52 protein-coding genes and 1 pseudogene (1 of these 53 running past the window's edge) are annotated in these 56,279 nt (G+C 70.0%); 25 read left to right on the forward strand and 28 right to left on the reverse strand.

The window, feature by feature from the left end; translation table 11 throughout:
- The first annotated feature begins 13 nt into the window (after positions 1–13).
- Positions 14–562, forward strand: a complete 549-nt coding sequence (locus tag J7E87_RS06650) for a DUF1707 and FHA domain-containing protein (protein ID WP_215090895.1) — start codon at positions 14–16, stop codon at positions 560–562.
- A 107-nt stretch (positions 563–669) separates the two neighbouring features.
- Here the strand turns inward: J7E87_RS06650 and treY are convergent, their stop codons facing one another.
- Positions 670–3,030: a malto-oligosyltrehalose synthase gene (gene treY / locus J7E87_RS06655; RefSeq protein ID WP_215090897.1), complete on the reverse strand. Its 2,361-nt coding sequence runs from the start codon at positions 3,028–3,030 to the stop codon at positions 670–672.
- Positions 3,031–3,355: 325 nt separating this feature from the next.
- Positions 3,356–5,476: a glycogen debranching protein GlgX gene (gene glgX / locus J7E87_RS06660; protein ID WP_215090899.1), complete on the reverse strand. Its 2,121-nt coding sequence runs from the start codon at positions 5,474–5,476 to the stop codon at positions 3,356–3,358.
- 298 nt (positions 5,477–5,774) lie between these two features.
- Here glgX and J7E87_RS06665 point away from each other — a divergent pair, with 298 nt between their 5' ends.
- Together J7E87_RS06665 and J7E87_RS06670 are read left to right on the forward strand one after the other, a co-directional pair.
- Positions 5,775–7,007 (forward strand): SAV2148 family HEPN domain-containing protein, encoded by a 1,233-nt coding sequence (locus J7E87_RS06665; protein ID WP_215090901.1) that lies wholly within the window; start codon positions 5,775–5,777, stop codon positions 7,005–7,007.
- A 78-nt stretch (positions 7,008–7,085) separates the two neighbouring features.
- Entirely contained in the window at positions 7,086–7,820 is a 735-nt protein-coding gene (locus J7E87_RS06670) for a 3'-5' exonuclease (RefSeq protein WP_215090903.1), read from the forward strand.
- 105 nt (positions 7,821–7,925) lie between these two features.
- Here J7E87_RS06670 and J7E87_RS06675 read toward each other — a convergent pair whose 3' ends face one another.
- From J7E87_RS06675 to J7E87_RS06685, 3 genes are all read right to left on the reverse strand, one after another.
- Positions 7,926–8,438, reverse strand: a complete 513-nt coding sequence (locus J7E87_RS06675; protein ID WP_175260724.1) for a hypothetical protein — start codon at positions 8,436–8,438, stop codon at positions 7,926–7,928.
- Positions 8,439–8,442: 4 nt separating this feature from the next.
- Positions 8,443–8,751: a hypothetical protein gene (locus J7E87_RS06680; protein ID WP_251017021.1), complete on the reverse strand. Its 309-nt coding sequence runs from the start codon at positions 8,749–8,751 to the stop codon at positions 8,443–8,445.
- A gap of 237 nt (positions 8,752–8,988) precedes the next feature.
- Positions 8,989–9,840 carry a phosphotransferase enzyme family protein gene (locus tag J7E87_RS06685; RefSeq protein WP_215091283.1) on the reverse strand — a complete coding sequence of 284 codons (852 nt, stop codon included), beginning with the start codon at positions 9,838–9,840 and terminating at the stop codon, positions 8,989–8,991.
- A gap of 117 nt (positions 9,841–9,957) precedes the next feature.
- Between J7E87_RS06685 and J7E87_RS06690 the strand changes: the two genes are divergently transcribed.
- The 4 genes and pseudogenes from J7E87_RS06690 to J7E87_RS06705 all read left to right on the forward strand — a co-directional run.
- Entirely contained in the window at positions 9,958–10,908 is a 951-nt protein-coding gene (locus tag J7E87_RS06690) for a carbohydrate ABC transporter permease (protein ID WP_374195144.1), read from the forward strand.
- On the forward strand, positions 10,905–11,747 hold the full coding sequence (locus J7E87_RS06695; protein WP_215090905.1) for a carbohydrate ABC transporter permease: 843 nt from the start codon (positions 10,905–10,907) through the stop codon (positions 11,745–11,747). Before J7E87_RS06690 ends, J7E87_RS06695 begins: the two co-directional genes overlap by 4 nt.
- On the forward strand, positions 11,747–13,042 hold the full coding sequence (locus J7E87_RS06700) for an ABC transporter substrate-binding protein (protein ID WP_215090907.1): 1,296 nt from the start codon (positions 11,747–11,749) through the stop codon (positions 13,040–13,042). Before J7E87_RS06695 ends, J7E87_RS06700 begins: the two co-directional genes overlap by 1 nt.
- Before the next feature lie 104 nt (positions 13,043–13,146).
- A pseudogene (locus J7E87_RS06705) lies at positions 13,147–13,734 on the forward strand (nucleotide disphospho-sugar-binding domain-containing protein); the annotation flags it as partial.
- Positions 13,735–14,049: 315 nt separating this feature from the next.
- On the opposite strand, the gene J7E87_RS06710 reads toward J7E87_RS06705, so the two are convergent.
- Entirely contained in the window at positions 14,050–16,314 is a 2,265-nt protein-coding gene (locus J7E87_RS06710; RefSeq protein ID WP_215090911.1) for an MMPL family transporter, read from the reverse strand.
- Positions 16,315–16,682: 368 nt separating this feature from the next.
- On the opposite strand from J7E87_RS06710, the gene J7E87_RS06715 reads away from it, so the two are divergent.
- Positions 16,683–17,882 carry a S8 family peptidase gene (locus J7E87_RS06715; RefSeq protein WP_215090913.1) on the forward strand — a complete coding sequence of 400 codons (1,200 nt, stop codon included), beginning with the start codon at positions 16,683–16,685 and terminating at the stop codon, positions 17,880–17,882.
- Positions 17,883–17,959: 77 nt separating this feature from the next.
- Positions 17,960–18,508, forward strand: coding sequence for a DUF1697 domain-containing protein (locus J7E87_RS06720; protein WP_215090915.1), 549 nt, complete (start codon positions 17,960–17,962; stop codon positions 18,506–18,508).
- An 85-nt stretch (positions 18,509–18,593) separates the two neighbouring features.
- Here J7E87_RS06720 and J7E87_RS06725 read toward each other — a convergent pair whose 3' ends face one another.
- Complete coding sequence (locus tag J7E87_RS06725; protein WP_215090917.1) at positions 18,594–19,439, reverse strand: aldo/keto reductase; 846 nt, start codon at positions 19,437–19,439, stop codon at positions 18,594–18,596.
- Between the two features lie 295 nt (positions 19,440–19,734).
- Here J7E87_RS06725 and J7E87_RS06730 point away from each other — a divergent pair, with 295 nt between their 5' ends.
- Both J7E87_RS06730 and J7E87_RS34885 read left to right on the forward strand, forming a co-directional pair.
- The gene (locus J7E87_RS06730) at positions 19,735–19,986 is read left to right on the forward strand and encodes a DUF6400 family protein (protein ID WP_215090918.1); all 252 of its coding nucleotides are present in this window, start codon (positions 19,735–19,737) and stop codon (positions 19,984–19,986) included.
- The gene (locus J7E87_RS34885; RefSeq protein WP_251017023.1) at positions 19,973–20,209 is read left to right on the forward strand and encodes a hypothetical protein; all 237 of its coding nucleotides are present in this window, start codon (positions 19,973–19,975) and stop codon (positions 20,207–20,209) included. Before J7E87_RS06730 ends, J7E87_RS34885 begins: the two co-directional genes overlap by 14 nt.
- Before the next feature lie 51 nt (positions 20,210–20,260).
- Here J7E87_RS34885 and J7E87_RS06735 read toward each other — a convergent pair whose 3' ends face one another.
- The 14 genes from J7E87_RS06735 to J7E87_RS06795 form a co-directional block, all read right to left on the reverse strand.
- Positions 20,261–21,007, reverse strand: a complete 747-nt coding sequence (locus J7E87_RS06735) for a sirohydrochlorin chelatase (protein ID WP_215090920.1) — start codon at positions 21,005–21,007, stop codon at positions 20,261–20,263.
- A gap of 7 nt (positions 21,008–21,014) precedes the next feature.
- Positions 21,015–21,920 (reverse strand): ABC transporter permease, encoded by a 906-nt coding sequence (locus J7E87_RS06740; protein ID WP_215090922.1) that lies wholly within the window; start codon positions 21,918–21,920, stop codon positions 21,015–21,017.
- Complete coding sequence (locus tag J7E87_RS06745; protein ID WP_215090924.1) at positions 21,907–22,707, reverse strand: ABC transporter ATP-binding protein; 801 nt, start codon at positions 22,705–22,707, stop codon at positions 21,907–21,909. The genes J7E87_RS06740 and J7E87_RS06745 overlap by 14 nt, the downstream gene beginning before the upstream one ends.
- Before the next feature lie 35 nt (positions 22,708–22,742).
- A complete protein-coding gene (locus J7E87_RS06750; RefSeq protein ID WP_215090926.1) occupies positions 22,743–23,858 on the reverse strand; it encodes an aliphatic sulfonate ABC transporter substrate-binding protein in 1,116 nt (371 codons plus the stop codon).
- A gap of 228 nt (positions 23,859–24,086) precedes the next feature.
- Positions 24,087–25,442 carry a sulfate adenylyltransferase subunit 1 gene (locus J7E87_RS06755; RefSeq protein ID WP_215090928.1) on the reverse strand — a complete coding sequence of 452 codons (1,356 nt, stop codon included), beginning with the start codon at positions 25,440–25,442 and terminating at the stop codon, positions 24,087–24,089.
- 2 nt (positions 25,443–25,444) lie between these two features.
- On the reverse strand, positions 25,445–26,380 hold the full coding sequence (cysD, locus tag J7E87_RS06760) for a sulfate adenylyltransferase subunit CysD (protein WP_215090930.1): 936 nt from the start codon (positions 26,378–26,380) through the stop codon (positions 25,445–25,447).
- A gap of 148 nt (positions 26,381–26,528) precedes the next feature.
- Entirely contained in the window at positions 26,529–27,062 is a 534-nt protein-coding gene (gene cysC / locus J7E87_RS06765) for an adenylyl-sulfate kinase (RefSeq protein WP_308312869.1), read from the reverse strand.
- A 32-nt stretch (positions 27,063–27,094) separates the two neighbouring features.
- A complete protein-coding gene (locus J7E87_RS06770) occupies positions 27,095–27,799 on the reverse strand; it encodes a phosphoadenylyl-sulfate reductase (RefSeq protein ID WP_215090934.1) in 705 nt (234 codons plus the stop codon).
- A complete protein-coding gene (locus J7E87_RS06775; protein WP_215090936.1) occupies positions 27,796–27,975 on the reverse strand; it encodes a hypothetical protein in 180 nt (59 codons plus the stop codon). The genes J7E87_RS06770 and J7E87_RS06775 overlap by 4 nt, the downstream gene beginning before the upstream one ends.
- Positions 27,972–29,669, reverse strand: coding sequence for a nitrite/sulfite reductase (locus tag J7E87_RS06780; RefSeq protein WP_215090938.1), 1,698 nt, complete (start codon positions 29,667–29,669; stop codon positions 27,972–27,974). Before J7E87_RS06780 ends, J7E87_RS06775 begins: the two co-directional genes overlap by 4 nt.
- Before the next feature lie 115 nt (positions 29,670–29,784).
- Entirely contained in the window at positions 29,785–29,868 is an 84-nt protein-coding gene (locus J7E87_RS36395; protein ID WP_351448512.1) for a putative leader peptide, read from the reverse strand.
- Between the two features lie 96 nt (positions 29,869–29,964).
- Positions 29,965–30,531, reverse strand: coding sequence for a GNAT family N-acetyltransferase (locus tag J7E87_RS06785; protein WP_215090940.1), 567 nt, complete (start codon positions 30,529–30,531; stop codon positions 29,965–29,967).
- A gap of 51 nt (positions 30,532–30,582) precedes the next feature.
- Positions 30,583–31,845 carry a helix-turn-helix domain-containing protein gene (locus tag J7E87_RS06790; protein WP_215091287.1) on the reverse strand — a complete coding sequence of 421 codons (1,263 nt, stop codon included), beginning with the start codon at positions 31,843–31,845 and terminating at the stop codon, positions 30,583–30,585.
- 616 nt (positions 31,846–32,461) lie between these two features.
- Positions 32,462–34,126, reverse strand: a complete 1,665-nt coding sequence (locus tag J7E87_RS06795) for an acyl-CoA dehydrogenase family protein (protein WP_215090942.1) — start codon at positions 34,124–34,126, stop codon at positions 32,462–32,464.
- Positions 34,127–34,143: 17 nt separating this feature from the next.
- Here J7E87_RS06795 and J7E87_RS06800 point away from each other — a divergent pair, with 17 nt between their 5' ends.
- Together J7E87_RS06800 and J7E87_RS06805 are read left to right on the forward strand one after the other, a co-directional pair.
- Complete coding sequence (locus tag J7E87_RS06800) at positions 34,144–35,346, forward strand: YihY/virulence factor BrkB family protein (protein ID WP_215090944.1); 1,203 nt, start codon at positions 34,144–34,146, stop codon at positions 35,344–35,346.
- Between the two features lie 164 nt (positions 35,347–35,510).
- Positions 35,511–36,248: a DUF6597 domain-containing transcriptional factor gene (locus J7E87_RS06805; protein ID WP_215090945.1), complete on the forward strand. Its 738-nt coding sequence runs from the start codon at positions 35,511–35,513 to the stop codon at positions 36,246–36,248.
- On the opposite strand, the gene J7E87_RS06810 is transcribed toward J7E87_RS06805, so the two are convergent.
- Complete coding sequence (locus tag J7E87_RS06810; RefSeq protein ID WP_215090947.1) at positions 36,188–36,583, reverse strand: VOC family protein; 396 nt, start codon at positions 36,581–36,583, stop codon at positions 36,188–36,190. The genes J7E87_RS06805 and J7E87_RS06810 overlap by 61 nt on opposite strands.
- A 166-nt stretch (positions 36,584–36,749) precedes the next feature.
- Between J7E87_RS06810 and J7E87_RS06815 the strand changes: the two genes are divergently transcribed.
- The 3 genes from J7E87_RS06815 to J7E87_RS06825 all read left to right on the forward strand — a co-directional run bounded on the left by J7E87_RS06815 (position 36,750) and on the right by J7E87_RS06825 (position 39,803).
- Positions 36,750–37,586 (forward strand): response regulator transcription factor, encoded by an 837-nt coding sequence (locus tag J7E87_RS06815; RefSeq protein ID WP_251017024.1) that lies wholly within the window; start codon positions 36,750–36,752, stop codon positions 37,584–37,586.
- Between the two features lie 5 nt (positions 37,587–37,591).
- Positions 37,592–38,713, forward strand: coding sequence for a sensor histidine kinase KdpD (locus tag J7E87_RS06820; protein ID WP_215090949.1), 1,122 nt, complete (start codon positions 37,592–37,594; stop codon positions 38,711–38,713).
- A 211-nt stretch (positions 38,714–38,924) separates the two neighbouring features.
- Positions 38,925–39,803 (forward strand): ABC transporter substrate-binding protein, encoded by an 879-nt coding sequence (locus J7E87_RS06825; RefSeq protein WP_215090951.1) that lies wholly within the window; start codon positions 38,925–38,927, stop codon positions 39,801–39,803.
- 150 nt (positions 39,804–39,953) lie between these two features.
- On the opposite strand, the gene J7E87_RS06830 is transcribed toward J7E87_RS06825, so the two are convergent.
- Positions 39,954–40,730, reverse strand: a complete 777-nt coding sequence (locus J7E87_RS06830) for a CbtA family protein (protein WP_215090953.1) — start codon at positions 40,728–40,730, stop codon at positions 39,954–39,956.
- 30 nt (positions 40,731–40,760) lie between these two features.
- Complete coding sequence (locus J7E87_RS06835) at positions 40,761–40,976, reverse strand: CbtB-domain containing protein (protein WP_215090955.1); 216 nt, start codon at positions 40,974–40,976, stop codon at positions 40,761–40,763.
- A 261-nt stretch (positions 40,977–41,237) separates the two neighbouring features.
- Here J7E87_RS06835 and J7E87_RS06840 point away from each other — a divergent pair, with 261 nt between their 5' ends.
- Positions 41,238–41,816, forward strand: a complete 579-nt coding sequence (locus tag J7E87_RS06840; RefSeq protein WP_215090957.1) for a histidine phosphatase family protein — start codon at positions 41,238–41,240, stop codon at positions 41,814–41,816.
- Positions 41,817–41,891: 75 nt separating this feature from the next.
- On the opposite strand, the gene J7E87_RS06845 is transcribed toward J7E87_RS06840, so the two are convergent.
- Positions 41,892–44,582 (reverse strand): SpoIIE family protein phosphatase/ATP-binding protein, encoded by a 2,691-nt coding sequence (locus J7E87_RS06845; RefSeq protein ID WP_215090959.1) that lies wholly within the window; start codon positions 44,580–44,582, stop codon positions 41,892–41,894.
- Between the two features lie 141 nt (positions 44,583–44,723).
- Entirely contained in the window at positions 44,724–46,355 is a 1,632-nt protein-coding gene (locus J7E87_RS06850) for an FAD-dependent monooxygenase (protein ID WP_215091290.1), read from the reverse strand.
- Positions 46,356–46,625: 270 nt separating this feature from the next.
- On the opposite strand from J7E87_RS06850, the gene J7E87_RS06855 reads away from it, so the two are divergent.
- The 7 genes from J7E87_RS06855 (at position 46,626) to J7E87_RS06885 (ending at position 51,920) form a co-directional block, all read left to right on the forward strand.
- The gene (locus tag J7E87_RS06855; RefSeq protein WP_215091291.1) at positions 46,626–47,747 is read left to right on the forward strand and encodes a SchA/CurD-like domain-containing protein; all 1,122 of its coding nucleotides are present in this window, start codon (positions 46,626–46,628) and stop codon (positions 47,745–47,747) included.
- A 66-nt stretch (positions 47,748–47,813) separates the two neighbouring features.
- A complete protein-coding gene (locus J7E87_RS06860) occupies positions 47,814–48,281 on the forward strand; it encodes a cupin domain-containing protein (protein ID WP_215090961.1) in 468 nt (155 codons plus the stop codon).
- Complete coding sequence (locus tag J7E87_RS06865; protein ID WP_215090963.1) at positions 48,278–49,546, forward strand: beta-ketoacyl synthase; 1,269 nt, start codon at positions 48,278–48,280, stop codon at positions 49,544–49,546. Before J7E87_RS06860 ends, J7E87_RS06865 begins: the two co-directional genes overlap by 4 nt.
- The gene (locus J7E87_RS06870) at positions 49,543–50,793 is read left to right on the forward strand and encodes a ketosynthase chain-length factor (protein ID WP_215090965.1); all 1,251 of its coding nucleotides are present in this window, start codon (positions 49,543–49,545) and stop codon (positions 50,791–50,793) included. The genes J7E87_RS06865 and J7E87_RS06870 overlap by 4 nt, the downstream gene beginning before the upstream one ends.
- Before the next feature lie 15 nt (positions 50,794–50,808).
- Positions 50,809–51,066 carry an acyl carrier protein gene (locus tag J7E87_RS06875; RefSeq protein WP_215090967.1) on the forward strand — a complete coding sequence of 86 codons (258 nt, stop codon included), beginning with the start codon at positions 50,809–50,811 and terminating at the stop codon, positions 51,064–51,066.
- 1 nt (position 51,067) lies between these two features.
- Entirely contained in the window at positions 51,068–51,547 is a 480-nt protein-coding gene (locus J7E87_RS06880) for an SRPBCC family protein (RefSeq protein WP_215090969.1), read from the forward strand.
- 40 nt (positions 51,548–51,587) lie between these two features.
- A complete protein-coding gene (locus J7E87_RS06885) occupies positions 51,588–51,920 on the forward strand; it encodes a TcmI family type II polyketide cyclase (protein ID WP_215090970.1) in 333 nt (110 codons plus the stop codon).
- Between the two features lie 73 nt (positions 51,921–51,993).
- Here J7E87_RS06885 and J7E87_RS06890 read toward each other — a convergent pair whose 3' ends face one another.
- Entirely contained in the window at positions 51,994–53,046 is a 1,053-nt protein-coding gene (locus J7E87_RS06890) for a methyltransferase (protein WP_215090972.1), read from the reverse strand.
- A gap of 35 nt (positions 53,047–53,081) precedes the next feature.
- A complete protein-coding gene (locus J7E87_RS06895; protein WP_215090974.1) occupies positions 53,082–54,155 on the reverse strand; it encodes a nitrous oxide reductase family maturation protein NosD in 1,074 nt (357 codons plus the stop codon).
- Between the two features lie 787 nt (positions 54,156–54,942).
- Here J7E87_RS06895 and J7E87_RS06900 point away from each other — a divergent pair.
- Positions 54,943–56,279 carry the 5' portion of a dynamin family protein gene (locus J7E87_RS06900; protein WP_215090976.1) on the forward strand. The gene runs 613 nt beyond the window's last position, so the window shows 1,337 of its 1,950 coding nt (coding positions 1–1,337); it begins with the start codon at positions 54,943–54,945; its stop codon lies beyond the right edge, outside the window.

Consider the following 56,279-nt stretch of genomic DNA (forward strand, 5'->3'; position numbering starts at 1 on the left):
GACAATCTCGTATGTGACGTCCTCCTACGAGTTCCACACGTATCCCGCTCGGCTCTCGGATGCCGAGCGCGACCGTGTCCTCGGTGTGCTCAGAGAGGGCGCGGCCCAGGGCAAGTTGTCGCACGACACCTTCATGCGGCGCATGGAACTCGCCCTGGTCGCCCGCCGGCCCGACGAACTCCGGGCGCTCACCGCCGACCTCGGCACCGAGCCCCGCTGGTCGCGGCGGCTCTACGCCGCGGTGGGCCGGGTGTCCGCGTTCTCCGTACGGATGCGCAGGGCGTGGCAGGCCGAGAAGCTACCGCCGCTGCTGCTGCCCGAACCCGGCCCGTACCCTCTGCGGATAGGCCGTGACCCGGCCAACGGACTGCGGCTGAGCCATGACACGGTCTCGCGACTGCACGCCGAACTGAGCAGGCAGGGCAGCCTGTGGATCCTGCGCGACCTCGGCTCGACCAACGGCACGACTGTGAACGGGCGTCGGGTCACCGGCTCGGTCGTCGTGCACGACGGGGACATGGTGGGCTTCGGCCGGATGAGTTTCCGCCTCACCGCGCGCTGACCTCCCCGAAGGCCGCGCGGAGCACCACAAGCGAGACCTCGGACGGTCTTCACGGAGATCCGCTGCGCGGGCCACACGTGGGTGCCGGTCTTACCGAGACGCGCCCCTCACTCGCTGCCCGCCGACCCCTCTCGTGCGGTCGTGCGGCTCAGCAGCGCCACCGGGCGGTCCGCGAACAGATCGGCCACCGGCACCGGCCCGCCCCCGAACTCCCGTTCCGGGGCGAGGAGATCCGTCCACCGGCCCTCCGGCAGCGTGAGCTCCGTACCCGCCCAGCCACCCGCCTCCGTCAGTCGCAGCGACAGCCGGGTGACGGCCGTGACCACCTCGTCCGTGCGGCAGAACCCCACGCAGTGGCCGGCCGCGGGGCCGCTCGTGGTCAGCGGTGTGTACGTCCCCGACTCGCCGAAGACCTCCGGACGGTCACGGCGCACCCGCAGCGCCGCCCGCGTGACCGCCGTCTTCTCGTCCGACGGGCCGTGGTGGTGGAACGGCCCCCGGTTGTCCGGGTCCACCAGGGCCAAGTACTGGCGCTCCGTGCCCTGGTACAGGTCCGGCACGCCCGGCATCGTCAGCTGCACCAGCGTCGCGCCCAGGGCGTTGGCGCGTACATACGGATCAAGCTCGCGGTCGAAGAGCGCCACCGAGTACAGCGGCGCACCCGCCGGCCCCGCGTCCACGAAGGCCCTGACCGCCTGCTCGTACACCGGGTCCGGCTCTGTCCAGCTGGTGTGCAGCCCCGCCTCCCGTGCCGCCTTCAGCAGCGCCGTCTCCAGCCTTTCGTGGTACGGCATGCCGAACCCGACAGCGGTCTGCCAGGCCACCCACGCCAGGTGCGGGTCGGGCGCGCGGCCGCCCTCCAGACGCCCCGCCTCCTGCGTGATGCGGCGCAGGAAGTCGGCCCAGCGGTCGGGGCACTCGGACAGCACCGCGATCCTGGCCCGTACGTCCGCGCTGCGCTTGGTGTCGTGCGTGCTCAGCACGGTGCCGGTGGCAGGCCAGTCGCGCGCGAGCCGCGCGCAGTACGCATGGAAGCCCTCCGGATCCACGGCCGGCCGACCCGGGTCCCCGCCCACCTCGTTCGCCGAGATCAGCGGCGCGTAGCGGTAGAACGCCGTGTCCTCAACGGACTTGGCGCGCAGCGCGGACGACGTCTGGGCGAAGCGCGTCCGGAACGCGGCATGGTCAGGTCCCTCGCCTAGCCGCCCGAGCGCCAGGTCGCGCACGATGTCGACGGCCGAGGCCTCCTCGGCCACCGCGAAAGCCCCCTTCGCCGCGGCCGCCGCTTCCACCGGCAGCGCCTCCTCGCCGCCGACGCGGTACGGGCGGTAGACCGGCACCCGCACCAGCAGCTCCCGGACCGCCGCCCGCAGCGCCCATGGGGCATGGTCGCGCAGCGCCGGGTCCGCCGCGCAGATCCGGTCCGCGAGGTGGGTCAGCGTCGCGGTCTCGGCGGCCAGTTCATTTGTGACCACCTTGTAGGCGGCGCGGCGCGCCGTCGCCTCCCAGTAGCCGCCACGGTCACCCTCCAGGCCGGTGAACTCCCGGTACTGCACCGCGAGTTCGGCCGCGCCGGCCGGATCGGTGAAAAGCCCGTCGATGTGCCGCAGCGCGTCGTACCCCGTCGTACCCGCCACCGGCCAGCCGGCCGGCAGCCGTTCGTCCCCGGTGAGGATCTTCTCGACAACCGTCCAGCACGCCCCACCCGTCGCCTCGTGGAGCCGCCGCAGATACGCCTCGGGGTCGGCGAGCCCGTCCGGGTGGTCGATGCGCAGGCCGTCCACGATGCCGTCCCGCACCAGTTCGATGATCTTGCCGTGGGTGGCGTCGAAGACCTCCGGGTCCTCCACCCGTACCCCGATCAGCTCCGAAATGGTGAAGAACCGCCGGTAGTTGAGCTCGGTGCGGGCAAGCCGCCACCAGCCCAGCCGGTACCACTGCGCGTCCAGCAGTTCGGGCAGCGGCAGCTTCGCGGTGGACTCACGAAGCGGGAAGCTCTGCTCGCCGTAATGCAGTACGTCCCCCTCGACCCGCATCGCGCCCAGCTCGTCCCCGATCCGGCCCGCGAGCACCGGCAGAAGTACCTTCCCGCCGCCCGCCTCCCAGTCGATGTCGAACCAGCGGGCGTACGGCGACAGGGGGCCCTCGCGCAGCACCTCCCACAGGGCCCGGTTGTGGCGTGGCATCGCCGCCATATGGTTCGGGACGATGTCCAGGACGAGTCCGAGGCCGTGCTCGCGCGCCGTACGGGACAGGTCCCGCAGGCCCGTCTCGCCGCCGAGTTCCTCTCGCACCCGCGCCGGGTCGACGACGTCGTAGCCGTGAGTCGAACCGGGGACCGCCTCGAGCACTGGCGACAGATGCAGATGCGAGACACCGAGCCCGGCGAGGTACGGCACGGCTTCCGCGGCGGCCGAGAACGGGAAGTCCGGCTGGATCTGCAGCCGGTATGTGGCGGTGGGCGTCATGCGAACGTACGTACCCACCTTGAGCCCTTCTGTGTCATCGGCCCGTGCACCGATATCGGCCGATCGGGCTACATGCGCCCGATGCCCCGCCCGGTCCACACCTACCGCGGGGTCCCGGCTCCCACCGGCCCGGTGCTTCCCGCCGTCTTCTTCCCGGCCGGTCAACTTCCCGGGCCGGTCTGCTGCCCGCCGCGGTGTGCCGGTTCGGCAGCCGGCTCCGCGCCGACCACCCGACCGGCCCTATCCATGGCCTTCCCGACGGGCATCGTGGCGGTCTCCGGCGGCACTCGACGTCCAGTTCAGCCGGCCCGTGCCGCGCCGGCGGCTAAGCGGGCCGCCGCAGTACCGTCAGGCTCCGTCCGACCAGCCGCACCCGTTCCCCGGCCGCAACCTTCGGGCCCTGGCCCGGCGGGACCCCCTCCTTACGTGCCGTGTCCACGACCACCTGCCACTGCATCCCGTGGTTCACCGGCACCGCGAAGTCCAGATCCTCGGCGCTCGCGTTGAACATCAGCAGGAACGAGTCGTCGGCGATCCGCTCTCCCCGCGGCCCCGGCTCCGAGATCGCGTTGCCGTTCAGGAACACCGAAAGCGCCTTGGCGTGCGCCGCCTGCCAGTCCCGCTGGACCATCTCCTCGCCCTCGGGCGTGAACCACGCGATGTCGGACAGCTCGTCGTGCGTCCCCTCCACCGGCCGTCCGTGGAAGAACCTGCGCCGCCGGAACACCGGATGGTCCCGCCGTAGCCACACCATCGCCCGGGTGAAGGCCAGCAGGGTGCCGTCCTGGTCCGTGCCGGGCTCCGGCCAGCGCACCCAGGAAACCTCGCTGTCCTGGCAGTAGGCGTTGTTGTTGCCGCCCTGCGTACGCGCGAACTCGTCGCCGTGGCTGAGCATCGGCACACCCTGCGAGAGCATCAGGGTCGCGATGAAGTTGCGCATCTGCCGCTCGCGCAGATCGAGTACCCCGGGGTCGTCCGTCTCGCCCTCGGTCCCGCAGTTCCACGACCGGTTGTGAGACTCGCCGTCGCGGTTGCCCTCGTCGTTGGCCTCGTTGTGCTTGTCGTTGTACGAGACCAGATCGTGCAGGGTGAACCCGTCGTGGCAGGTGGTGAAGTTGATGGAGGCCAGCGGCCGTCGACCGTCGTCCTGGTAGAGATCGGACGAGCCGGTCAGCCGTGAGGCGAACTCCGCCAGTGTCCTCGGCTCGCCCCGCCACAGGTCCCGTACGCAGTCCCGGTACATGCCGTTCCACTCGGTCCACAGCGGCGGGAAGTTCCCCACCTGATAGCCGCCCTCGCCGACGTCCCACGGCTCGGCGATCAGCTTCACCTGACTGACCACCGGGTCCTGCTGCACCAGGTCGAAGAACGACGACAGCCGGTCCACCTCGTGGAACTGCCGGGCCAGCGTCGCCGCGAGGTCGAAGCGGAAGCCGTCGACATGCATCTCGGTCACCCAGTAGCGCAGCGAGTCCATGATCAGCTGCAGCACGTGGGGGCTGCGCATCAGCAGCGAATTCCCGGTCCCCGTGGTGTCGGTGTAGTAGCGCGGATCGTCGGACAGCCGGTAGTACGAGGCGTTGTCCAGGCCCCGGAAGGAGAGGGTGGGGCCGAGGTGATTGCCCTCCGCCGTGTGGTTGTAGACGACGTCGAGGATGACCTCGATGCCCGCCTGGTGCAGCGCCCGCACCGCCTGTTTGAACTCCAGCACCTGCTCGCCCCGGTCGCCCCAGGAGGCGTAGGCGTTGTGCGGCGCGAAGAACCCGATGGTGTTGTAGCCCCAGTAGTTGTTCAGCTTCGAGTCCACCAGCCGGTGGTCGTTGACGAACTGGTGAACCGGCATCAGTTCGAGCGTCGTGACGCCCAGTTCCGTCAGATGCGAGATCACCGCGGGATGCGCGAGCCCGGCGTACGTACCGCGCAGCTCCTGAGGCAGCTCCGGATGCAGCATCGTGAGCCCCTTCACATGGGCCTCGTAGATCACCGTCCGGTGGTAGTCGGTACGCGGCGGCCGGTCGTCGCCCCAGTCGAAGTACGGGTTGACCACGACCGATGTCATCGTGTGCGGCGCCGAGTCGAGGTCGTTGCGGGAGTCCGGCTTGCCGAAGTGGTAGCCGTACACGCTCTCGCCCCAGTCGATGCTGCCGCTGATCGCACGCGCGTACGGATCGAGGAGCAGCTTCGCGGAGTTGCAGCGCTGCCCATGCTCGGGCGTGTACGGACCGTGGACCCTGAATCCGTACCGCTGACCCGGCATCACACCCGGGAGATACGCGTGCCGTACGAAGGCGTCGGTCTCGCGGAGCTCCACCGCGGTCTCCGAGCCGTCGTCGTGCAAAAGGCACAGCTCAATGCGTCGGGCGGCTTCGGAGTACACCGCGAAGTTGGTGCCGGCGCCGTCGTACGTGGCACCGAGGGGATACGCCTGTCCCGGCCAGACCTGCATAGATATGACTCTTCCACTTCTGCTCCGGGTGCTGGGGGGCACTTGGCCCAGATCCTCCCCGAAAGTATCCCCGGTGAAGGGCCCAGACGATGGTGGACGACGCGGTCAACATCGGGTTCCTTATGTCGCCCCTGTACGCAACCGCTATGAATCCGCTCACTACGGCAGATCCCGCCTGGCAGAACGCCCGGATCTGACAAGGGAGTTGGGAAAGTACACTGCCGATCCGGCTGCACCGTGTCCCGCAGGCGGAGTAGTCTTCCTTGATCGTTGAAGGGGTTGGGAAGGCGGTGCGCGGGTGAGCTCGGGAGGGCTGGAGCTACCCCCCGGTGACGCAGGTCACGAGGGGGACTCCACCGACGTCCCGCCCGGTGCGGTCTCCCTCGCAAGACCGATGGAGATCGGGGCGGAACTGGACTGGGGCGCGGACGCCTGGAGCGAAGTGCGTACGCGCGCACAGCGTGCCGGGCGGGCCTACATCTGGCTGAACCTGGTGGAGCAGCGGCTGCGGGCCGTGGTGGCCGCAGTGCTGCGGCCCATCTACGAACCCGTGCACGGCGACGAGTGGGTGGTGGCCGCGGCGGGGCCGGCGGGGCAGGAGTGGGTGCAGCGCGCGGTCGCGGTGCGGGAGGTCTCCCGCCGCAAGGGTTATCTCCTCGATCCGGCGGACGACAATGTCCTGTCCTTCCTCACTCTTCCTCAGCTCCGCGAACTGATGGTCCAGCACTGGCCCTGCTTCGAGCCGTACTTCGACGACCGGCGCGAGGTCGAGCTGGCGCTGGACGAGCTGGAGGTCGCGCGCAACGTCGTCTCGCGCAACCGGGCACTGAACGAGGCGGTCCTCGCCCAGGCCGAGCGTGCCTCCGCCCGTCTGCTGGAGATACTCGACAGCGGCGCGGGTGTCCCTTCCGCCGACCGCCTGCCGGTCGACGCGGTCGAGGAACTGGTGGGCGACCGCTACGCCGACGTGGTCTCCATCCACACCGACCGGGTCCGGCTGCAACGCCAGCTCCCGGCCGAAGACCTCTTCGGCGGCGCGCGCCGGCTCGACGCGATCGGCATAGGCCTGAACCTCCTGGTCCAGAACTTCTCCGGACGCCGGCTGGTGCGGCTGGCCGAATCGGGCTGCCGGGTCCGTCTTGTCTTCCTGAATCCGGCGAGCAGTGCGGTCAAGCGCCGGGAGCGCGAACTGGGCCTCAAGAAGGGAGAGTTGAGCCGCACGGTGGAGATGAACATCCTCCATATGCGCCGCGTACGCTCCCGTCTGCGCGACCCGGGAGCCTTCGAGATCCAGGTCTTCGACGAGACCCCCCGCTTCACGGCGTACCTGGTGGACGGTGACGGGCCCGACGCGGTCGGGGTCGTCCAGCCCTATCTGCGGCGCGCACGCGGCATGGAGGCGCCCGTCCTGGTGCTGCGCGGCGGGGGCCGGGCTGTGGTCCGGGCGGGACAGGACAGCGAGCACGGTCTCTTCGAGACGTACCGCGAGGAGTTCGAGTCGGTCTGGACGGACTCCCGGCCCGTCTCCTGACGCTCCGCCCGTGTTGTCAGTGGTGCGTGCGAAGGTGGTCATCACTTGGGGGAACGCACCACAGAAAGGAGGTACGGGATGAGCTGGGTCAGCGGGCCGTTGATGGCGTTCGATCTGGAGACCACGGGGACGGATGTCGAGACCGACCGCATCGTGACGGCGGCGGTCGTCCGGCTGGAGGCGGACGGATCCGTGTCGGAGGAGCGGATCTGGCTGCTGAACCCCGGTGTGGCCATACCCGAGCAGGCATCGGCGATCCACGGCATCTCGACGGAACACGCCCGCGAGCACGGGGTGCCGGCCGCCTCCGCGATCGAGGAGATCACACGGGTTGTCGCGGACGGGCTGCGCTCAGGGACGCCACTGGTGGTGATGAACGCGCGCTACGACCTGTCCCTGCTCGACCGTGAGTGCCGGCGGTACGGGGTCGAGTCGGTCAGCGAGCGACTGGGCAACGCACCTTCGCCCGTCATCGATCCGCTGGTGATCGACAAGCACGTCGACAAGTACCGGAAGGGGAAGCGGGCCCTCTACGCGCTGTGTGCCCACTACGGGGTGTCGCTCGACGACGCGCACGACGCTAGGGCGGACGCCGTGGCCGCTGCCCGAGTGGTGCGACGTCTGGGGGAGGAGCACCAGCCCGTCGGAGTGATGCCGTTGGCGGACCTGCATGGTCTGCAGGTGCGCGCGGCAGCCGAGCAGTCGCTCTCCTTGCAGGCCTATCTGCGGCGCACCGCGGATCCGGCGGCGGTCGTCGAACCGGCCTGGCCACTCATTCCCCGGCTGCGGGAGCCCGCAGCCGGGAGAGACTGACCCGACGGCGCGGAGGCCCGGATGTCAGTTGGCGGCCGGGGAAGCTGTCTCGTCGGCCTTGATGTCGAAGTTGATCTTTTTTCTCGGCGGGTGCCGACGGGCCACTCAGAGCTTACCGAAGATCACTCCGCGCCAGGTCCAGCCCGATTCGAGGGCGGCGTTCCGCAGGGGGTTGGTCAGCTGCGCGCTGTCGAAGCTGAATGTCTCCGTCGCTTCGAGGCGGCCGTTCTCCCCCCGTTGGAGCGTCCACCGGCGGGAGACGGTCCTGCCCGCGCCGCGCGCGTACTCCGCCGAAGTCTGGAGCCGCGGAGGATTCCCGACGCGGGTGACCTCCCACTGCTCCTCGACGGCACGCACCTCAGGGACCTCCTCGACCAGGCGCATCCGGATCCGGAGGGCGTGCGTCAGTTGGGACCCGATAAAGAAGGTCTGCCAGGCGGGCTCGGCGATCCGCCACTCCGCCACCAGATCGGCGTCATGCGCTGCGCCGTCGCTGATGATGTACGGGACATCCGGCCGGTTGAGACTGAGCAGGGCTGTCCGCAATTCCTCGGCCGAGCGTGGCGCGACCCCGTCCTCGGGGCGCTTGGTTCCGGTCAGCATGTCGAAGAATCCCATGAGGTCACCCTATGAGGGGTCGGGTTGTGGAGTTGGCCTGGGTCCCGGCGGCGAGGTCTTGGTTCTGGAAGATGTTCTGCGTTCCGCTCAACGCGTTCCGCTCCTGCTGCAAGCGCGCCATCAGCCGGTTCGCCTGCCCCTGCCAGGCGACCAGCGCGTCCGAGACGCCCTGGTCCGATGCCCAGCCGGAGAGCCCTTTCAGCCCGGTGTCCTGCTTCAGCAGCGGGCTCGCAACGGGCGACGGGGTGACGAAGAGCGACGCCGCCGATCCACCACCGGTCACCATGCAACTGGCTGACTGAGTGTCAGGCATCTGATGCTCGGTCCAAGTACTTCGTCGCGCGCTGCTTGTCGCTCGCCGAGCTCGCGAGCGCCTGCTCGCCGCCTGCTCCGGTTCCCATGGGCAACCCCCGTTGCAGTCGAACCGTCCGGCCTCGCAGCCAAGAGGCGGAGTACGGAAGACTGTCCCGCACCCTATCGGGGTGAACTGCGGTGCGAGCAGGCGGCCCACCGCGTGTGTCCGGAGCGTCCGCGCGTCGGGAAGCGCTGGTCAGAACGGGTACCAGCGGACCTCGGGGTCGTTGTCGCGCAGCGACGCGACCCTCCGGCGGAACTCCGCGAGCGCCTTCGGGCCGGCCGGTGCGTGCTGCGCGACCCAGGCGCAGCTCGCCGTCTCCCGGGCGCCGCGCAGGACCGTACAGCCGTCCCACTCCCGGACGTCCCAGCCGTACGCCGCCGTGAACGCGTCGTACGCCTCGGCGGGCAGGCCGTACCGGTCGCGGGAGAGGGCCAGTACCACCAGGTCGTGCTCCCGCAGATCCGCGGAGAACGTCTCCAGGTCCATCAGGACCGGGCCGTCCGGGCCCACATGGACGTTGCGGGGGAGCGCGTCGCCGTGGATCGGGCCCGGGGGCAGGTGGGGGGTGAGCGCGTCCGCCGCCGCGGCGAAACCGTCGCGGCGCGCGCGCAAGTACGCCGCGTCCGCCGGGTCGATCGCGTCGCCCGCCAGCCGTAGCCAGCGCTCGACCCCGCCGAGCAACTCCCGCCGCGGCAGCGCGAACGGCGGCGAGGGCAGCGCATGGATCAGGCGCAGCAGCCGCGCCAGATCCGCGGGCCCCGCCGGACGCACCGCAGCCGACAGCCGGTGCCAGACCGTAACCGGATGGCCGTCCACCAGGCGGGCCTTCGGTTCGACGGGCCGGACCGCAGGCACGCCCGCCTCCGACAGCCACGCCCCGACGGCCAGTTCGCGTTCCGCCCGCGCAAGCAGCTCCGCGTCCCGGCCGACCTTGACGACCACATCGCCCGCCCCGAACACCGCGTTCTCGCCGAGCGCCAGCAGTTCCGCATCGGCGGGGAGCCCCGCGGCCGTCAGTACCTCGCGCGCCCGTGTCTCGTCCACGAGGACAAAGTCTCGCATCCGTGCAGGCCGCCTTGACGAACCGACGGACCGTCAGCACGATGACGGGGGCCGCCGGGGAGGCCGGACCAGGAGGAGCCGCCCGAAGGAGTCGATTCCGTGACACTGGCGAGCGCAGCGCCGCGGTCCGGAGAGCCGGGGCCCAGCAGGCCGCGGTCCGGCAGGCCACGGCCCGTCCGACACCTGGACCACGGGGCCTGGGTCCTCGTACTGCCTGCCCTCATACCGATCCTGGTGCTCAGCGTCGGGCCGCTGCTCTACGGCATCTCACTGGCCTTCACCGATTCCCAGGCGGGCCGCACCGAGCCCACCGAGTGGATCGGGACGCTCAACTTCCAGGACCTGGCGCACGACACACTGTTCTGGGACTCGTTCCGCATCGGCCTGCTCTGGGCTCTCGGGGTGACCGTCCCGCAGTTCGTGCTCGCCCTCGGCCTCGCCCTGCTGCTCAGCCAGAACCTCCGCTTCCGCTGGCTGGCGCGCGCCCTCGCGATCATTCCGTGGGCCATGCCCGAGGTCGTCGTCGGCATCATGTGGCGACTCGTATACAACCCCGACGCGGGCATCCTCAACGAGACCATCCGCGACCTGGGGCTCGGAGACGGCCGGGACTGGCTGACCGGCCTCGCCACAGCTCTGCCCGCCGTGATCGTCGTCGGCATCTGGGCCGGCATGCCGCAGACCACCGTCGCGCTCCTCGCCGGGCTCCAGAACACCCCGTACGAACTCCATGAGGCCGCGGCCCTCGACGGCGCGGGCGCCTGGCGCAGGTTCCGCACGGTCACCTGGCCCGCCATCAAGCCCGTCGCGCTCGCCATCACCGCGCTCAACTTCATCTGGAACTTCAACTCCTTCGCCCTGGTCTACGTGCTCACCAACGGCGGCCCCGGGGGACGCACCCGCCTCCCCATGCTCTTCGCCTACGAAGAGGCCTTCCGCTACGGCCAGTTCGGGTACGCCGCCGCGATGGGCTGCGTCATGGTCGCGGTGATCTCGGTGATGCTCGCCCTCTATCTCGTAGGACGGCTCAAGGGAGGCGATGAGAAGTGACGGCACTGCGCACCAGCCGGTCCGGCCGCGCCGGCCAGTACCTCGCGCTCCTCTGCTACCTCGTCTTCCTCGCGTTTCCCTTCCTGTGGTTGATATCCACCGCCTTCAAGCCGCCGCGCGAACTGGGCTCCCTGCACCCCACCTGGATCCCTGAGGACCCGACCCTCGACAACTTCCGGCAGGCATTCGACGAACAGCCGCTCCTCCACGCCGCCGTCAACAGCCTGATCGCGGCGCTCGCCGCAGCCCTGATCGCCGTCGTGATCGCCACGCCCATGGCGTACGTCATGGCCCGCCACCGCAACAAGCTCTCTGCCGCCGCCACCGGCTGGGTGGTGGTCAGCCAGGCGTTCCCGTTCGTGCTGGTGATCATTCCGCTGTTCCTGATCCTGAAGAACCTGCATCTGATCAACACCCTGTTGGGACTGATCCTGGTGTACGTCGTCTGGGCGCTGCCGTTCGCGCTCTGGATGCTGGTCGGATACGTACGGGCGGTGCCGCGCGAGCTCGAGGAGGCCGCGGCGGTCGACGGCGCGGGCAGGCTCCGCACGCTTGTCTCGGTCACCGCACCGCTGCTCGCGCCCGGCATCGTCGCCACCGCGCTGTTCGCCTTCATCACCGCATGGAATGAGTTCTTCTTCGCGCTTGTCCTGCTCAAGACACCGGAGAAACAGACCTTGCCGGTCGTCCTCACACACTTTCTCGGCGCGGAGGGCGTCGCCGACCTCGGCCCGCTCGCCGCGGCCGCGTTCCTCGCGACGATCCCCTCGCTCGTCATCTTCGCGATCATTCAGAAGCGGATCACCGGCGGGATGCTGGCAGGGGCGGTGAAGTCGTGATGCGCGTACGACTGCTGACGGCGGTCACCGCCGCGCTGGCGCTGCTGCTGAGCGGCTGCACGGACGGCGACGGCTCAGGCACCGACAGGAAGATCACGCTCCGCTTCCAGTCCCTGGCGTGGCAGAAGGAGTCCGTCGACGCCAACAAGGAGCTGGTGAAGGAGTGGAACGCGAGCCACCCCGACATCCAGGTCCAGTACGTCCAGGGCAGCTGGGACAGCGTCCATGACCAGCTGCTGACCTCCTTCGAGGGCGGCGAGGCGCCGGACATCATCCATGACGCCTCCGACGACCTCGCCGACTTCGCGTACGGCGGCTATCTGGCCGATCTGAGCGAGCTGCTGCCCGAGCGCCTCAAGTCCGACATCCCGCAGCGGAGTTGGGAGACGGCGTCCTTCGGCGGGGGGATCTACGGCGTGCCCTTTCTGCAGGAGCCGCGTGTTCTCATCGCCAACAAGAAGATCCTCGACTCCTCAGGGGTCCGTGTTCCGACGGCCGGGAAGCCGTGGAGTTGGGAGGAGTTCCGCCAGGTCACCAAGACGCTCACGGAGAAGATGGGGGAGGGAAAGTACGGTGTCGCCTGGCCGCTCAAGGAGCCGGTCTCCGTCACCCTCAACCTCGGTCTGTCGGCGGGTGGTCAGCTCTTCCACCGCGGCGACGACGGAAAGGTCACGATCAAGTTCACCGATGGTGACGGCGTGGTGCCCGGCACCGTCCACGATCAGGTCAACACCGACAAGAGCGCGTCGGGCAGCACCCTCGGCATGGGCGGTTCGGACACGCTGCCCGGCTTCTTCGGCGGTAAGTACGCGATGGTCCCGCTGGGCTTCTCGTACCGGCAGCAGATCGTGCAGCAGGCGCCCAAGGGCTTCGAGTGGACGGTGCTGCCCGCCCCGGCCGGACCCGAGGGCCCGGCCCAAGGAGTGAGCCCGCAGACTCTCTCCGTCGCCGAGGACTCTCCGTACAAGAAGGAGGCGGCGCAGTTCATCGACTTCATGCTCCAGCCGCGGAACATGGTGCGGCTGGCGAAGGGCGACTGGATGCTGCCGACCGGTACGCAGGCGCTGGCCGACCCGTTGCTGCACACCGAGAAGGACGGCTGGGCCACCGGCGCGGCGCTCGCGCGGGATCTGCGTTCCGCGCCCGCGCAGTCGGTTCGCGGCTATCCGGAGTGGAAGGACAAGGTGGCGACGCCGGCGCTGCAGGAGTACTACAGCGGGGCGATCGACGCCGATGAGCTGGAGAAACGGCTGGTGAGGGACGGGAATCTGGTGCTGGCGCGCTATCAGCGCTAGACGCCTGCGCCCGGAGTGGTGTCGGCGTGAGGCGGCTGCGCCGGGAGCGGTGTCGCGCGGGGCGGCTGTGCGGGGAGGGGTGTCAGCGTGAGGCGTTCGCGCCGTACTCCTTTGTCGGCGCGTGCCAGGGTGACCGCGAGGAACGGGGGGAGTGGCAGCGGCCGGCCGGTGCGGACAAGGTGCTGCTGGTCTCGCTCGGCTCGACCTTCACCAAGCAACCCGCCTTCTACCGCGAGTGCGTGAAGGCGTTCGGCGATCTGCCGGGCTGGCATGTGGTGCTGCAGGTCGGCCGGTACGTCGAGGAGTCGGAGCTGGGTGAGGTTCCGGCCAATGTCGAGGTGCACCGGTGGGTGCCGCAACTGGCGATCCTGCGCCAGGCGGACGCCGTCATCACCCATGCGGGCGCGGGCGGCAGCCAGGAGGGCCTGGCGACGGCCACCCCGATGGTCGCGGTCCCGCAGGCGGTCGACCAGTTCGGCAACGCCGACATGCTGGTCGGCCTGGGCGTGGCTCGCAGGCTCGACTCGGAGACGGCGACGGCGGATGAGTTGAGGGAGGCGGTGCTGGGGGTGACGAGCGATCCCGAAGTGGCCCGGAAACTCAGGGAGATCAGCGTCCAGATGGCGTCGGAGGGCGGCACGACGCGTGCGGCGGACCTGATCGACGCGGCGCTCGCGACCAGGCACGGCTGACGGTTGCGGTGACGTTGCCCTCGGCGCCGGGCGGGCTGTTCCTCCTGCTCGTCCTCGTTGTCCTCAGTCGCCGGACGGGCTCGAACTTGCCGCCCGGCTCCCGGAACCCGTCCGTCCGGAGCCAGGCCCGGTGCGCCTTCGGGGCGTGTCCTTCGTCGCCGGGCGGGCTTGAATGTGCCGCCCGGCCCCCGGATTTCAGCCGTTCTGAGCCCTCCAGGCGTGTCCTCAAGCGCCGGACGGGCTGAAATTCAGCCCGTCCGGCGCTTGAGGACTGGAGCCCCATGCCCGCCAGGGCCCCGTCCCCGTGCGTAACCGCTAGACCCGTACCGGATCCGGACGCCCGTCGTCGTGGCGCGGGGCCGCGACCGCCGCAGGCGCCGCCGGCTCGTCGTGCGTCAGATCCGGCAACCACCGCAGCCACTTCGGGAAGTACCAATTGCGCTCGCCCAGCAGCGCCATGATCGCCGGGAGCAGCACCCCGCGGATGATCGTCGCGTCGATCAGCACCGCCGCCGCAAGCCCCACGCCCATCTGCTTCATCGACTGCATCGACAGTGTGCCGAAGATCGAGAACACCGCCACCATGATGACCGCCGCGCTCGTCACCACACCAGCCGTCGTCACCACCCCGTGAGTGATCGCGTCCCGCGTGCCGCGCCCCTGCATCTTCGCCTCGCGGATCCGCGACACCACGAATACGTGGTAGTCCATCGAGAGCCCGAACAGGATCACGAACAGGAACAGCGGCAGCCAGGCAATGATCGCGCCCACGCCCTCCGCGCCGACCAGCGAGGCGCCCCAGCCGTGCTGGAAGACCGCCGTCAGGATGCCGTAAGCCGCTCCCACCGACAGCAGGTTGAGCACGATCGACGTGATCGCGATCGTCAGAGAGCGGAACGACAGCAGCATCAGTACGAAGGCGAACACCACCACGAAGGCGAAGACCGGCGCCACCGCCCCGGTGAGCTGGTCGTTGAAGTCCTTCGACCCCGCGACCTGACCGCTGATCGGCGCCTCAAGTCCGTCGACCTTGCCCAGGGTGGCCGGCCGGACCTCGTCGCGCAGGATGGCCAGGCTCTTCTCCGCCTTGTCCTGATCGGAGCCGCCCACCAGGGGGACGTATACGAAAGCGAGGTTCTGCGCGTCGTGCGTGACCACCTCGACCGGACCACGGGACGTGCCCGAACTCACCGCACGCTTGCGGAAGTCGGCGATCGCCTGCCGTACCGGCGCCGAGTTGATGTCGTCCGCCTTGACGACGACCTCCGCCGGATCCGCCCCGCCCGGGAAAGCCTCGTTGATCCGCTCGTACGTCGCCACGATCGGCACCGAGTCGCCGAACTCCTGGTCCAGCGTGAAGTTCTGGGTCTTCATGCCGACCGCGGGCAGCGCGATCGCCACCAGTGCGCCCGCCGCGACCAGCAGCGACACCAGGGGCCGCTTCAGTACGCCGCCGAGCACCCAGGTCCATACGCGGCTCTCGCCGCCGGTGCCGTCGGCGCCGCGCTTCAAGCGGTTGAGGAAGGGGATGCGGCCCTTCTCGACCCGGTCGCCGAGCAGCGAGAGGAGCGCGGGCAGCACCGTCACCGAGCCGACCATCGCCACGGCCACCACGATCAGCGAGGCCAGGCCCATTGACTCGAACTCGCCGATCCCGGTGAAGAGCATGCCGGCCATGGCCACGCACACCGTCACGCCGGAGACGACGACGGCCCGCCCGCTGGTCGCCGCGGCGATCTGCATCGCTGTCTGCCGGTCACGCCCCGCGGCCCGCTCCTCGCGCTCACGCCGCAGATAGAACAGGCAGTAGTCGACCCCGACCGCCAGACCCACCAGCAGCATCACCGAGTTTGCCGAGTCGCTCATCGGCTGGAAATGACTGACGACGCCCATCAGCCCCATCGTCGCCACGATCGCGGTGATCGCCAGAGCTACCGGCAGCAGCGCCGCCACCAGCGCGCCGAAGGCGATCAGCAAAATGCCGAGCGCTACCGGCACCGCCGAGAGCTCCGCCTGCTGGAAGTCGTCGCCGAAAGCGTCGTCGAAGGTCTTGTTCATGCTGGCGCTGCCGATCTCCTCGATCCGCAGCTCCTGGTGCGCGTCCTGGACCTTGGCAACGGCCTGCAGAACCGGCTCGATCCGGTCGCTCGCCGTTTCTGGATCACCGCGCACATCGAATTGGACGAGGGCACTGCGCCCGTCCTTGGAAATGCTCTCGGTGTCGTACGGAGAAGTCACCGTGGTTACTTCGCCGGTGCCGCCGACCGCCTTCATCACGGCGTCGACGGCCTTGCGGAACTCCGGGTCCGTCGCCTTCGCCGTGTCGTTCCTGGCCTGGACGAGCACGGTCTCGCCGGCCGGCTCCTCGACGCCCGCGTCCTCCGTGATCCGAGACGCCTGGGTCGTCTCGCCCTTCAACTGGTCGCTGTCCTTGAGCTCCACCGTGCCCGCGGCCGAACCGGCCACCATGGCGAGAAGGACGAACAACACCCAGATTCCAACGGCCGCCCAGCGGTGCTGCGCACTCCATCCGCCGGCCCGCGCGGCGATTCCGCGCGGCCTTCCTCCTGCGTTCCCCATGACAGCCCTGCCCCCTCCAGTGTGACGTCGGCGCGGCGCCGTCGTCCCCGCTTCGAAGCTATGGGCACGTTCAGGCCTTCTCCTCCTGCTCGCCGGTGACCCCGCGGGGCGGTTCCCTCCTCCTTTCGGATCGGTCGGATCCCCTACAAGAAGGATCGAAGTCCCTTACATCTAATGCGGGTTGGCGGTGAAGTCCGACTTGTGCGGCCCTGGCCGATTCATTATTACGAAACCTTGTTGTCTAAGTCACAGCTGTATGAAGGTCTTGATCTGAGCGCGTCAATCGGTCAGGGTTTCGAACCAGCCCCCGGAGAATTTCCCGCCGCGGGCGAATCCCCCCACAAATGTTGACGAGGAGCCCCCTCTTCATGGCAACTCACAAGCGCGCGAGCAGGATCAAGCTCACCGCGGCGATAACCGCCGTCGCTGCCGCAGCCGGAGTGACCGTACTCAGCACGTCCTTCGCCGGAGCGGCGACTCCTGCGCAGGGCACCATCTACGGCGCGAACGCCGAAGGTGCCGTCGCAGGCAGCTACATCGTCATGCTGGACGAGAAGGCCGACAAGCAGGACCTGGCCGAGGAGTACGGCGGCAAGCTGCAGCGCAACTACAGCTCCGCCATCAACGGCTTCTCCGCCAGCGGCCTTTCGGAGACCGAGGCCAAGCGCCTCGCCGCCGACCCGTCCGTCGACAAGGTCGTCCAGAACAAGAAGTTCTCGATCAACGCGACCCAGGACAACCCACCGTCCTGGGGTCTGGACCGGATCGACCAGGCCGACACCGCCGGCGACAAGAAGTACACCTACCCGGACAGCGCGGGCGAGGGTGTCACGGCGTACGTCATCGACACCGGAGTCCGCATCTCGCACAAGGACTTCGGGGGTCGCGCGGCCCACGGCTTCGACGCCGTCGACAACAACGACTCCGCCGACGACGGCAACGGCCACGGCACCCATGTCGCCGGCACCATCGCCGGCAGTGCCCACGGCGTCGCCAAGAAGGCCAAGGTCGTCGCCGTCCGCGTCCTCGACGACAACGGCTCCGGCACCACCGAGCAGGTCGTCGCGGGCATCGACTGGGTCACCAAGAACCACAAGGGCCCGTCCGTCGCCAACATGAGCCTCGGCGGCGGCGCCGACGAGGCGCTCGACGAGGCCGTCCGCAAGGCGATCGCCTCGGGCGTCACGTTCGCCGTCGCGGCCGGCAACGAGTCGGCCGACGCGAGCCAGGGCTCCCCGGCGCGCGTCAAGGAAGCCATCACCGTGGCCTCCTCCACCAAGGAGGACGCGCAGTCGGAGTTCTCCAACTTCGGCGCGGTCGTGGACATCTACGCCCCGGGCTCGGACATCACCTCGGCGTGGAACGACAGCGACGAGGGTACGAAGACCATCTCCGGCACCTCCATGGCGACCCCGCACGTGGTCGGCGCCGCGGCGGTCTACCTCGGCGCCCACCAGGACGCCACCCCGGAGCAGGTGGCCACGGCGCTGACCGGCGGCGCCACGGCCGACAAGATCAGCAACCCCAGCGCGGGCACGCCCAACAAGCTGCTGAAGGTCGTCGAATAACCGACGCTCTCCATCGCTGAACCGGCGGTCGCCGTGCCCTCCCCCACGGGGCGCGGCGGCCGTCCTATGGTGTGCCCATGACCACCAGGTATGCGGCGCTCCTGCGCGGAATCAATGTGGGCGGGCACAAGAAGGTGCCGATGGCCGAACTCCGCCAACTGCTCACGGATCTGGGCCACGGCGATGTCGCCACGTATCTGCAGAGCGGCAACGCCGCCTTCACCAGCGACTCGGACGACGAGAACGCCACCTGTGCTGCGCTGGAACGGGCCATCGAGCAGCGCTTCGGCTTCGGGGTCGACTGCCTGGTGCGCAGCGGCCCGTATCTGCGCGCGGTGGCCGAGGCGTGCCCCTTCCCCGCAGCCTCGCTGGAGGGCAAGCAACTGCACGCCATCTACCTCTCAAAACCGGTCGATCCCGAGCGGCTGGCGTCGATCGACGCGGCGGCGTATCTGCCGGACGAGTTCCGGTTCGGTGACCGGGTGCTGTATCTGTACGTGCCGAACGGCCTCGGCCGCTCCAAACTCGCCGAAGCGCTCGGAAAGCCGAGCTTGTTCAAGGGCATCGTCACCACCAGCCGCAACTGGAACACCGTCGTCAAACTGGTGGAGCTGACGCGAGAGTGACGGTCTTCGCCGGAGCGGCTCGCTGAGCTGCTTCACCTTCGGATCAGCGAAGCCCGCTCACCGAAGTGCGATCACCGAAGTCCGCTCACCGAAGGGCGGCCAGATCCTCCGCCGAGAGCCTGATCGCGGCCGCGTCCAGGTTCTCCTGAAGATGCGCGAGCGAGCCGGTGCCCGGCGTCGGGCACAGCACCGGGGAACGGTGCAGCAGCCAGGCCAGTGCGATCTGCCCCCTGCTCGCGCCATGCCGAGCGGCGACCGCGTCGAGCGCCGCCGCGGCCTCGCCCGTCAGCGCCCCGTTGGCGAGCGGAAACCACGGCAGGAAAGCCAGGCCGTGCGCCTCGCACACCTCGAGCACCGCCTCCGACTCGCGGCCGATCAGGTTGAAGCGGTTTTGCACCGAGGCGATCGAGCCGGTCCCGGCGAGGCCCAGTGCCTTCTTCAGCTGCTCGACGGTCACCGTGTCCAGGCCGATGTGCCGGATCTTGCCCTCGCGCCTCAACTCGCCCAGCGCGCCGAGCTGTTCCGCAAGCTGCACCTCGGGATCCAGCCGGTGCAGCTGATACAGGTCGATCCTGTCCGTACGCAGCCGGCGCAGACTCGCCTCGCACATCGCGCGCAGTTGCTCGGGCCGGCCCGCGACATGCCAGGCGCTGTCGCTCGTACGCACCACCCCGCCCTTCGTCGCGACGACCAGGTCGGCGGGGTACGGGTGCAGCGCCTCGGCGACCAGCTCCTCCGCGAGACCCGGGCCGTAGTTGTCGGCGGTGTCGATCAGCGTGACGCCCCGCTCGACCGCCCGCCGGATCACCGCGACGGCGTCCGCACGCTCACCGCGCGGCCCCCAGTACCCCCGGCCGGCGAGCTGTGCGGTGCCGTAGCCGAGGCGGCGTACGGTCAGCTCCCCGCCGAGCCGGAAAGTCTCCGAGGCCATGGCTGGAACGTATCCGACTGTGCCGGCCTCGTGTCCATGCGCTACATCATCACGGGGCAGGGCGATGTGCGGCACCGTCGGCGGGCGACTGGCCGAGGCAGGGTGGGGGGTGTGGAGTCCCTCACACGGTGCCGATCATTTGGCTTCTTTTGCCCGGTATGGGAATTTCATGACTTCAATGGGTCGACGGTCTGTTTCATGCGGTGACGGCCTCTTTGAGCTGACGCTTCCTCGGTTCGAATGCCCTTGATAGACACGAAGGGTTCGGCGACCGTCCCGGCGAGAGAAGCACCGCATGATCCACGACCCCACTCCGGATCACCACGAGTTCGAGATCGACCTGGCGCGCGACGAGGTCAGGCGGCGCGCCGCGGTGCTCGAGGCTGTCGGAGACGACTGGGACCCGGTGGCCGTGCTCGAGGGTGAGCAGGAGGCGTACCACCTGCTGTACTCGAATCTGGACGCCCAGCAGCAGGAGACCTACGACCGGCTCGTGGCGGCCGGTGTCCTGCCCGGACGGGAGGGCGAGGGCCATGCTGCCGATTGATCCATCGGCCGATGCCGGGCGCCGGGCCTGGGTGCCGTGTCCGGGGTGCGCCGATCACCGGGACTGCGCTGTCTGCCTGGCAGGGCGCACCTGCCGTGACCACTGGCGCTATCTGCTCTCCAATGTGGGCAGCTTGCTGCATCTGCAGTGTTCCAACTGCGCGCACCTGTGGGCCCATGAGACCGGTTTCGGTGCCGGATCGCGGGGCGCGCGCCCCGCGTAGGGCATTCGGCGGCAACCGGTTCGCGGCTGCGCCCGGGCCGCTGATCTGCCGTCAGGCAGTGGCCGCGACCAGCCGCCCGATCCGCGCCTGGTGGTAGCGCTCCAGCAGCAGCCGCGCCAACTCCGGTGCCGGGCCCAGAACATCGGCCAGCACGTCCGCCTCGCGCGCGCCCGCGGCGATACGGTCCGGGAGGCGGCCGGGAGCGATGACATACGGAGCCACCGCCACCCGGCGGACGCCCCCGGCCCGCAGGTCCCGCACCGCGTCCTCGGTGCGGGGAAGGGAAGCGGAGGCGAACGCAGGCCGCACGGCGCACCAACCGGTGTGCCGCAGCTCCCGCGCGATTTCAGCGATCACTGCGATCGCCTCCGGGTCTGTGGAGCCCGCCGAGGCCAGCACCAGGCCGGTCGAGCCCTTCCGGGAAGGGTCGAGCCCCGCCTCGTACAGCCGTCGCTCCAGGGCGGACAGCAGCAGCGGCGACGGGCCGAGGACCTCCGCCTGGCGGATGCGCAGGCGCGGCAGGCGCGCCGACGCCTCGTGCAGTACGGCGGGGATGTCGGCCTTGGCGTGGAAGGCGCGGGTCAGCAGCAGCGGCAGCGCGACCACATCCTCGACGCCCTCGGCGGCCAGCCGCTCCAGCACGCGTGGCACGGCAGGGGCGTTGAAGTCCAGGAAGCCCGTCTCCACGCGCAGCCCCGGCCGCAGCGACCTGGCCCGCTCCACCAGGGCGTGCACGGTCGCGGCATGCCGCGGGTCGCGGCTGCCGTGGGCGATGACGAGGAGGACCGGGCTGCGCATGACGTAATCAGCTCTTGACGAGGAGACCGCGGCTGCGCAGCACCCGCCGCTCCAGCGGACTGAAGATCAGCAGGTCGATGGCGATGCCGACGATCAGGATGAGGATGATGGCGAGGAGCACGCCGGGCATGTCGGCGTTGTTGCGCCCGTTCTCCAGCAACTGGCCGAGTCCCAGGCCCAGCTCGGGCGAGGAGGCGATGATCTCGGCGGCCATCAGGGAGCGCCACGAGAATGCCCAGCCCTGCTTCAGGCCCGCCAGATAGCCGGGCAGCGCGGCCGGCATGACCACATGCCAGATGCCCCGGAACCCGGTGGCGCCCAGAGTCCGGCCCGCCCGCAGGAACAGCGGCGGCACCTGGTCCACTCCGGAGACCAGCCCGTTGGCGATCGAGGGGACCGCGCCGAGCAGGATCACGGCGTACATCATCGAGTCGTTGAGGCCGAGCCAGATCACCGCCGGAGCCACCCAGGCGACCGAGGGCAGCGCCTGGAGGCCGGAGAGGATCGGTCCGATCGCCGCACGGACGAACTTCACCCGGGCGACGATCAGCCCGAGCGGGGTGCCGATGGCGAGTGCCAGCAAGAAGCCCAGCAGGCCACGCGAGACGCTGGTCCAGACGACATCGAGCAGCGTGCCCTGCACCCACTGCTCGGCCGCGCTGTCCCACACCGCGGACGGGGCGGGCAGCTTGTAGTCCTCGGTGACCTTCGCCTGGACCAGCAGCTGCCAGACGACCAGCACGAGGGCCACGGCCAGGACGGGCGGCAGCACCTTCTGCAGCAGCACCTGGCGCAACGGGGTGCGATTGACCTGTACGGCGTCCAGCGCGTCCAGGCCGGCTTCGAGGCCGGCGAGGTCGTCGGCCTTCGTGCCTGCCTTCGCGACGTCGTCGCGAACCTCAGTGCTGGCCATGTCGGCGGATCTCCCCACGCAGTTGTTCGGTGATCTCGACGGACAGCTCCGCGACCTCGGCGTCCTCGATACGGCGCGGCTGCGGGATGTCCACGGTCCACTCGTGCGCGATCCGGCCGGGCCGGGAGGACAGCAGCACCACACGCTGGGCGAGCCGAACGGCCTCGCGGACGTTGTGGGTGACGAACAGGACCGAGACGTTCGTCTCGCGCCAGATCCGCGTCAGCTCGTCGTGCAGGACGTCACGGGTGATGGCGTCGAGCGCGGCGAACGGCTCGTCCATCAGCAGCAGTTCGCTGTCCTGGGCCAGCGCACGGGCCAGCGCCACGCGCTGGCGCATGCCGCCGGAGAGCTCATGCACCCGCTTGCCGTACGCGCCCTGGAGCCGCACCAGCTCAAGCAGCCGCTCCGCTTCCGCCCGCCGCTCGGACTTGGCGACGCCGCGCAGCCTCAGCGCCAGTTCGATGTTCTTGCCCGCGGTCAGCCACGGGAAGAGGGCGTGCTCCTGGAACATCAGGGCGGGCCGTCCGCCCGGGGTCGCGATGGACCCCGCGGTCGGGCGGTCGAGCCCTGCGACCAGGTTGAGCAGGGTGGACTTGCCGCACCCCGACGCTCCCAGGAGGGTGACGAACTCGCCCGGCGCGACATCAAGGGTGATGTCGTCCAGCACAAGCTGCTGCCCGGACGGACCGCCGAAGGACTTCGAGACGTGCTCGATACGGGCGGCGTGCGTCACCGTGGCACGGTCGTCGGCCTGGGACTTTTCCTTGGTGAGGGTGGAAGTCATGGTCGTCACCTCCTGGGAACGTTGGGGTTCGCTGGTTACTTGACGCCGAGACCGGCGTCGGCGACCTCGGGCTGCCCTTCGGCCCCCAGGACCTTGTTGAGGAGCGTCAGGTCGTAGATCCCGTTCAGGTCGGGCTTCTTCAGCAGACCGGACGCGACCGAGTGCTGCGCCTGCGTGTTCAGCGTGGCGGCCAGCGGGTCATTGGTGATCTGGATGCTCGGCCAGGCCAGGTCGATGACCTTGGCGGGGAGCTCCTTGCCGGTCTCTTCCTTGAGGGCGGCATTGGCCGAGGCCTTCGCCTTGTCCGGGTTGGCGTTGATCCATTCGTTGGTTTTCACGGTGCCGCGCAGTACGGCCTCGACAACGTCCGGGTGCTCCTTGAGGAAGCTCTGCTTCACGATGATGTTCGTGATCACGAACTTCTTGTCGGGCCACAGGGTGGACTCGTCGAGCAGCACCTTCGCGCCCTCGGAGACCAGCTTGGACGCGGTCGGCTCCGGCACCCAGGCGCCGTCGATCGCACCGGACTTGTAGGCGTCCGGGGTGACCTTGTTGTCCGTACGGACCACCGAGACGTCGCCCTTGCCGCTCTGGGCGTCGACCTTCCAGCCCTTCTCGGAGATCCAGTTGAGGAAGGCGACGTCCTGGGTGTTGCCCAGCTGCGGGGTGGCGATCTTCTTGCCCTTGACGTCGTCCAGGGTCTTGATCTTGTCCGGGTTGACGACGAGCTTCACGCCACCCGATGCGGAGCCGGAGATGATCCGCAGGTTCTGGCCCTTGGCCTTCGTGTAACCGTTGATGGAGGGGGAGGGGCCGATGAAGCCGATGTCGATGCTGCCGCCGTTGAGGGCCTCGATCTCGGACGGACCGGCGTTGAATGCCTGGGGGGCCACCCTGGTGCCGCCCAGCTCCTTCGCGATGAGCCCCTCCTGCAGGCCCACCAGAGCGGTGGCGTGCGTGAGGTTGGGGAAGTAGCCGATCTTCACGGTGTCGGCGGAGAGCTTCTTGCCGCCGGCGGCGACCTTGGCCTTCTCGCCGTCGTCCTTCTTGGCCTCGGAGCCGTAGCCGCACGAGGCGAGCGCGCCGATCAGCAGTGGCAGAGCGGTGGCCGCGACGAGGCTGCGGCGCAGTTTGGTACGGGTGGCAGGCACGGGAGGGTTTCCTCTCGGAGGCCCGGTGCTCAGTTCCCTCGGGAACCTGGTGATGCAGCCGGGAAGTCGGCAGGTCTTCGTCTGAGCGGGGTGCGGGGGGTGCGGGCGCGCCGGCAGTGCGCGTACGTCATCGCGCACATCGCGCCACCCCGCCGGTACCCGCGCCGAGGGCGCCGCTGCCGACGCGGCCGCCCTCCTTCGCGAACGTCGCGTAGAAGTCGATGGTCATCAGAAGTCCCACCCCTCGTCGTCCCGAACGGCGTCGGTCGCCTGCACGGCCGCGGCGGTCGCGACGAACGAGTCGCCCACCATTCCGGCCGCGAGCGTCGTGCCGTCCGCCGGGTCGATCAGCAGGAACGAGCCGGTGCGGCGGGAGTCGGCGTACGAGTCGAGCGCGAGCGGCTCGGCGGTGCGGATGGTGACCCGGCCGATGTCATTGGCGACCAGATGCCCGGGGTTCGGGTGCTGGGAGAGGTCGTCGAGGGTCAGCCGGGACGGGATGTCCTTGACGATCGCCTTGACCGTGCGGGTGGTGTGCTTGAGCAGTACCCGCTGGCCGACGGCGAGCGGCTGGTCCGCGACATGGCAGACGGTCGCCTCGACGTCCTGGGTGGTCGCGGGCGCGTCGCCGCTCGGCACGATCAGGTCGCCCCGCGAGATGTCGATGTCGTCCTCCAGCAGGAGGGTGACGGACTGAGGGGTCCAGGCGATGTCCACCGACTCGCCGAGCAGGTCGATTCCGGCGATCTTCGACGTGCGGCCCGCCGGAAGGACGGTCACCTGCTCGCCGACCCGGAACGTGCCCGCGGCGATCTGGCCCGCGTAGCCCCGGTAGTCGGGGTGCTCCGCGGTCTGCGGGCGGATGACGTACTGCACCGGCAGCCGGGCGTGGCAGCCCGTCAGGTCGTGGCTGGACGGGACCGTCTCCAGGTGTTCCAGGACGGTCGGGCCGCCGTACCAGTCCATGTTCGCGGACGGGTCCACGACGTTGTCGCCGGCCAGCGCGGAGATCGGGATTGCCGTGACCTCGGGGACGCCCAGGGAGGCGGCGTACGCGGTGAACTCCTCGGCGATCGCGGCGAAGACGGGCTCGGCGTAGTCGACGAGGTCCATCTTGTTGACGGCGAGGACGACATGCGGGACGCGAAGCAGGGCGGCGACCGCGGCATGGCGGCGGGTCTGCTCGACCACGCCGTTGCGCGCGTCGACCAGCACGACGGCCAGCTCGGCCGTGGACGCGCCGGTGACCATGTTGCGGGTGTACTGCACATGGCCCGGGGTGTCGGCGAGGATGAAGCGCCTGCGCGGCGTCGCGAAGTAGCGGTACGCGACATCGATGGTGATGCCCTGCTCCCGCTCGGCCCGCAGACCGTCGGTGAGCAGCGCCAGGTCCGGGGTCTCCTGGCCACGCGAGCGGGAGGCGTGCTCGACGGCCTCCAACTGGTCGGTCAGGATCGACTTGGAGTCGTGCAGCAGCCGCCCGACGAGGGTGGACTTGCCGTCGTCGACGGACCCGGCGGTGGCGAAACGCAGCAGGGTGGTGGCCGACAGCTGCTCGGCCAACTTGATGTCATGTGTGGTCATGGCTAGAAGTACCCCTCGCGCTTGCGGTCTTCCATCGCGGCCTCGGACATCTTGTCGTCGGCGCGGGTCGCGCCCCGCTCGGTGAGCCGGGACGCGGCGATCTCGGTGATCACGTCGTCCAGCGTGGTGGCGTCGGAGTCGACGGCTCCGGTGCAGGACATGTCGCCGACGGTGCGGTAGCGCACCAGCCGCGTCTCGATGCTCTCGGACTCCTTGGGACCGCCCCACGCACCGGCGGTCAGCCACATGCCGGAGCGCTGGAATACCTCGCGCTCGTGCGCGAAGTAGATCTCGGGCAGCTCGATCTTCTCGCGCTCGATGTACTGCCAGACGTCCAGCTCGGTCCAGTTGGACAGCGGGAAGACTCGCACATGCTCGCCGGGAGCGTGGCGGCCGTTGTAGAGCTGCCACAGCTCGGGCCGCTGCCGGCGCGGGTCCCACTGCGAGAACTCGTCGCGCAGCGAGAACACCCGCTCCTTGGCGCGCGCCTTCTCCTCGTCCCGGCGGCCACCGCCGAACACCGCGTCGAAGCGGTGCTCCTGGATGGCCTCGGTCAGCGGGACGGTCTGCAGCGGATTACGCGTCCCGTCGGGGCGCTCGCGGAGCACACCACGGTCGATGTAGTCCTGTACGGAGGCCACATGGAGCCGCAGCCCATGTGCGGCCACCACCCGGTCGCGGTACTCCAGCACCTCGGGGAAGTTGTGCCCGGTGTCCACGTGCAGCAGCGTGAAGGGGACCGCGGCCGGCGCGAACGCCTTGAGCGCCAGATGCAGCATGACGATCGAGTCCTTGCCGCCCGAGAAGAGGATCACCGGCCGCTCGAACTCGCCTGCCACCTCGCGGAAGATGTGCACTCCCTCGGACTCCAGGGCGTCCAGGTGCGACAGGGCGTACGGGCTGTCAGTGCCCTCGTGAACAGTTGCGGCAGTCGTCATGCTGGACCCCTTTCGTTCTCCCCCGGAGCCTTGGGCGTGGGGGTGCCCCCATCTCCGCCCGCGCCGCGCAGAGGTGCTGCTTTCGAGTTTGTCCGCGGCCGGGCGGCCGCACGTGCTCCCCCAGCTACCGCTGGGCGGTGCCCCCAGCTCACAGGAGGCCCCTCTCGGTGAGCAGCGAGTGAAGTGCCGCCGCGGACTCCTGCACGGTCTGGGTGTGCGACTCGATCCGCAGATCTGGGTTCCGCGGCTCCTCGTACGGGTCGTCGACGCCGGTGAGACCACTGATCTCGCCGGCCGCCTGCTTGGCGTACAGACCCTTCACATCTCGTACGGAGCACACCTCCACGGGAGTGGCGACATGCACCTCCAGATACGCGGTGCCCTCGGTCCGGTGCCGCTTGCGGACGGACTCGCGGCTGTCCTCGTACGGGGCGATCACCGGCACCAGAGCCTTGATGCCGTTGGACGCGAGGAGTTCGGCGACGAAGCCGATCCGCTGAACGTTGGTGTGGCGGTCCTCGCGGCTGAAGCCGAGGCCCGCCGAGAGGAATTCGCGGATCTCGTCGCCGTCGAGCACCTCGGTCCGGTGGCCGTCGGCGCGCAGCCGGTCCGCCAGCTCATAGGCGATGGTGGTCTTGCCCGCGCTCGGCAGACCGGTGAGCCAGATGGTGGCCCCAGTCACGTGCTTCTCCCGCTGGTTCTTGTCGTGGTTCATCAGCCGTGCAGCCCGCATTCGGTCTTGCCCCGGCCCGCCCAGCGGCCGGCGCGCGCGTCCTCGCCCTCCAGCACCCGACGGGTGCAGGGCGCGCAGCCCACGGAGGCGTAACCGTCCATCAGCAGCGGGTTGGTGAGTACGCCGTGCTCGGCGACGTACGCGTCCACGTCGTCCTGCGTCCAGCGGGCGATCGGCGAGATCTTGACCTTCTGCCGCTTCTCGTCCCAGCCGACGACCGGGGTGTTCGCCCGGGTCGGGGACTCGTCCCGGCGCAGGCCGGTCGCCCACGCGTCGTACCCGGTCAGGCCCTCTTCGAGCGGCTTGACCTTGCGCAGCGCGCAGCACAGGTCGGGGTCGCGGTCGTGCAGCCTGGGGCCGTACTCGGCGTCCTGCTCGGCCACGGTCTGCCGCGGGGTGAGCGTGATGACGTTGACGTCCATCACCGCGTCCACGGCGTCCCGGGTCCCGATCGTCTCGGGGAAGTGGTAGCCGGTGTCGAGGAAGACCACGTCGACCGGGCTGCCGCTGGGGAAGGCACGGGAGGCGAGGTGGGCGACCACCGCGTCCTCCATCGAGGATGTGACGCAGAAGCGCGGCCCGAAGGTGTCGGCCGCCCACTTCAGAATGTCCAGGGCGGAGGCCCCTTCGAGGTCCCGCCCGGCCGCTTCCGCGAGCTCTTTGAGATCGGTCCGTACCGCCGTCATATCTCGTTCCCTCCACCGTCATTGCGCTGAAGTCCACGGGTCAGCAGCCCGAGGAACTTCAGTTGGAAGGCTCGGTTGCACGCCGCGCATTCCCATGCGCCGTGGCCCTGCTCGCTGGGACGCAGGTCCTCGTCGCCGCAGTACGGGCAGTAGAAGGGGGCCGCGCGCTCGCTCATGACAGTGCCTCCGCGGAGGCGCGGGCGGCCCACGTGGCGAAGCGCTCGCCGTCCTCGCGCTCCGCCTGGAAGCGCTTGAGCACGCGCTCGACATAGTCCGGCAGCTCGGCCGAAGTGACCTTCAGACCGCGGACCTTGCGGCCGAAGCCGGCCTCGAGTCCGAGCGCGCCGCCCAGGTGCACCTGGAAGCCCTCGACCTGGTTGCCGTCGTCATCCAGGACCAACTGGCCCTTGAGACCGATGTCCGCGACCTGGATACGGGCGCAGGCGTTGGGGCAGCCGTTGACGTTGATGGTGATCGGCTCGTCGAACTCGGGGATGCGGCGCTCGAGTTCGTCGATCAGCAAGGCACCACGGGCCTTGGTCTCGACGATGGCCAGCTTGCAGAACTCGATGCCGGTGCAGGCCATCGTGCCGCGCCGGAACGGCGAGGGGTTGACCCGCAGGTCCAGCGATTCAAGACCGGCCACCAGCGACTCGACCTGCGACTCCTCGACGTCGAGCACGATCATCTTCTGCTCGACGGTGGTGCGCAGCCGGCCGGAACCGTGGGCGTCCGCCACCTCGGCGATCTTGGTGAGCGTGGCGCCGTCCACTCGTCCGACGCGCGGCGCGAAACCGACGTAGAAACGTCCGTCCTGCTGCCGGTGCACACCGACGTGGTCGCGCCACTGCTGTACCGGCTGCTCGGGCGCGGGGCCGTCGACCAGCTTGCGCTTCAGGTACTCGTCCTCCAGCACCTGGCGGAACTTCTCGGCGCCCCAGTCGGCGACCAGGAACTTCAGCCGGGCGCGGGTGCGCAGCCGGCGGTAGCCGTAGTCCCGGAAGATCGAGATGACGCCTTCCCAGGCGTCCGGGACCTCGTCCAGCGGCACCCAGGCACCGAGGCGCACCCCCAGCTTGGGGTTGGTGGACAGTCCGCCGCCGACCCAGAGGTCGAAGCCGGGGCCGTGCTCCGGGTGTTCCACGCCGACGAAGGCGATGTCGTTGATCTCGTGGGCCACATCCAGCAGCGGGGAGCCGGAGATCGCCGTCTTGAACTTGCGGGGCAGGTTGGAGAACGCCTTGTTGCCGATGAACCGGCGGTGGATCTCCTCGATCGCCCAACTGCCGTCCACGATCTCGTCCTCGGCGATACCGGCGACCGGCGAGCCGAGGATGGTGCGCGGCGTATCACCGCAGGCCTCGGTCGTCGAAAGGCCCACGGCCTCAAGACGGTTCCAGATCTCCGGGACGTCCTCGATCCGGATCCAGTGGTACTGGACGTTCTGCCGGTCGGTGATGTCGGCGGTGCCGCGCGCGAACTCCTGCGAGATCTCACCGAGAACGCGCAGCTGCTCGGTGGTCAGCCGGCCGCCGTCGATGCGGACGCGCATCATGAAGTACTTGTCGTCCAGCTCCTCCGGCTCCAGAATCGCGGTCTTGCCGCCGTCGATCCCGGGCTTGCGCTGGGTGTAGAGACCCCACCAGCGCATCCGGCCGCGCAGGTCGGCGCCGTCGATCGAGTCGAAGCCGCGGTGGGCGTAGATCGTCTCAATGCGTGTCCGCACATTGAGACCGTCGTCGTCCTTCTTGGTCTGCTCGTTCCCGTTCAGCGGCGTCAGATGCCCAACGGCCCACTGGCCCTCGCCGCGGTGACGTCCGGCCTTGCGGCGGGGCGCGGCGGAGGCGGGCTGTTCGGGGGTGGCGGCCATGGCGGTATGTCCTTCGAGACTGCAGGAGGGCGGCTCTGAGCTGCACACTCGCATGGGGGCGCGACGGTGCGCAGGGGGTTTTAAGGGGTGCGAAATGCTCGGCTGTGCTGGTCTTTCAGCAGACCGGACAGATGGCGCTGGACATGCGGCCGAGGTCGACGTGCCGCCGACTCACCAAGGCAATTCCAGCTCGAGACATGACGGAAGCGTGTCACGGGGGTCCGACGACAGTCCACCGTTATCCATAATGTGGACAACACTGTCCTGCATCGCGAGACAGTGTGCTGCGCGTCACTCAGCCGTGGGCGCCCGGCCAGGGACCGGGAGTGGCCACCTCGGACTCCTCGGCGACCGAGGTGTCGAAGAGAGTGAAGCCGCGCCTCAGGTAGTTGTCCATGGCGTGCGGGCCGTCCTTGGAGCAGGTGTGCAGCCAGACCCGCTTCGTCGGCGGCAGCCCCGGCCATCGCTCCGCCAGGTCCCAGGCCCTGGCGACCGCGTACGACAGGAGAGGGCCGCCGATCCGCCGGCCCCGGAACGACGGGATCAGCCCGAAGTAGGCGATCTCGACCGAGCCGCCGTCCTGCGCCTGAAGCTCCGCGTATCCGGCCGGTGTGCCCTTCTCGTACGCCACCCAGGTCTCGGTGCCCGGCCTGGTGAGCAGCTCCTCCCACTGTGCGTACGTCATGCCGAGCCGGTCGTTCCACTGGATGTCACCGCCGACGGCCGTATACAGAAAGCGGCTGAACTCCGGGGACGGCACCTCGGCGCGGACTGTCCGCACATCCCCTTCGGGCGCGGCGGCCGGCCGCAGATCCGCGGGCGAGGTCTGTTCCAGGGACCAGGTGGTCACGGTGATGCTCATGCAAGCCAGGGAATCACGACGCCCTGATCAGGCCAAAGCCGCGTCCGCGGATCATGAGGGATCGCGGTGGGCGCGGCGCACGGCCGGGGCCGTGGAATGCGGCAACAGCTCGGCCGGCTGCTCCGGCCGGACCAGCTCCACCTCGACGTCCTCCACGAAGCGGTACGGGCGGTGGGCGAGGACCGGCGCCAGATGCCGCCGCAGCCGCGACATCTCGGCCCGTACCGTCCCCGTGCGCGTCCCGTCCTCGAAGATGTCCTGTGCCAGCTGCGCCGCGCTGCGCCCGTCCCGGTGCAGCGCCAGCACATACAGCAGCTCGGCGTGGCGCGGGCTGAGCTCCTGCACCCAGCTGCCCGCATCGCCCGAGACGGTGACCGAGGGCCGCCGGGGTCTGCTCAGATCCAGCACCACCCGGGCCGGCGTGGCCGCGGGACGCTCCTCGTCCACCCGCACCAGCCAGCCGCCGGGCAGCGGCTCGAGCGTGCACATGCCGAGCGAGGGCAGCCAGAGCCGGCCGTGGCCGATGGACTTCGGCAGCGGCAGCCGGCCGGTCGGCGGCATGCCGGTGACCGCGGCGGGCCAGCCGTTCACGTCCACGGCCACTGCCCGGCCGGCCAGCCTCGCGAGCAGCGGGGCCGCCACCCCGCGCAGCCGGTCCAGCGTCGCGTAATGCCGGTTGCGCAGCTCGGCCTCCGCGAGCCGGGCGACCGAGGTGACCAGCGAGAGGGTCGCCGGGTGCATGGTGGACAGCGGTCCGCTGATGTCGACGACACCGATGAGCCTGCCGTCCCGCGGATCGGTGACCGGGGCTCCCGCACAGGTCCAGTTGTGGTGGGCGGAGACGAAGTGCTCGGCGGAGTGCACCTGGACCGGGCGCCGGGAGACGAGGGGGGTGCCGATGCCGTTGGTGCCGACGACACCCTCGTTCCAGTCGGCGCCCAGCACGAAGCCGTGCGAGTCGCCCTTGCGCAGCACGGTCGCCTTGCCCTCGCGCCAGAGCAGCTTTCCCTCGGTGTCCGCGACGACCATGATGTGATGCGCCGCCTCGGCGATCGACACCAGACCGTCCCGCAGGACGGGCAGCACCTCACGCAGCGGCGAGGCGTGCCGACGGCGTTCCAGCTCATCCAGCGGCAGCAGCACGGCCCGTCGGCCGCGGTCGGGATCCACGCCACCGCGCAGCATCCGCTGCCAGGACTCCTCGATGTCCGCCCGCGGGCCTACCCGCGAGGGGCGGCCGCTCAGCGTGGCGTCACGCACTCCCTTCAGCAGTCGGGCGGCCTCGGCGGCGTCCATGGCGGCGAGTCTGACCATGTCGAGTGATGTCGTGTGCACTGGTGTCCTCCTGGGCGAGGCCAGCGTCCGAGTGCGGGGGGGCTGGCTCAATCGTGCCCCCTCCTGGCCAAGAGCCGTGGCGATACGGCGACAAAGCTGCAACCTTTTGCAACCCTCGCGAACGGGCGTGCGGATGTACGAGGCTGACGGAGCACCGGTTCGTTCCGGTGGCCGGTCATGCGCCCGACTGCCCTGCGCTGGGGGCGCACGACGGAGCGCGGGGTGGTGCCGTGTCGGCGCAGCACCACCCCGACAGCCTTCCCGGGCGCGAGGGACTGCGCCTCGCGCCGCTCGGGGACGGTGATCGCCGGCTGCGGCCCGTGCCCGGCCGACGCCGGGACTACGACCGGCTCGCGCCGACGGGGATCGCGACCGTCAGCCGCAGCTCGCGCCGGTGGGCTCCGGGTCCGTCGGCCGCAGATCGCCCGGCCGGGTCCGCGACTGCGACGGTCAGCCAGGGTCCGGGCCGTCCGGGACCGCGACCGTCAGCCGCACGCCGGACCGGGTGGGTCCGACCGCGACCGTCAGCCGCGGATCGCCCGGGTGGGGACCGCGACCTTCAGTCACGGCCCCCGCCCCCCTCCAGGCCCCGCCGTCAGACCACCGCTCGTGCCCGGTCCACGATCGACGCCAGATCCAGTGTGTGCGGCAGCGTGCCGAACGCCGCGCCCCAGTCCCCGCCCAGCCGCGACGCGCAGAACGCGTCTGCCACTTCCGGCGGCGCCCAGCGCACCAGCAGCGACCCCTGAAGCACCAGCGCCATCCGCTCCACCAGCCGGCGCGCTCTCGCCTCGATGCCGTTCAGATCGGCCAGCTCGGTCAGCAGGTCCTTGATCGCCCCGTCCAGCCGGTGGTCCGCGCCGCGCGCCTTGCCCACCTCCTGAAGGAACGCGTTCAGCGCCTGCGGCTCGCTCCCCCTACGCCCTGCGGCGTGGGGGGACCCCCGGAGCGCCCGCAGGACGTCCAGCGCCTGTACGTTGCCCGAGCCCTCCCAGATCGAGTTGAGCGGCGATTCACGCAGCAGCCGCGGCATCCCCGACTCCTCGACGTACCCATTGCCGCCCAGGCACTCGAGCGCCTCGGCCACGGTCGGCGTACACCGCTTGGTCACCCAGTACTTGGCCGCGGGCACCGCAAGGCGCAAGAACGCCCGCTCCTCCTCCGTATCGGCGTCGTACGCCGCGGCGAGCCGCAGAGCCAGCGCCGTCGCCGCCTCGGACTCCAGCGCGAGATCGGCCAGTACGTTGCGCATCAGCGGCTTGTCGATCAGCAGCCCGCCGAACGCGCTGCGGTACGCGCTGTGGTGGATCGCCTGCGCCACCGACTGCCGCATCAGCGCTGCCGATCCGAGGACGCAGTCGAGCCGGGTCGCCGCCACCATCTCGATGATCGTGCGCACCCCGCGCCCCTCGTCGCCGACCCGGCGCGCCCACGTCCCGTCGAACTCGACCTCGCTCGAGGCGTTGGACCTGTTACCCAGCTTGTCCTTGAGCCGCTGGATCCGGAACACATTTCTCGTCCCGTCCTGAAGCACCCGCGGTACCAGGAAACAGGTCAAGCCCCCGGCCGCCTGCCCGAGTACCAGAAAACCGTCACTCATCGGAGCCGAGCAGAACCACTTGTGACCGGTGAGCAGATACTCCCCGTCACCGGCGATGGGTTCGGCCCGCGTCGTATTGGCCCGGACGTCGCTGCCGCCCTGCTTCTCCGTCATCCCCATCCCGAACAGCGCCCCTGCTTTCAGCGACGCCGGCCGCAGCCCCTCCTCGTACACCTGTGAGGTCAGCCGCGGCTCCCACTCGGCCGCCAGCGTCGGGTCCGTACGCAGGGCGGGGACGGAGGCGTGCGTCATCGACAGCGGACAGCCGTTCCCGGCCTCGGCCTGCGTCCACACCAGGAACCCGGCCGCGCGCCGCACATGCCCGGCCGGCCTGCCCCAGGCGTTCGTGAGCCCCGCCGAGACGGCGTGGCCCAGCAGCCGGTGCCAGGCCGGATGGAACTCGACCTCGTCGATCCGGTTTCCGTACCGGTCGTGCGTCCGTAGTTTCGGCGGATTCTCGTTGGCCTGCGCCCCCCATTCCTGGGCCTGTGAGGAGCCGGCGGTGCGGCCGAGCTCCCTGAGCTCTTCCCGTGCCTCCTCGAGGAGTTCCGGTGCGACATGCCGCTCCACCGCCTCGGTGAGCGTCCGGTCGGAGGTGTAGACGTCATACCCCACCAGGGGCGGAGCCTGGTTGGTCACTGTGTGGGTGGTAGCTGCCATGCCGATACGGTAAGGAGGTGCAGGCAGCAAATGAAACACCCGAGCGGCCATCGGGCCGACTCCACCGGGCCCGAGTCCTCTACCGCAACGTCTCCAAGCGGAAGATGGTATGGCTGCTGCTGAAGGACACGGTCAATTCGTGCATCGAGTACCGCATCCTGGGCCTCGCCGCCGAGGCGGCGTTCTTCACACTGCTGTCCCTGCCGCCGCTGATGCTCGGCCTGATCGGTCTCCTCGGCTATATCGACAACTGGACCGACACCACCACCGTCGCCTCGATCGAGAAGAACATCCTGGGCGCTGTCGGCACGGTGCTGTCCGACCGGGGCGTCAACCAGATCGCCAAGCCCCTGCTGGAGGACGTCACCCACGGCGGCCGTCCCGACATCATCTCCATCGGCTTCGCGATCGCCCTGTGGTCGGGATCGCGGGCGGTGAACGTCTTCATCGACACCATCACCGTGATGTACGGCCTCGACGGCCAGCGCGGCATCGTCGCCACCCGGCTGCTCGCCTTCCTGCTCTACATCGTGGCCCTGCTGATCGGTGCGGTGGTGCTGCCGCTGGCGGTGGTCGGTCCCGACAGGGTGGTGGAGTTCATCCCGTGGGGCACGGAAGTGGTGAGCGTCCTGTACTGGCCGGTGGTCAGCCTGCTCTCGATCGCGTTCCTGACCACGCTCTACCACGTGTCCGTCCCGGTCCGGTCCCCATGGATCGAGGACGTGCCCGGAGCGCTGGTGGCGCTCGGAATGGGGGTGTTCGGCAGCTTCCTCCTCCGCATCTACCTCACCAGCACGGTCGAGGGCCCCACGATCTACGGCTCGCTCGCCGCCCCCATCGCCGTCCTGCTGTGGATCGGCCTCACCGCCTTCGCGGTCCTGGTGGGCGCGGCGGTGAACGCCGCGATCGACCGCGTCTGGCCGTCGGTCGCCACGGCCGCGGCCCGCGCGGCCAACGAACGTGTCCGCGCCGCTCACGCGGCGGAGGTCCTGGCGCGGGCGAGGGCGGCCCACGTCTTCGGAACCGAAGGCGATGACGACGACGATGACGACGCGGACAACGTGGAGATGCCTTCGGAGTTCCCGGAGCGGTGGTCGCGATTCCTGCCGCCGGACGATGTGAAGTCCCGGCTGCACACGACCCGGGAGCACCGTGAGAAGAAGCACCGCGACAACGGCCGCGACAAGGAGCCCAAAGAGTCCAAAGGGCCCAAGGAGTAGCGGCGGTCGGCGGGGCGGCGGTGTCCATGCCCGCACCCAATTTGGTCAACTGGCGGGACGAGAGCGAGAGTTCGCTCCGGGCGCGCTCCGGTCGCGTTCCGGGCGCCCATTCTTGATCATTCTTGATCAATGCCGCGGCGACTTGAGGGATTAGCCTCAATGCCATGTACGAGGAACGGCCGTCGCGGCTCGAAGGCGCCGTCGTCTGGACGCAAACCTTGGACGCCCGCCCCGGTGCGGTCCACCCCGTGCTCCCCGACGGCTGCATGGACCTGCTGTGGGCCGATGGCCGCCTCCTCGTGGCGGGACCCGACACCCACGCCCACACCGCCGACGGCGATCTCGCCCTTGTCTACGCGGGAGTGCGCTTCGCGCCCGGGACCGCGCCCGCGTACCTCGGCATACCGGCGCACGAGCTGCGCGATCAGCGGGTCGAGCTCGCCGATATATGGGGCGGGGGCGAGGCGCGCCGGCTCACGGAGCGGATCGACGAGGCCGCGGACCGGGTGGCGGAGCTGGAGGCGGTGGCGCTGCATCGCGCGGCCGTGGCCGGCCCGCCCGATCCGCTGTTGGGCGAGGTGGTGCGCCGCTTGGAGGCGGGCGCCACTGTCGCGGGCGCGGCGGACGCCATCGGCCTCGGCACGCGCCAGCTGCACCGCCGCTCCCTGGACGCCTTTGGCTACGGGCCCAAGACGCTGGCCCGGGTGCTGAGGCTGCAGCGCGCGCTGACGCTCGTACGGGCAGGCGTGCCGTACGCCGAAGCGGCACTCGCCGCGGGCTGCGCCGACCAGGCGCACCTCGCACGCGAGATGCGCGACCTGGCCGGAATCACCCTCGGTGCCTACTCGGCCTCGGCGAACAGCGAGACACCGCAGCCGTCGGGGTCGAGGATCACCGCGTAACGCTGCCCCCAGAAGGCGTCCCAGGGCTTGAGGTGTCCCTGGTACCCCGCCTCGACCAGCTCGGCGTAGACCGAGTCGACCTCGGCGGGGCTGTCGCAGGCGAAGGCGAGCCCGAGCCGTTCGCCGCGGCCCTGCGGCCGGGTCCACCCGGGGTCGAAGGAGCGGACTGTCTCCTCGGTGTCCCACAGCACGCGCAGTCCGCTCGGCAGCGTCGCCTCGGCGTGGGGAGCGGAGTCGGCTTCGGCGGGGATGTGCAGGCCGAGCCGTCGGTAGAAGGCGAGCGAGGCGGCCATGTCGGCGACGACGAGGCCGATCGCGTCGAGTCGTGGAGTCATGACCTCACCGTAGGCAGGGCCCGCGCCTGCGGTCTTGAACGAATCGGACGTCCGCGGTTTCAACGAATCGGACGTCCGCGAAATCGCGGAACCCGGTTCTCGGGCGTCATCGTTTCGTAAGGCGACGCGTGCCGTGGACCGTGCTCCGTACGAGGACACTGGCGGTATGCACAACATTCTGGTCGTCGACGACGATCCGACCGTCGCCGAGGTCGTCACCGGCTATCTGGAGCGCGCGGGCTTCACCGTGGCCCGGGCCGCCGACGGGCCCCAGGCGCTCCGGCTCGCCGCCGCCCGGCTGCCCGATCTGGTCGTCCTCGATCTGATGCTGCCGGGCATGGACGGCCTGGAGGTGTGCCGCAGGCTCCGGGCCGGGGCGCCCGCCGCCGTGCCGGTGATCATGCTGACCGCGCGCGGCGACGAGGACGACCGGATCCTGGGGCTCGAAGTAGGGGCGGACGACTATGTCACCAAGCCGTTCAGCCCGCGCGAACTGGTGCTACGGGTCGAGTCGGTACTGCGCCGGGGCGGCACGACGGGGGAGCGGCGGGCGGGGCCCGAGCTGGCGGCCGCGGGCATCGTGCTGGACCCGGCGGCACGCCGCGCCACCAAGGACGGGCGTGAACTGGGTCTGACCCTGCGGGAGTTCGACCTGCTCGCGCATCTGATGCGGCACCCGGGGGAGGCGATCGGCCGGGAGCGGCTGATGCAGGACGTGTGGGGCTGGGAGTTCGGCGATCTGTCCACCGTCACGGTTCATGTGCGGCGGCTGCGCGGCAAGATCGAGGACGATCCGGGCAGGCCGCGGCTGATCCAGACGGTGTGGGGCGTGGGCTACCGCTTCGACGTGCCGGAGGATGCCTCCCCGGTCGACGGCGTACCGCACGGCCACGCAGCCAACGGTCACGCGCCTCACGGCCACGCAGCCAACGGTCACGCGCCTCACGGGCACGCACCTCATGGTCACGCACCGCACGGCCACGTACCGCGAGAAGAGGCCTGATCACTGTGCGGGACATGCTCCTCATTGCGCTCTTCGCGTTCCTCGGCGCCGCGGCCGTCGGCCTCCTCGGGGCGCTGGCCCTGCGCCTGCTGCGTCACCGGTCCGTCGCCGTCTCCCTCACCGTCGTCGCCGCCGTCGCGGTCACCGCCATGCTCGCCGGGACGCTCGCGGTCGCCCAGGCCATGTTCCTGTCCGCGCACGACCTCACCGTCGTCACCACGGTCGTCGCGATGGCGGCGGTCGTCTCGCTCGCCACCGCGCTGCTGCTCGGCCGCTGGGTAGTGGCCCGCAGCCGTGAACTCGCCCTGGCAGCACGCTCGTTCGGCGACGGCGGCTCATTCGCGGCGCCCAACGGGGCGTCCACAGCCGAACTGGCCGCCCTCAGCCGCGAACTCGCCGCCACCAGCGACCGGCTCGCCGCCTCCCGCGAGCGCGAACGGGCCCTGGAGACCTCCCGCCGCGAGCTCGTCGCCTGGATCTCGCACGATCTGCGCACCCCGCTGGCCGGGTTGCGCGCGATGTCCGAAGCCTTGGAGGACGGCGTCGTCCAGGATCCCGAGCGCTACTTCCGCCAGATCGGCACCGAGGTCGACCGCCTCAACTCCATGGTCGGCGACCTCTTCGAGCTCTCCCGCATCCACGCGGGCACGCTGGCCCTCACACCCACCCGGATGTCGGTGTACGACCTGGTGGGCGAGGCGCTGGCCGGGGCGGACCCGCTCGCCCGCGAGTACGGCGTACGCCTCGTCGGCGACCGTGTCGAGGCGGTCCCGGTCGAGGTGGACGGCAAGGAGATGACCCGCGTCCTGGCGAACCTCCTCGTCAACGCCATCCGGCGGACCCCGGCCGACGGCACGGTCGCCGTGGCCGCCGAGCGCCGCGCGGAATGGGTGGTGCTGTCTGTCACCGACGGCTGCGGCGGCATCCCGGAGGAGGACCTGCCCCGCGTCTTCGACACGGGCTGGCGCGGCACGCAGGCCCGAACGCCCCCGGCCGGCGCGGGTCTCGGCCTCGCCATCGTCCGCGGCATCGTCGAGGCGCACGCGGGCCGCGCAGACGTACGCAATGTGACGGGCGGCTGCCGGTTCGAGGTGTCGCTGCCCGCGGCCGTGGCTCAAGGCCGTTGAACCGCTGAGCCGTTGAACTGCTGAACCGTTGAAACGCAGGGCAGTTGAAACAGAAGGGGCCGTTGAAGCACAGGGGGCGTTGAGACATGAGGCGGTTGAAACGGCGACGGTCCGCATGAGTGACCGCCGAGCCCGCCGGGCAGTCAAACGTCGACGGCCTCGGGGAAGGCGTCGCGATCTGTAACCGGCAAAAGGCAGGGGTGCGGACGGTATGGCGCGAGAGAACGACTGGGAATTCCTGGACGACCGCGGCCGTCTGGCCGCAGCGGCAACCACACCGTCGAGGCCGGTCGCCTACATCCAGGCCGGGGCGACACTCTTCGACCACGGCATTCGTCCGGTGGGCATCTTCGGTTCCAACCACGACGGCGACGCCGCAGACCCGGCCAAGGCCGGCTCCCTGCCCATCGGGGACATCGCTTACCTCGGGTCGGGAACACGCGTCGAGGCGGACGCTGTCCTGCGGGCGGACCCCGACCTGGTGGTCGCCGTCGCCTACGGCACCGATCAGGTGTACGGCCTGGATCCGGACACGGCGAAGTACATCGAGGAACGGGTCCCGGTGGTCGTTTTCGACGTGGGGCAGGGCCGCTCACTCGGTGACGTACGCGACCGGTTCACGGCGCTCGCCCGGTCGCTCGGAACGGACGCCGACAGCTCGGGCGCGCTGGAACTCGACCGTGCGGAAGGGCGGTTACGCGCCCTCGCGACCGCCGCCGCCGGGTTACGCGTACTGGCGCTGTCACCCGCCACCCCCGACAGCGTCCATCTCGCCAGGCCACGGGCCTGGGCGGACCTGCGGGCGCTGGCCGACTGCGGCACAGGCCTGGTGGAGCCCGCGCCCGGCGCGGGCGCCAGCTGGTCCACCGTCGACTGGACCGTGGCCGCGTCGCTGCGGCCCGACATCGTGCTGAGCGATGTACGGGCCAATGCCCTGCCGGTCGACCGGCTCGACGCGATCGAGGCATGGCAGCCCGCGGCGGGCGGGGCGCGGCTGGTGCCGTGGAACCCCGAGATCCCGTGCAGCCACCTCGCGCACGCACGCTTCTTCGACGCTGTAGCGGACGCGGTGGAGGCGTCTGCGAGATAGCCGGAGATAGCCGAGGGCTGCGCCGCCAGGCCCCCCGGACGGGCTTGAATTTCCGCCGGACCGGCGGAAATTCAAGCCTCGTGGTGGTCCCCCCGGACGAAGTCCGGGGGGAGATTGAGGCGCGGGGTCCGGGGCGGAGCCCCAGCTCGGTCAGTTCGCGGCTGCCGCCGCCCGTGAGGCGGCGCCCTTCCCGTCCGTCGCCGTCGCGGTCCTCGGTGTGAGGAGCCGCTCGGCGAGATACCCGAAGACCAGCCCGAAGCAGGTCCAGAGGGTGACCTGGATCGCGAGCGTGGCAAGCCGGAACTCCCAGACCACGGTTGCCGGGAAGCCCTTCGGCACCTCGTTGAACGAGGGCAGGAAGGCGAAGGCGAGACCGGCGGCCACGACGAACGCGGCCGCGGCGGCGACGGTCGCGTTCCAGTTGCCGAGACGGGGCGCCAGCCGCCTGCCGAGGGTTACCGCGGCGACCGTGAGCAGGACGCTGAGCAGGATCATCAGGAAGTACAGCGTGGTGCGTTGGCCGATCGTGTCGGGGTCACCGACGGCCGGCGGGTTCGGCGGGTACTTCAGGAACGGCACGACGTACACGCTCAGCAGCGCGCCGAAAGCGATCAGCGCGGCTGTTGCGCGCGGGCCGAACCGGCCGATGCGGCCGAGCGCGACAGCGAACGCGAGGGCGGCGATGCCGCCGATCGCGACGCCGAAGATCAGGACGCCGGTGGAGAGACCGGCCGTGGACTGCATGGCGCGGCTGACGAGTTCCTCACCGCCGTGTCCGTGCTCGTGGCTGTTGCTCTCCTCGAACGCGATGGCGGCGTCCACGGGGGACTCACCGAGCAGATACGCGACGACGAGGGCGAAGACGCCGGCGACCAGGCCCGCGAGCATGCCGCGGACGAGCAGGGCTCTGACAGAAATGGAGTTCATGGTGTTTCCCCTGTGCTCTGCAAGACGTTACTAGTGACAGGGGAAGCCGAGCAGATGGCGTCCGTCGTGGACCCACTCGTGGACGTTCTCGCCGGAGATGAGCGAGGTGGCGCCCTGCTCGGCGCCGACGAAGTAGAGCAGAACCAGCATCAGAACGCCGAAGAACAGCGCCCAAGGGGCGATGGCCTTGAGCGAGATGGGGGTGATGGCCGGCGCGGCGGTGGCGGGCGCAACAGACTGGGCCATGGCAGAACCTCCTGGGGGAACACGCGTCCCGATCGTGGTGCCTGAGACGAAGGTGCCGGGTCTGACTTCCCGCAGGGAAACGGGTCCACAGTGGCGCGACCGTGCCGGATTCTCACCGGACTTCCGTCACACCGTCGTCATGTCCACGCGACCGTACCGCTTGCGGGCCTGCACCGCTACGGCGCAGGGGCGCGTGAGCGGGCGCCCGAACGCCCGTGATGTGCTTACGCCTTGGCTTCGAAGGGGAAGGGAGCGCACGGGATGACGATACGGGTGATGTTGGTCTCACCTGCGACGAACGCCGCGCTGCGGGAGGCCCGCTTCGGGGGTGACGCGCCGCTGGACGAGTCCGGAGCGCGCCGCGCCCGCGCCGCCGCGGGCGGGTTGCCGCGCGCCGACCGGCTCTTGAGCGGCTCGTCCGCGCGATGCCGGGAGACGGCGGCCGGGTTGGGCCTGCGTGCGGAGCCTGCAGGGGCGCTGGACGACTGGGACTTGGGCCGCTGGAGTGGGCGACGACTGGACGAAGTGAGCGCAGGCGAGCCGGAGGCGGTGTCGGCGTGGCTCTGTGACCCGTCGTGCGCACCGCATGGCGGCGAGTCGCTGCTGTCGCTGTGCACACGGGTGGGCGCGTGGCTCGAATCGCTCCCGCCCGACACCGGCCGTGTCCTCGCGGTCGTCGACCCGGCGGTGACGCGGGCGGCGATGGTGCGGGGGCTGTCCCTGCCACCGGACGCGTTCTGGCGCTTGGACGTCGCCCCCCTGACCCTCACCGAACTCACCGGGCGCGGGGGGCGCTGGAACTTGAAGTGCGGTCGCCCGCTGGGCCCGGAGGCCGGCTGACACCGGCCGACCACCGGTACACACTGCCGGGGAAGCGCGCCCATCAGCGACAGGCGCGGCAACGAAGCGGCTCGCTCACGCCTCCTCGTCCGGCAGCAGCTGTTCCGTCCAGATGACCTTGCCGTCCGCGGTGTACCGCGTGCCCCAGCGTTCCGCGAACTGGGCGACCAGGAACAGCCCACGGCCGCCCTCGTCCATGGTCGCCGCCTGGCGCAGATGCGGGGATGTGCTGCTGTGGTCCGCGACCTCGCAGATCAGCGAACGGTCGCGGATCAGCCGGACGCGGATCGGGCCCGTGGCGTACCGGATGGCGTTGGTGACCAGCTCGCTGAGGATCAGCTCCGTCGTGAAGGCCTCCTCCTCCAAGCCCCATTCGGCCAGCTTGCGGGAGACGGCGGAGCGCACCTCGCCCACGGCCGACGGGTCGGACGGCACCTCCCAGTCGGCCACCCGGCTGGGGTCCAGGACGCGCGTACGGCCGATGAGCAGCGCGATGTCGTCGCTCGGGTGTTCCGGCAGCAGCTCCTTCAGCACCGCCTCGCAGGTTTCATCCGGGCTCCGGTCCGCGTGCGCCGCCAGCGTTTCGCGCAGCAGCGCCAGGCCGTCGTCGATGTCGCGGTCGCGGTCTTCGATGAGCCCGTCCGTGTACAGCACCAGGCGACTGCCCTCCGGCAGCTGAAGGTCCAGGGTCTCGAAAGGCAGTCCACCGAGCCCGAGCGGCGGGCCGCCGGGCACATCGGCGAAGACCGCGGTGCCGTCCGGGTGGACGACGACGGGCTGGAGATGGCCGGCCCGTGACATCGTGCACAGTCCGGTAACCGGGTTGTAGATCGCGTAGATGCAGGTGGCGCCGGTGACCCCCTCCGAGCCCTCCGTGCCGTCCGCGGTCTCGTCCTGGTCGATGCGGGCGACCAGCTCGTCGAGGTGCCACAGCAGCTCGTCGGGCGGCAGATCCAGGCTGGAGAAGTTGTGGACCGCGGTGCGCAGCCGGCCCATGGTCGCCGCGGCGTGCAGGCCGTGGCCCACGACGTCGCCCACCACAAGCGCCACCCGGGCGCCCGGCAGCGGGATGATGTCGAACCAGTCGCCGCCGACGCCGCCGAGGCCGCCGAGACCGGCCTGCGCGGGCAGGTAGCGGTAGGCGACGTCGATGGCGTTCTGCTCGGGCACGCCGCGCGGCAGCAGGCTTCGCTGGAGGGTCACCGCCATGGTGTGCTCGCGGGTGTAGCGGCGGGCGTTGTCGATGCTGACCGCGGCCCTCGCGACCAGCTCCTCCGCGAGGGACAGGTCCTCCTCCTCGAACGGCTCGGGCTTCTCCGAGCGCCAGAACATCACCACGCCCAGAATCACGCCGCGGGCGCGCAACGGCACCGCGATCATGGAGTGGATTCCGTACTCGACGAGCTTCCTGGCCCGCTTCGGATCCTGCTCCTGCCATCCGGTGTACGCGGTCAGATCCGGCTCCAGGACCGCCTCACCCTTGCGGATGCCGAAGCCCATCCGCGTGGACGGCACGAAATGGATCAGCTTGCCCAGCGGGTAGAGCGCGGTGTCCCCCCGCCGTCCGCTGAAAGCGACACGGCGCATGTCGTGGCCGCCGCCGGCGGCCGTCGGCTCCTCGCCGCGCAGCACCTCCTCCACCAGGTCGACGGTGGAGTAATCGGCGAACCGGGCCGCGGCGAACTCCGTCAGCTCCTCGCAGGTGCGCGCCACGTCGAGGGTGGTGCCGATCTCGGTACCGGCGTCGTAAAGCAGCTTCAGACGCCCCCGCGCCACATCCGCCCTACCGGTCAGGGCCCGCAGCTCGGTGGTGTCGCGCAGCGTCGCGACGCTGCCCGGCGGCCCGCCGTCCTGGTCCGTGGGCCGCTGGTTCACGGCGAGCAGCCGGTCCCCGATCATGTGCACCTCGTCGGTGGCGGTCCGCCCGGAGGCGAGGAGCCGGGCGGTGAGCGGGTCGAGGCCGAGCTCGGTGACCGGGCAGCCTTCCACGTCCGGCGGCAGATTGAGCAGCCTGCGCGCCTCGTCGTTGGCGAGCACCAGCCGGCCGTCGCCGCTGACGATGAGCACGCCCTCCCGTACGGCATGCAGCACCGCGTCGTGGTGCTCGTACATCCTGGTCATCTCGGCGGGGCCGAGGCCGTGGGTCTGGCGGCGCAGCCGTCGGGTGACCAGCGCCGTACCGCCGGTGGTGACTACGAGCACCGCCCCGGTGGCCGCGAACAGCAGCGGGAACTGGTCCTGGACGACACTGCCGACATGCTCGATCGTGATCCCGGCGGACACGAGGCCGACGACCGAGCCGTCACGTGCCTTGACCGGCACCACGGCCTGGACGAGCGGCCCGATCGTCCCGGTGATCTTCTCGGTCGTGATGCCGCCGGCCAGCGCGGGCCCCAGATTTCCGACGAACTTCTTCCCGATCCGGTCGGGCAGCGGATGGGTGTAGCGGATTCCGTCGGTGTTGGTGACGACGATGAAGTCGACGCCGGACCGCTTACGGGCCTCTTCGGCGCGCGGCTGGAGAATGGCCGTCGGATCGGGACTCTTCAGCGCCGCCTCGATGCCCGGCGCGTGGGCGAAGGTCTCGGCGACGGCGACCGACCGGTTGCGGGCCTCGCGTTCACTGTCGGCCCTGGACTGCAGGACGAGCGCCACCATGGCGGCCGCGACGAGCAACACCACGATCGCCAACTGCAGGAGAAAGACCTGACCTGCGACAGTTCGCATCCGTGGAACCGAGCGCGGGCGGCCGTAGCGTTCGGCCATATGCTATTTCTACACCTCCCCCATACGCTGAGCTATCTGCGCACCGTAGAGCTCAAAGGCTGCACGCGTGACGCGTTCGCCACAGACTTCGTGTGGTCGGGCACGCGGGTTCCGTGCTGGGAGAGGGTGGCGGTACGTCGGTCAGGCGCGGCTCAGCAGCGTGCTCATCGCCGCGTGGAGCGTCGCCTCGGGATCCTGGACCGCGCCCGGTGAACGCCAGGCCACGAAGCCGTCCGGACGTACCAGCAGTGCGCCCTCGGGCGTCGTGCCGTGCATCGCGGCCCAGTCGCCATCGCCCTCCGGAACCAGGTCGGCGTCCGGACCCGCACCGATGGCGTACGCGTCCAGCGGCGCGGACAGCCGCTCCGCGACCCTCCGGGCCGCCGCCCGCCAAGCCGTCCCCGCCGCGCTGAGCAGCACGAACGACCGCTCGTAGAGGTCCAGGGTGGACATCCGCCCGGTCGGCCCGCCGACCCACATGTGGGGGGCCCGGGTGCCGGGCGCGCCCTTCAGCTCCATCCGCTCCGGCACAACGGGCCGGTCCGGGTCGACGCCCAGGACCGCGCCGTGCAGATAGCCGTAACCCATCGCCACCGAGAGGATCCCGCCCCGCCGCCCGCCGCCCGGGGTGACCGCGGGTGCGTAGCCGGGGTGGCTGTGCTCCGCCGAGCGGGACGAGGCGCGTTCGCTCGTCGCGCGCGCCACCGGGCGCCGCTCCGCGTCGTACGTCTCGAGCAGCCCGGGGCCGGCGGAGCCGTTCAGCACCAGCGCCAGCTTCCAGGCCAGGTTGTGGGCGTCCTGGATGCCGGTGTTGGAGCCGAACGCCCCGGTCGGGGACATCTCGTGGGCCGAGTCGCCGGCCAGGAACACCCGGCCTGACGAGTAGCTCCCGGCCACCCGCTCCGCGGCGTGCCACGGCGCCTTTCCGGTGATCTCGATGTCCAGATCCGGCGCGCCCGCCGCCTTGCGGATGTGCTCGGCGCAGCGCTCGTCGGTGAAGTCCTCCAGGGCTTCGCCCTGGTCCGGGTGCCAGGGGGCGTGGAACACCCACAGCTCCTGGTTGTCCACCGGCAGCAGGGCCCCGTCCGCCTCGGGGTTGGTCAGGTAGCAGACGATGAAGCGCCGGTCTCCCACCACGTCCATGAGCTGCCGGGAGCGGAAGGCGATGCTCACGTTGTGGAACAGATCGCCGTTGCCGGTCTGGCCGATCCGCAGCTGTTCCCTGACGGGGCTGCGAGGCCCGTCGGCCGCGACGAGGTAGTCGGCCCGCACGGTGCTGTGCTCACCGGTGTCACGGTTCTTCAGGACCGCCATCACGCCCGCCGGGTCCTGCTCGAAGCTGAGCAGTTCGGTCGAGAACCGGATGTCGCCGCCTTGCGCCGTGGCGCGGGACAGCAGCACGGGTTCGAGGTCGTTCTGGCTGCACAGACACCATGTCGTCGGGCTGAAGCGCGCCAGCCCGCCGCCCGGGTCGATCTCCTTGAACAGCCACTCCTGGTCGTCGCCCGTCAGTGAGCCCGCCTGCAGGATGCCGTGGTTGGCCGCGAGGACCGACGCCGCCTGCCGGATGTCCTCCTCCACCTCGGCGCCCCGGAACAGCTCCATCGTCCGCACGTTGTTTCCGCGTCCGCGCGGATGCATCGAGGTGCCCGAGTGTTTCTCCACCAGCAGATGTCTGACGCCGTGGCGGCCCAGGAACACCGACGTGGACAGGCCCACCAAGGAGCCGCCCACGATGAGGACCGGTACGCGGTGGTCGACGTTCTCTTCCAGCTCTGCCATGAGTCGCTCCAGCTCCTGCCGCCCGGGGGGATGGAACTTTCATGCCCTCTGGGGCAACGGTTCCCTCGCGCATTCACCCGCTTGGTTCTCAGCTCTCGCGCCAGTCGAAGTACCGGACCACGATCAATTGCGGGAGCGCCGCCCGAGCCAGGGAGGCGGACCGTCCGTATCCGCAGGGTCATTGAACCCGGGCGGATTCCACCGACGACGGACGAGGAGCCACGAATGTGGCGGCCGCGCTGTCGATAAGGAGTGTGAATGATGACAACCCTGTCGGAACGGATATCGCAGTCCGCCTTCGATGGCTCCAGGCTTCGGGTCGTACTGCTGCTGGACCTTCAAGAAGGCGCGCAGAACCAGTTCCTCGAGGCCTATGAGCACCTGCGTAACCAGGTCGCGTCGGTCCCCGGCCACATCAGCGACCAGCTGTGCCAGTCGATCGAGAACCCCTCGCAGTGGCTCATCACCAGCGAATGGGAGAGCGCCCCGCCCTTCCTCGCCTGGGTGAACAGCGAGGAGCACGTGACGACGGTCCAGCCGCTGCACAACTGCGTACGGGACACCCGCTCGCTGCGCTTCAGCGTCCTGCGGGAAACCGGACGGTCCTTCACGGAAACACCCGAACAGCTCAAGAGCAGGCTCCAGGCCGCACCCCGGGTCGGCGACGGCGTCGTACGGCACGCCCTCACCTTCACGGTCAAGCCGGGCAGTGAGAAGAAGGTCGCGAAGATCCTTGCCGGGTACACCTCCCCGGCGGCCCGCGTCGACGAGAGCACCCGGCTGCGCCGCACCTCGCTCTTCATGCACGGCAACCGCGTAGTGCGGGCGATCGAGGTGCAGGGTGACCTCCTCGCCGGACTGCGCCATGTGGCCAGGCAGCCCGAGGTCAGGGCCGTGGAAGAAGCCATCAACCCGTATCTGGAGCAGGACCGGGACCTCGAGGACCCGGACTCCGCCCGGATGTTCTTCACCCGGGCGGCCCTCCCCGCGGTCCACCATGTGGCCGGCGACGGGCGAGACCCCGCCGAGCTGAGCCGGCACGCGCTGTTCTACCCGGCCAAGGAGGGCTGCGGAATGGCGCTGGCCCGGCTGCTCGCCAAGCAGGACGAGGCGGCGGCCGAGAACTCCGACAGCCCCATCGCGAGCAGCACCATCTTCCAGCGCGACGACGTCGTCGTCCGCCTCGTCGATGTGAGCGGCAGGCTCGACGCGAAGCCCGCCCTGGCGCTCGGCGTCAGCGGACCCCGCAAGGCAGCCACCCTCGCCCGGCTGCTCGCTGTCGGCGGGGACGGCATGCCGACCACCCAGAAGGAGGTGTCGCGATTCCTCGCGGACTCCGAAATGGACCTGATCACCGACCGGACCGCGTCGCCGGAGTCCTGAACCGCGCGTCCGGCCATCACGGCCACCGGCCGAGCTGTCGGGGGCAAGCACCTGGAGGAACCAGTCATGACCACGCACCGCCCACGCATCGTGGACCTCAGCGAGACCCAGCCCAACCGCAGGCGCGGAGGCGACCTGCGCGCCTTGCTCACCCCGACCGCGGTGGGCGCCACCAGTGGATTCATGGGCCTTGCCATCGTGCAGCCCGGCGAACGCATCGGCGAGCACTACCACCCGTACTCCGAGGAATTCGTGTACGTGGTGAACGGGCTTCTGGAGGTGGATCTCGATGGTGAGACGCACCCGATGCGGCCCGATCAGGGCCTCCTGATCCCCCTGAACGTGCGCCACCGATTCCGCAACGTCGGGGACGTGGAGGCCCGCATGGTCTTCCACCTCGGCCCACTCGCCCCGCGCCCGGAACTCGGGCACGTCGACACCGAGGAGAACGAGCGCCCCGACGACACCGACACCGGACACCCCGGAAGCGCCGAGCAGGGCAGGCCGCCGGAACGGACTGGGGTCGTTTCGTGAGCCGGCGGGTGGCGGTCACCGGGGTCGGTATCGTCGCCCCCGGCGGAGTCGGCGCCCAGGCGTTCTGGGACCTGCTCGCGAACGGCCGAACGGCGACGCGCGGCATCACGCTCTTCAACCCGGAGGGCTTCCGCTCGCGCATAGCCGCCGAGGTCGACTTCGACCCCGGGGCCCACGGTCTCGACCAGGAGCAAGTGGCGCGCTCGGACCGGTACATCCAGTTCGCGCTGGTGGCCGCCGAGGAGGCGATACGCGACTCCGGCATAGATCCGGAGAAGAAGGACCCCTGGCGTATCGGGGTCTCGCTCGGCACCGCGGTGGGTGGAACCACCCGCCTGGAGCACGACTATGTCGCCGTCAGCGGCAAGGGCGAGCGCTGGGACGTGGACCACCGGCCGGCCGGACCGCATCTGCACCGTGCGTTCTCGCCGAGCTCCCTCGCCTCCGCGGTGGCCGAACAGGTCGGCGCCCACGGCCCGGTGCAGACCGTCTCGACGGGCTGCACCTCAGGGCTCGACGCGATCGGCTACGCCTTCCACGCCATCGAGGACGGCCGGCTCGACGTGTGCATCTCGGGTGCGTCGGACTCGCCGATCTCCCCGATCACGGTCGCCTGCTTCGACGCGATCAAGGCGACCTCGCCGAACAACGACGACCCGGCCCACGCATCCCGGCCGTTCGACGCCAACCGGGACGGGTTCGTCATGGGCGAGGGCGGCGCCGTACTGGTCCTGGAGGAACTGGACCACGCCCGGGCCCGCGGGGCCCGGGTGTACTGCGAGATAGGCGGCTACTCCACCTTCGGCAACGCCTACCACATGACGGGACTGACGCCCGAGGGGCTGGAGATGGCCCAGGCGATCAACAGTGCCCTCGGCCACGCCCGTATCAACAGCACCGAGATCGACTACGTCAACGCGCACGGCTCGGGCACCAAACAGAACGACAGGCACGAGACGGCCGCGGTGAAGCGCTCCCTGGGCGACCACGCCTACAAGACGCCCATGAGCTCGATCAAATCCATGGTGGGCCACTCACTGGGCGCCATCGGAGCGATCGAACTCGTGGCCTGCGTCCTCGCCATGGACCGGCAAGTGGTGCCGCCTACGGCGAACTACGAGACCCCCGACCCCGAATGCGACCTGGACTACGTGCCGCGCACCGCCCGCCCCCGGAAGTTGAGGAGCGTGCTCTCCGTCGGCAGCGGGTTCGGCGGATTCCAGTCGGCGGTCGTCCTGACCCGGCCAAGTGGGAGGGCGCGATGAACTCCGGACAAGCCCGGCAGACGGTCATCACAGGCATCGGCGTCATCGCCCCCAACGGGGTCGGCACCGAGGCCTTCTGGAAGTCGACCCAGGCAGGCATCAGCGTCCTCGACCGGGTCACCCGCGAGGGCTGCGAACATCTGCCGCTCCGCGTGGCGGGGGAGGTGCGCGACTTCGACCCCGGTGCGCTGATCGAGGAGCGCTACCTCGTCCAGACCGACCGCTTCACGCACTTCGCGATGGCCGCGGCCGATCTCGCCCTCGACGATGCCCGGCTCGGCCGCGCCGACTACGAAGGCTCGCCCTTCGCCGTGGGCGTGGTGACCGCAGCCGGGTCCGGCGGCGGCGAATTCGGACAGCGTGAATTGCAGCGGCTGTGGGGACAGGGCTCCCGCTTCGTAGGCCCGTACCAGTCCATTGCCTGGTTCTACGCGGCCAGCACCGGCCAGGTATCCATCCGAGGCGGCTTCAAGGGACCCTGCGGCGTCGTCGCCAGCGACGAAGCGGGTGGACTGGACGCGTTCGCGCACGCCGCGCGGGCCATACGGCGCGGCACCGACGCCGTCGTGGTGGGCGCCGCGGAAGCCCCGCTCGCGCCGTACTCGGTCGTCTGCCAGCTCGGGTACGAGGACCTGAGCGGCTGTGAGGACCCGACGCGCGCCTACCGCCCCTTCACCTCCGACGCCTGTGGCTTCGTCCCCGCCGAAGGCGGCGCGATGCTCGTGGTCGAGGAGGAGGCGGCGGCCCGCCGCCGAGGTGCCCGCCCCCGCGCCCTGGTGGCGGGGCACGCGGCCACCTTCACGGGGCCCTCCAAGTGGGAGCGGTCCCGGGAGGGGCTGGCCCACGCGATTCGCGGTGCGCTGGCGGAGGCCCAGTGCGCGCCCGAGGAAGTCGACGTGGTCTTCGCGGACGCGCTCGGCGTGCCGGAGGCCGACCGGGCCGAGGCGCTGGCGATCGTCGACGCGCTGGGCGAACACGGCCGGCGCGTACCGGTGACGGCGCCCAAGACCGGTACCGGACGGGCCTACTGCGGAGGCCCCGTGCTCGACACGGCCGCCGCGGTGCTGGCCATGGAGCACGGCCTCGTACCGCCCACGCCCAACGTCTTCGAGGTGTGTCACGACCTCGACGTCGTGACGGGCAAGGCCCGCCCCGCGCAGCTTCGGACCGCGCTGGTGCTGAGCCGCGGGCTGATGGGCTCGAACGCGGCGCTGGTGCTGCGCGGCGCCACCGACACCCCCTCGTGAGAAGGAGAACTCACCATGTCCGATCGACTGACCCTCGAAGAACTCGCCGCCCTGATGAAGAAGGGCGCCGGACTCACCGTCGATCCCGTCGACCTGGCGAGCCGGCCGCTGGCCCGCTTCGACGAGTTCGGCCTCGACTCGCTGGGCCTGCTCGGCATCGTCGGTGAGCTGGAGAACCGGCACGGCCGTCCGCTGCCCCCCGACGCGGACCGCTGCAAGACCCCCCAGGAGTTCCTGGACCTAGTCAACAACACCCTCATGACTGGAGCCTGACGTGCCCGGACACACCGAGAACGAGATCACCGTCGCCGCCCCCCTGGACCTCGTCTGGGAGGTGACCAACGACATCGAGCACTGGCCCCAGCTGTTCAGCGAGTACGCGTCGGTCGAGGTCCTCTCCCGGGAGGGGAACACCACGACCTTCCGCCTGACCATGCACCCCGACGAGAACGGCACGGTCTGGAGCTGGGTCTCGGAGCGTACGACCGACCGCAAGGGCCGCAAGGTACGGGCCCGCCGCGTCGAGACCGGTCCCTTCCAGCACATGGACATCCTCTGGGAGTACTCGGAGGTCCCGGGCGGCACGCGCATGCACTGGACGCAGGACTTCGCGATGAAGCCGGACGCCCCGGTCGACGACGACTGGATGACCGACAACATCAACCGCAACTCCCGCGTCCAGATGGAACTCATCCGGGACAAGATCGAGCAGCGCGACCGCGAGAGCCGCAGCGCCTCGGTCACCGCCAACTGAACCCCGGGCAAGGGACCTGGGAAAGAAAGGAAGCTCCACGATGCACCAAGCCCTGATCGTCGCCCGTATGGCGCCGGAGTCGGCCCCGGACATCGCCAGGCTGTTCGAGGCCTCCGACACCGGCGAACTGCCGCACCTCGTCGGCGTCGCCCGGCGCAGCCTGTTCCAGTTCGGCGACGTGTATCTGCACCTGATCGAGTCCGAGCGGCCGCCCGGCCCCGAAATCGCGAAGGTGACGGACCATCCGGCGTTCCGGGACATCAGCGACCGGCTCACCGCCTTCGTCAGCCCGTACGACCCGGAGACCTGGCGCACCCCCAAGGATGCGATGGCCCGCCAGTTCTACCGGTGGGAGCGCGACGGAGCGTCCTGACACAACGAATGCCCCGGGCCCGGCTGTGTGCCGGGCCCGGGGCTTTTGTGCTGTAGGAGTGCGCGGCGGTCGGTCACTGGGGCACGGCGCCCTCGAACGCGTGGAGATACGCGTTCACCGGACGGATCTCGCCGACGAGCAGGCCCGCCTCCGTCATCCTGTCCACCAGGCTTGCCTTGGTGTGTTTCGCACCGCCGACATTGAGGAGCAGCAGCAGGTCCATCGCCGTCGTGAACCTCATCGAGGGGGTGTCGTCGACGAGATTCTCGATGACGACGACTCTGGCGCCCGAGCGGGCCGCGGTGACGATGTTCCCCAGTGTTCTCAGAGTGCTCTCGTCGTCCCACTCCAGGATGTTCTTGACGATGTAGAGATCGGCCTCGACCGGGATGTCCTCCCGGCAGTCGCCGGGGACGATGCGCACCCGCTCCGCCAGCGAGCCACCGGTCCGCAACCGGGGGTCCGCCTTCGCCACCACGTCGGGCAGATCGAGCAGCGTGCCCCGGACGGCGGGATGCTTCTCGAGCAGACTCGCCAGCACATGCCCCTGGCCGCCCCCGATGTCCGCGACCACACTGATCCCGGTCAGGTCGAGGAGCTCCGCGACCTCCAGCGCGGACTGCACGCTGGAAGTGGTCATGGCCCGGTTGAAGACATGGGCCGACTCGTGCGCGTCCTGGTGCAGATACTCGAAGAACCCCTTGCCGTACAGCTCGTGGAAGATGCTTCTGCCCGAGCGCACCGCGTCGTCGAGCCGCGGCCACGCGTCCCAGGTCCATGGCTCCGTGCACCACAGGGCGATGTACCGCAGGCTGTTCGGGGCGTCCTCGCGCAGCATGCAGGACATGTCCGTATGGGCGAACGTCCCGTCCTCGGTCTCGACGAAGACGCCGTAACAGGACAGGGCGCGAAGGAGTCGGCGCAGAGGCTGCGGTTCGGTGTTCAGCGCGGCCGCGAGCTCCTCCGCCGTCGCCGGCGAGTCGCCGAGCGCGTCGGCCACACCCAGCCGGGCGGCCGCACGCACGGCAGCGGCGCACGCCGCTCCGAAGACGAGCTCCCGCATGCGCATGGCCGACTGGGGAGCGGACTCGAAGGTTGACGCTGGTCTGGGGGTAACGGTGGTCATACCGCCTCGATTCTCCTGGTGTCGGGGAACACCGGTCAGCACATCCCTGCGGGGTTGGAGGCCTGGCACACATTGCCGAGGAACGTGTTGCCCGTTCCGCCGCCGCCGTCGAGCAGGTCCGCCGGCTTGTTGCCCAGCGCCTGGTTGTGCTGGACGACGTTGGCGGTGTTCTGGGCGCCGACGAAGCTCTTGAACAGCACGATGCCGCCGGAGAGCGGCGAGGAGCCCACGTTGTCCAGGATCAGGTTCGCGCGGACGACGGTCGCCTCTGAGCCGGTGAGCACGATGCCGGAGCCCTGGACGGCGGGCAGGCGGGGGGTGGCGGCGCAGAACTTGTTGTTCTTGTAGACCATGTTGCCGCGTACGGTCATCGCGCCGGCCGCGGGCTTCGACTCGTCGCCCACGACGAACACGCCGGCGCAGTTCTCGGTCATGACATTGCCGCGGATGGTGAGGTTACGGACCCGCCTGGCCGTGACCCCGATCCGGTTCCCGGTCAGCATGTTGTCCGCCACCACCGCACCCATGGTGTCGGTCGCCCCGCCCTCCTCGTCGACCGTGTTCGCGATGAAGATGCCGGCGTCGCCGTTGTTCCGGGCGACGTTGTCACGGAACACACCCCGGGTGGACTTCTGCTGAGCCATGCCCCAGGTGCCGTTCTTCTCGGCGACTACCTGCCGGACCGTCAGGCGGTCGGTGCCGGAGGCCCAGATGGCGTTCTTCTTGAAGCCCGAGAGGGCGAGCGAGCGGATGGTGACCCCGTCGACGGTCTTGGCATCGGTACCCATCACACAGATGCCGTTGCCGTTCTGCGCACAGACGTTCTTGGCCGGCGCGGCCGCAGTGGCAGCGGGCCCCGGCATGATGACCGTGCTTCTGCCGTACCCGCGCAGGGTCAGATTCGCCTTGGTGACAAGGACGCTCTCCCGGTAGGTGCCGGGGTGGAGGAGAATCGTGTCTCCCGGTTGGGCGGCGTCGACCGCCGCCTGAATCGATTCGCCCGGATGCACCGTGTGACTGTCCGGTCCGGTGGACGGCGCCGCCGCGCCCAGTCCCGTGACCATGACGACGGAGATGCATGCGAGACATCTGATCTGTCGTTTCGTCATGAGGCGAAGCTATGGGCGATCTTCCGGGCTCGCCACACGGAGTGAGCGGATGGATACCTCCTGTGCGCGAATGGGCGCGTGCGTCCCCCCGAGTGGGCCAACTACGTCCCGGCTGCGGCGCCGTTGCCGGCTTCGTGAATCTTCCGCGCGGGCTCGAACGGACGTCGAGCAGCGGCGGGCAAGGTGCAGCCGGATGGGAGAGTCCGTGAGCGCGCTGCTCAGCCGCGCATGTGCGGGACGTTGTGGCGACGCTCAGATCCAGGTGGAGGGCGCAGCCCTGCCGGACGCTCGGGGTTCTGCGAGAACCCGGCTGTGCACAGGTGCGGACAAGACAGTCCCCGGCGGTCCTTGCCGATGCCGTGAGTCCCAGTCGTCGCTGCTGGCTCCGATATCGACAGCTTCTGCCGGGGGCCTGGCCAGAGCCGAGAAAAGGGGCACGCGAGCCGACGGACGTCTCCATCGACGGTGTGGCTCTCTCCGGTTGTCCGGTGTATTTGCCAGTTTCCTCCTGATTTTGCTCCAGTCAAGGGGCCTGCTGTGTCTTCTGCGGATTCTGCGGATTCTGCGGATTCTGCGGACGAAGACTTCACCCCGCCGTCGCTCCCCCAGGGCGTGATCACTGACCAGACATCGGCTACGACGAGTCGCTCGGTGAGCCGCGCACGGGGCGGACCGGTTGGCCGGGCGCCGCGGTGCCCCGTGGAGCGGGTCGAGAGTGCGGGGCATATCGCGCCGATCCCATCGTCTGATGAGAAGTCGACCCGGCAGCCGTTCCTACGCTGGCGGCGTGACGAAACAGCTGGTGGTGAACGGTCCGGGGGAGGCGTGGGCCTCGGCGGTCGACGGACATCTGCGGTGGATCCACAACCTGCTCGGCAGTCTTCGCCTCCCCGCGGAACGTCGGGACATGTTGCGTTCCCGTCTCCGCGCGGTCCAGGCACGCGCTGCGGACCCGGAGCTGCGGGTCGCGGTGTTCGGGGAGGCATCCAGCGGCAAGAGCACGCTGCTCAACGCCTTCCTGCGACGCCGCTTGCTGCCCTCCTCCGCCCTGGTGACCACGCGCACCACCACAGTGCTGCGGTACCGGGACGGCGCTGAGGGCCTACGGGTCCGCACGCCTGACGGCGTCGTGCTGACATGGCCGTCCACGGCGTTCGCCCACTGGGCGGGGGAGCGGTACGAGTCCGGGCCGACCGGTCTGGAGTATGCGCTGGAGCGGGTGCTGACCACCCAATTGTCCGAACAGATCCGAGGTCTGGAGGTGTTGTCGCCCGTCCGGCTGCTCGGTGACGGCACTACGGTGCTCGACACGCCAGGGTTCAGCGTGAGTGACAGCGGGCATCGGGAGCTGGCTGTGGCCGCCGCGCGGCAGGCGGACCTCGCGCTCGTGGTGGTGCCGGCCGTCGCCGCGATGTCGATGACGCTGGTGGACTTTCTCACCGGTCCGCTGGGGGACCACCACGATAGGTGCGCCTTCGTGCTCACCAAGGTCGACCTGCTCGATGACGACGAACGATCCGAGGTCGTCGAGGTCGTCGGGAACCGGCTGAAGGAACTGGGGATCAGTGATCCGGTGCTGTTGCCCTGCGCCCCGGGGGAGGCTCTGAAGGAGATCACCAAGCCCGGCGCCCGCAGGCCCGGCGCGTCCGAGTACCTTCCCCGGTTCCGCGCGATCGAGGCTCGCATCGCGCGGCTGGCAACCGAGCGACGGCAGTCCGCAATCGCAGCCACGGTGCTCGGCTTGCTCTCCCAACTGCTCTCTGCCGTGGCGGAATCCGCGGAGACCCAGCGGGCCGCACTCAGTCGCACGGAGCGCGGACTGGCCGCCCTGTCTCTGCCGGACTTCCCGGCCTTCTTGAACGCCTGGGCCCAGCGCACACTGGACGGGGCTGGGAACGAGCTGAATCACGCTGCCTTCACCAGCATTCCGGTGGCTTCCCGGGCGGAGCTGGACACGAAAGTGGTCGCCGCCGTGGCCGGAGACAAGATCAACAAAATGGTCGAGGCGACCGGAAATGTCTCCCGCATCGTGCGACTCCACTTACGGAGAGAGGCCGAGCGGGCCGTGCGGGCCTCAGCGGATCGGGCCGGTGAGCTGCTGACATCCGGAGCCGAGGAGCTGGC

Source organism: Streptomyces sp. ISL-1, assembly GCF_018614585.1.
GTDB lineage: Bacteria > Actinomycetota > Actinomycetes > Streptomycetales > Streptomycetaceae > Streptomyces > Streptomyces maoxianensis.

What these genes read in the sequence shown, in the direction of transcription:
- J7E87_RS06715 (WP_215090913.1), top strand. Translation starts at nt 16,683, where the DNA reads ATGGCAACTCACAAGCGCGCGAGCAGGATCAAGCTCACCGCGGCGATA.
- J7E87_RS06680 (WP_251017021.1), bottom strand. Translation starts at nt 8,751, where the DNA reads ATGCCTGACACTCAGTCAGCCAGTTGCATGGTGACCGGTGGTGGATCG.
- J7E87_RS06855 (WP_215091291.1), top strand. Translation starts at nt 46,626, where the DNA reads ATGACAACCCTGTCGGAACGGATATCGCAGTCCGCCTTCGATGGCTCC.
- J7E87_RS06895 (WP_215090974.1), bottom strand. Translation starts at nt 54,155, where the DNA reads ATGACGAAACGACAGATCAGATGTCTCGCATGCATCTCCGTCGTCATG.
- J7E87_RS06805 (WP_215090945.1), top strand. Translation starts at nt 35,511, where the DNA reads ATGTACGAGGAACGGCCGTCGCGGCTCGAAGGCGCCGTCGTCTGGACG.
- J7E87_RS06825 (WP_215090951.1), top strand. Translation starts at nt 38,925, where the DNA reads ATGGCGCGAGAGAACGACTGGGAATTCCTGGACGACCGCGGCCGTCTG.
- J7E87_RS06755 (WP_215090928.1), bottom strand. Translation starts at nt 25,442, where the DNA reads ATGACCACACATGACATCAAGTTGGCCGAGCAGCTGTCGGCCACCACC.
- J7E87_RS06735 (WP_215090920.1), bottom strand. Translation starts at nt 21,007, where the DNA reads ATGCGCAGCCCGGTCCTCCTCGTCATCGCCCACGGCAGCCGCGACCCG.
- J7E87_RS06885 (WP_215090970.1), top strand. Translation starts at nt 51,588, where the DNA reads ATGCACCAAGCCCTGATCGTCGCCCGTATGGCGCCGGAGTCGGCCCCG.
- J7E87_RS36395 (WP_351448512.1), bottom strand. Translation starts at nt 29,868, where the DNA reads ATGTCTCGAGCTGGAATTGCCTTGGTGAGTCGGCGGCACGTCGACCTC.
- J7E87_RS06845 (WP_215090959.1), bottom strand. Translation starts at nt 44,582, where the DNA reads ATGGCCGAACGCTACGGCCGCCCGCGCTCGGTTCCACGGATGCGAACT.
- J7E87_RS06725 (WP_215090917.1), bottom strand. Translation starts at nt 19,439, where the DNA reads ATGGCCTCGGAGACTTTCCGGCTCGGCGGGGAGCTGACCGTACGCCGC.
- J7E87_RS06780 (WP_215090938.1), bottom strand. Translation starts at nt 29,669, where the DNA reads ATGGCCGCCACCCCCGAACAGCCCGCCTCCGCCGCGCCCCGCCGCAAG.
- J7E87_RS06890 (WP_215090972.1), bottom strand. Translation starts at nt 53,046, where the DNA reads ATGACCACCGTTACCCCCAGACCAGCGTCAACCTTCGAGTCCGCTCCC.
- J7E87_RS06870 (WP_215090965.1), top strand. Translation starts at nt 49,543, where the DNA reads ATGAACTCCGGACAAGCCCGGCAGACGGTCATCACAGGCATCGGCGTC.
- J7E87_RS06790 (WP_215091287.1), bottom strand. Translation starts at nt 31,845, where the DNA reads ATGGTCAGACTCGCCGCCATGGACGCCGCCGAGGCCGCCCGACTGCTG.
- J7E87_RS06700 (WP_215090907.1), top strand. Translation starts at nt 11,747, where the DNA reads ATGCGCGTACGACTGCTGACGGCGGTCACCGCCGCGCTGGCGCTGCTG.
- J7E87_RS06745 (WP_215090924.1), bottom strand. Translation starts at nt 22,707, where the DNA reads ATGACTTCCACCCTCACCAAGGAAAAGTCCCAGGCCGACGACCGTGCC.
- J7E87_RS06720 (WP_215090915.1), top strand. Translation starts at nt 17,960, where the DNA reads ATGACCACCAGGTATGCGGCGCTCCTGCGCGGAATCAATGTGGGCGGG.
- J7E87_RS06675 (WP_175260724.1), bottom strand. Translation starts at nt 8,438, where the DNA reads ATGGGATTCTTCGACATGCTGACCGGAACCAAGCGCCCCGAGGACGGG.
- J7E87_RS06740 (WP_215090922.1), bottom strand. Translation starts at nt 21,920, where the DNA reads ATGGCCAGCACTGAGGTTCGCGACGACGTCGCGAAGGCAGGCACGAAG.
- J7E87_RS06710 (WP_215090911.1), bottom strand. Translation starts at nt 16,314, where the DNA reads ATGGGGAACGCAGGAGGAAGGCCGCGCGGAATCGCCGCGCGGGCCGGC.
- J7E87_RS06835 (WP_215090955.1), bottom strand. Translation starts at nt 40,976, where the DNA reads ATGGCCCAGTCTGTTGCGCCCGCCACCGCCGCGCCGGCCATCACCCCC.
- J7E87_RS06840 (WP_215090957.1), top strand. Translation starts at nt 41,238, where the DNA reads ATGACGATACGGGTGATGTTGGTCTCACCTGCGACGAACGCCGCGCTG.
- cysD (WP_215090930.1), bottom strand. Translation starts at nt 26,380, where the DNA reads ATGACGACTGCCGCAACTGTTCACGAGGGCACTGACAGCCCGTACGCC.
- J7E87_RS06815 (WP_251017024.1), top strand. Translation starts at nt 36,750, where the DNA reads ATGCACAACATTCTGGTCGTCGACGACGATCCGACCGTCGCCGAGGTC.
- J7E87_RS06785 (WP_215090940.1), bottom strand. Translation starts at nt 30,531, where the DNA reads ATGAGCATCACCGTGACCACCTGGTCCCTGGAACAGACCTCGCCCGCG.
- glgX (WP_215090899.1), bottom strand. Translation starts at nt 5,476, where the DNA reads ATGCAGGTCTGGCCGGGACAGGCGTATCCCCTCGGTGCCACGTACGAC.
- J7E87_RS06775 (WP_215090936.1), bottom strand. Translation starts at nt 27,975, where the DNA reads ATGAGCGAGCGCGCGGCCCCCTTCTACTGCCCGTACTGCGGCGACGAG.
- J7E87_RS06670 (WP_215090903.1), top strand. Translation starts at nt 7,086, where the DNA reads ATGAGCTGGGTCAGCGGGCCGTTGATGGCGTTCGATCTGGAGACCACG.
- J7E87_RS06810 (WP_215090947.1), bottom strand. Translation starts at nt 36,583, where the DNA reads ATGACTCCACGACTCGACGCGATCGGCCTCGTCGTCGCCGACATGGCC.
- J7E87_RS06795 (WP_215090942.1), bottom strand. Translation starts at nt 34,126, where the DNA reads ATGGCAGCTACCACCCACACAGTGACCAACCAGGCTCCGCCCCTGGTG.
- J7E87_RS06875 (WP_215090967.1), top strand. Translation starts at nt 50,809, where the DNA reads ATGTCCGATCGACTGACCCTCGAAGAACTCGCCGCCCTGATGAAGAAG.
- treY (WP_215090897.1), bottom strand. Translation starts at nt 3,030, where the DNA reads ATGACGCCCACCGCCACATACCGGCTGCAGATCCAGCCGGACTTCCCG.
- J7E87_RS06730 (WP_215090918.1), top strand. Translation starts at nt 19,735, where the DNA reads ATGATCCACGACCCCACTCCGGATCACCACGAGTTCGAGATCGACCTG.
- J7E87_RS34885 (WP_251017023.1), top strand. Translation starts at nt 19,973, where the DNA reads ATGCTGCCGATTGATCCATCGGCCGATGCCGGGCGCCGGGCCTGGGTG.
- J7E87_RS06830 (WP_215090953.1), bottom strand. Translation starts at nt 40,730, where the DNA reads ATGAACTCCATTTCTGTCAGAGCCCTGCTCGTCCGCGGCATGCTCGCG.
- J7E87_RS06860 (WP_215090961.1), top strand. Translation starts at nt 47,814, where the DNA reads ATGACCACGCACCGCCCACGCATCGTGGACCTCAGCGAGACCCAGCCC.
- J7E87_RS06770 (WP_215090934.1), bottom strand. Translation starts at nt 27,799, where the DNA reads ATGACGGCGGTACGGACCGATCTCAAAGAGCTCGCGGAAGCGGCCGGG.